Source organism: Salinarimonas rosea DSM 21201 (assembly GCF_000429045.1).
Lineage (GTDB): Bacteria > Pseudomonadota > Alphaproteobacteria > Rhizobiales > Beijerinckiaceae > Salinarimonas > Salinarimonas rosea.
Genome location: NZ_AUBC01000004.1, coordinates 1 through 55653, shown reverse-complemented (window position 1 = coordinate 55653; position 55653 = coordinate 1). Strand labels below are relative to the sequence as shown.

Here is a 55653-nt window from a genome sequence, read left to right as displayed (position 1 = left end):
CGGGCTCGGCCGCACCAACGTGCCGGGCGTCTACGCCATCGGCGACGTCGCCGGCCCCCCGATGCTCGCCCACAAGGCCGAGCACGAGGGCGTCATCTGCGTGGAGACCATCGCCGGGCTCCACACCCACGCCATGGACAAGGGCATGATCCCGGGCTGCACCTACTGCCACCCGCAGGTGGCGTCCGTGGGCCTCACCGAGGCCAAGGCGAAGGAGCAGGGGCTCCAGGTCAAGGTCGGCCGCTTCCCCTTCGCCGGCAACGGCAAGGCGATCGCGCTCGGCGAGCCCGAGGGCATGGTCAAGACCATCTTCGACGCCAAGACCGGCAAGCTGCTCGGCGCCCACATGATCGGCGCGGAGGTCACCGAGCTGATCCAGGGCTACGTGGTGGCCATGAACCTCGAGACCACCGAGGAAGAGCTGATGCACACGGTCTTCCCGCACCCGACCCTGTCGGAGATGATGCACGAGAGCGTGCTCGATGCGTATGGGCGGGTGATTCACACGTGAGCCCGGAACGAGGAGGCCCCATGCCCGAACCCGGCCCCCCGCGCGACGGCGCGGCCGACACGCGGCGCATGAAGGCCGTCCTCGTCGCGGCCGCCTCGCTCGCCTTCGCGACCGCGCCGCTGGCGTTTCCCTTCGCCGGCTTCGATCCGGACCTGTTTCCCGTGCCGCAGGTCGACCCGCCGGTCCAGCCGGCGGGCTATGCCTTCGGGATCTGGGGAGCGATCTACCTGTGGCTCCTGACGTCCGCCGCGTTCGGCCTCGTGCGCCGCGGGGACGATCTCGCATGGGACCGACCGCGCTGGCCGCTCGCCGGCAGCCTCGTCGTCGGCGCCGCCTGGCTCGCCGTGGCGCAGGTGAGCGCCGTCTGGGCCGCGGTGCTGATCTGGGTGATGCTGATCCTCGCCCTCGTGGCGCTCGCGCGGACCCCTCGGGAGGACCGCTGGCTGCTGCGCGCGCCGCTGGCGCTCTATTCCGGCTGGCTCACGGCGGCCTCGTGGGTCGCGATCGGGCTCGTGGGAGCGGGCTACGATCTCTGGCTCGGCCCGGTGGGCTGGGCGTTCGCGTGCCTGATCGGCGCGCTCGCCACGGCGGGCATGGTGCTCGCGCGCGTGCCCGCCATCCCGTTCTATGCCGTCTCCGTGACGTGGGCCCTCGTCGCCGTCGCCGTCGCGAACTGGGGGGACGCCTGGAGCGTGGTCGCGCTCGCGCTTCTCGGCGCCGCGGCCGTTGCCGCCCTCGGCTACCGCAGCGCGCTCGCCTGATCCGCCGCGTCTCGCGAGGCGATCGCGGACGCCCCCCGCGGCCCTTGCGTCTCCGCCGCGCCTCGGCTTAACCAATCGCCATCTTCAACGGGGGCGATGATCATGAAGTCGAGGACCCTGGCGCTCGCGGTGCCTGCCCTCGCGGTGCTCGCGATCGGCCTGTCGGGCTGCGCGACGATCACCCGCGAGGAATGCCGGGCGGAAGACTGGTCCAGCATCGGGCAGCGGGACGGGGCGGAGGGTCACGCGCCCTCGCGGCTCGAGAGCCATGCGCGGGTGTGCGCCAACTTCGACATCGTTCCGGACGTCGCGGCCTACCGCAGCGGCTGGGATTCGGGCGTGCTGCTGTACTGCACGCCGCAGAACGGCTTCGCCACCGGCCGCGACAACGACAGCTATCACGGCCTGTGCCCGGCGAGCGTCGCGGGTCCCTTCCTCGAGGGGCGCGAGATCGGCGCGCGTCTCGGCGCCGCCGAGCGGCGCGTCGCCTCCGCCGAGAGCCGGCTGCGCAACGGCGACAGCGAGCGCGACAGACTCCGCCGGCGCATGGACGAGCTGCGCGACGACCGGACCCTCTCGGCCACCGATCGGCGCGAGCGAATCGACGAGATCCGAGACCGCATCGACGATCTGCGCTGGGACATGGACCGGGCGCGCTTCGACCTGCAGCAGGCGAGCGCCGCGCTCCCCGCTGCGCAGGCGCAGGCGCAGCGCTTCTTCGATCGCTACGCCCGCCGGCAGTGATCGGCGCCTCGCCTGCGGCGGAACGCCCGCACGAGGCCGCGCGTTACGGCCACGATCATCGTCCATCGGGGAGCTGAAATTCCATGTCCATCATCGCCTGGATCGTCGTCGGCATCATCGCCGGCTTCATCGCGGAGAAGGTCACCGGCCGCAACCACGGCCTCCTGACCAACCTCGTCGTCGGCATCATCGGCGCCATCGTCGGCGGCTTCATCGCCTCTCTCCTGGGCTTCGAGTTCCGCGAGGGCTTCAACCTGGCCTCGATCGTGGTGGCGACGATCGGCGCCATCGTCTTCCTGTGGATCCTCGGCATGGTCCAGGGCCGCAGGGCGCGATAAGCGCCGCGCGCGCGGCGAGCGCGGGCCTGACCTGCATCCGGCGTGCGGTCCCTCGCCGCGTGGGATTTGCGTCTTGCGCGGCGACGCCCTAGATCAAGGCGACGCCACGAGCCTGCGCATCGCGCGGGCGCCAAGCCGGATCGGGAGAGCATGACCGTCGTTCTCGACCTCCTCGCCAAGGACACCCGCGCCGCCCGCCCGCGCCATCCCGAGAAGGCGCATCGGCCCGACCAGCCGCTCCAGCGCAAGCCGGACTGGATCCGCGTCAAGGCGCCGGGCTCTCCCGGCTGGGCGGAGACGAAGCGGATCGTCAAGGAGAACGGGCTCGTCACGGTCTGCGAGGAGGCCGGCTGCCCGAACGTGGGCGAGTGCTGGACGAAGAAGCACGCCACCTTCATGATCATGGGCGACACGTGCACCCGCGCCTGCGCCTTCTGCAACGTCAAGACCGGCATGCCCGAGGCGCTCGACGCCCGAGAGCCCGAGCACATCGCGCTCGCGGTGGAGAAGCTGGGCCTCGAGCACGTGGTGATCACCTCGGTCGACCGCGACGATCTCGAGGACGGCGGCGCCGAGCACTTCGCACAGGTGATCGGCGCCATCCGCGCGCGCTCGCCCAAGACCACGATCGAGGTGCTCACCCCCGACTTCCTGAGGAAGCCCGGCGCGCTCGAGATCGTGGTCGCGGCGCGCCCCGACGTGTTCAACCACAATCTCGAGACCGTCCCGTCGAAGTACCTGAAGGTGCGCCCCGGCGCGCGCTACTTCCATTCCATCCGCCTGCTCCAGCAGGTGAAGGAGCTGGATCCGACGATCTTCACCAAGTCCGGGATCATGGTCGGGCTCGGCGAGGAGCGCAACGAGGTGCTCCAGCTCATGGACGACCTGCGCTCGGCGGAGGTCGACTTCATGACGATCGGCCAGTACCTGCAGCCGACGCGCAAGCACCACCCGGTGATCCGCTACGTGACGCCCGACGAGTTCGAGGCCTACCAGACGACTGCCTACGCGAAAGGCTTCCTGCTCGTTTCCGCGTCACCGCTGACGCGCTCCTCCTACCACGCGGGCGACGACTTCGCGCGGCTCAAGGCCGCGCGCCTCGCCAAGCTCGGTCGCTGACCGGCCGCCGCCATGCCGTCCTTCCGCACCACACGCCGCGTCCGGCACACGCCGGAGGAGATGTTCGCCCTCGTCGCGGACGTCGAGCAGTACCCGAAGTTCGTGCCACTGTGCGAGGACCTGAAGGTCCGTCGCAAGGTGCAGAGCGGGGAGGGGGTGGAGACGCTCGTCGCCGACATGACGGTGGGCTACAAGCGCATCCGCGAGAGCTTCACGAGCCGCGTCACCCTCGATCGCGCGCGTGCGCGGATCGACGTCGAGTACGTCAACGGTCCGTTCCGCTACATGGAGAACCGCTGGACCTTCAAGCCGGCGGGCGAGGGCGCGTGCGACGTGGAGTTCTACATCAACTACGAGTTCAAGAACTTCGCCCTCGGCATGCTGATGGGTACGATGTTCGACCGCGCCTTCCGCAAGTTCTCCGAGGCGTTCGAGGAGCGGGCGGACGCGATCTACGGGTGAGCATGTCATCCCGGATGCCGAAGGCAGTCCGGCGCCCAGAACCACAGGCCTTCGAAGAGCGGCGCGCCGGCGCCGCGGCGCGAGGCGCCTCCGGCAGCGTTCGTGGACGCGCGCGCTACCGCGCACGCTCGGCACACCCCTGCGGATCTGGGCCCCGGGCCCGCTCCGCGACCCGGGGTGACACCTAACCCGCTGCCTGGTCGAGTCGCAAAGCCCTCTCCAGCATCCCGAGCGCATCCGCCACCGTCCGCAGCCGCACCATCGAGCGCCCGAGGTCGCCGTAGCGCATCTCGAGATGCCGGGTCGCCCCGCGGCGGCGGGCGAGGCCGAAATGCACGAGGCCGACCGGCTTCTCGGCGGAGCCGCCGCCCGGCCCGGCTATGCCGGTGACCGCGACAGAGACGTCCGCGCGGGAGGCGGAGAGCGCACCCTCGGCCATGGCGCGGGCGGTCTGCTCGCTCACCGCGCCGTGGGCGGCGATGATCCCGGCCGGCACGCCGAGGCACTCGATCTTGGCCTCGTTGGAATAGGTGACGAAGCCCCGCTCGACCACCGAGGACGAGCCGGCGATGTCGGTGAGCAGGCCCGCGATCAGGCCGCCGGTGCAGCTCTCGGCGGTGACGATCCGCAGGCCCGCCTCGCGATAGGTGTCGAGCAGGGCTGTCGCGCGATCGCGCATCTCGTCGGGAAAAATCACGCGTGTTCCTCCGGCAATCGGATCGTCGCCGCCGCCTGCGCGGCGATGCCCTCGCGCCGGCCGGTGAAGCCGAGCCGCTCGGTCGTCGTCGCCTTGATCGAGACGCGCGCGACCGGCACGTCGGCGGCGCGCGCGATCGCCTCGCGCATGGCCTCGCGGTGCGGCCCGACCTTGGGCGCCTCCGCCAGGATCGTCGCGTCGAGGAGATCGATCACCCCGCCGCGCGCCCGCACGCGCTCCGCCGCGAAGGCGAGGAAGCGGTCCGAGGAGGCGCTCTTCCACTTCGGGTCGGAGGGCGGGAAATGCGTGCCGATGTCGCCCTCCGCCAGCGCGCCGAGCAGCGCGTCGGTGAGCGCGTGGAGCACGACGTCGCCGTCCGAATGGGCGAGCACGCCACGCTCGTGGTGGATGCGAACCCCGCCGAGCCAGACGTGGTCGCCCTCGGTGAAGGCGTGGACGTCGAATCCGGTGCCGAGACGGGTGATCATGCGCGCCTCCTCGCCGCCCGCGGCGGCGAAATCCTCCGGGCGGGTGAGCTTGATGTTGCCCGCCTCGCCCTCGAACACGGTGACGGGATGCCCCGCCCACTCCATCAACGCGCCATCGTCCGTGAAGTCCTCGCGACCCGCATCGGCGGCGGCGCGGTGGGCCTCGAGCAGGGACGCGAAGCGGAAGCCCTGGGGCGTCTGCACGGCGCGCAGGCTGGCCCGCGGCGGCGTCTCCACGACCCGGCCCGTCTCGTCCACGCGCTTGACCGTGTCGACGACGGCGACGCCGGGGATCGCCGCGCCGGTCTCCTGCGTCGCGGCGATGGCGCGATCGATCAGGGCGGGGGAGAGGAACGGACGCGCCGCGTCGTGGACGAGAACGATCCCCGCGGCGCCGAGCTCCGCGAGGCGCACCAGCCCGCGGGCGACGGACGCCTGGCGCGTGGCGCCGCCGGGCACCGGCGAGGCCAGCTTCTCGCGTGCGGGCGGATCGAGGACGGCGACGACGCGGGCGTAGAAATCGCCGTCGTCCGGGTGGGTGACGACGAGGATGCGGTCGATCGCCGCGTGCGTGCCGAAGACGGCGAGCACGCGGCCGAGCACGCTCGCGCCGCCGACGAGACGGTACTGCTTGGGATCGCCCGTCCCGGCACGTGCGCCGCGGCCCGCGGCGACGATGAGGGCGGCGATGCGGGGCTCTGCGGACAAGGGGCGTTCCTGGTCGGGCTGTCACACGGATGTGGTGATAGAGAATGCCGCCGCCGGAGGCAAACGTCGGTGCCTCCACCGGCGCCGCGCGTGGCACTTGCCAATTTCACAGGCTTGGCTAATTGTTGGGCACAATGACGATGCAGCAGAATCCCCACCCGTCGCCCCAGGCCGATGCGGAGGTCGCCTGGCGGATCGGCCCCGTGCCGGTCTCTCGTCGTGCGGTGCTCGCGCCGATGTCGGGCGTCACCGATGTCCACATGCGCCGGATCGCGGCCGGCTTCGGCGCGGGCCTAGTCGTGTCGGAGATGGTCGCCTCCGACGACTTCGTGAACGGCGACGAGGAGACTCGCCTGCGGGCGGAGGGGGAGGGCGTCTCGCCCCACGTCGTCCAGCTCGCCGGCTGCGACCCGCGCTGGATGGCGGAGGCCGCGCGCCTCGCGCAAGCGAACGGAGCGGACGTCGTCGACATCAACATGGGCTGCCCGGCCAAGCGCGTCACCGGCGGCTGGGCGGGATCGGCCCTGATGCGCGACCTCGACCACGCGACCGGGCTGATCGAGGCCACCGTGGCGGCGGTGTCGATCCCCGTCACCGTCAAGATGCGGCTCGGGTGGGACGACGCCGCGCGCAACGCGCCGGAGCTCGCCCGGCGCGCCGAGGCAGCCGGCGCGCGGGCGATCACCGTCCACGGCCGCACGCGCCAGCAATTCTACAAGGGTCGGGCGGATTGGGATGCGATCGCGCCGGTGCGCGCGGCGACGACGCTGCCGCTCGTCGCCAACGGCGACATCGCGACCCTGGAGGACGCGCGCGCCTGCCTCGTGCGCTCGCGCGCCGACGCGGTGATGATCGGCCGCGCCGCGCTCGGCCGGCCCTGGCTCGTGGCGACGATCGGGGAGGGGCTCGCCGGCCGGGAGCCGCGCGAGCCCTCGCCCGAGGAGAAGGTCGCCGCCATGCGCGCCCATTACGAGGGCCTGCTCGCGCTCTATGGCCGCGCCATGGCGGTTCGCCACGCCCGCAAGCACCTCGCCGCCTTCGCCGATCACGCCCGCGCCGACGGCTTCGCGCTCCCGGCGGCAGAGCGCGCCCGCCTCGTCACGACCGAGGAACCCGCCGAGGTGCTCGACCTCGTCGGCGCGGTCTACGCCCATCCGCTGCGAGACGCCGCATGAAGACGCCGACCACCGACGCGGTGATGAACGCCTTGCCGCTGCCGGTCCTCACGGTCGGGCCGGACCACGTCATCCTGAACGCCAACGCCGCCGCGGAGGCCTTCCTGGAGGCGAGCCAGCGCGTGCTGCGCCGGCAGAAGCTCAGCGACTTCATGCCGTTCGGCTCGCCGGTTCTCAGCCTGATCGAGGAGGTCCGCCGCCGCGGCGTGTCCGTGAGCGAGTACCGCGTCGACATCGGCGGCCCGCGGCTCGGCATCGAGCGCATCGTCGACGTCATCGCCTCGCCGATGCCGGAGGACCCGCCGACCGTCGTGGTGATGATCCAGGAGCGGACCATCGCCGACAAGATGAACCGCCAGCTCACCCACCGCACCGCGGCGCGCTCGGTGACCGCGCTCGGCGCGATGCTCGCCCACGAGATCAAGAACCCGCTCTCGGGGATCCGCGGCGCGGCGCAGCTGCTGGAGCAGTCCGCCGCCGACGAGGACAGGGTCCTCACGCGCCTCATCTGCGACGAGGCGGACCGGATCGTGAAGCTCGTCGAGCGCGTCGAGCTGTTCGGCGAGCAGAGGCCCGTCGAGCGCGTGCCGGTCAACGTCCACAGCGTGCTCGACCACGTCAAGCGCCTCGCCCAGACGGGCTTCGCCCGCCACCTGCGCATCGTCGAGAGCTACGACCCGTCGATCCCGCACGTGCTGGGCAACCGCGACCAGCTCGTCCAGGTCGTGCTCAACCTCGTCAAGAACGCCGCCGAGGCCATCGGGCCGGACGCGCTCGAGGGCGAGATCGTGCTCTCCACCGCCTTCCGCACCGGCGTGCGGCTCGCGATCCCCGGCTCGGCGGAGCGCGTGTCGCTGCCGATCGAGATCGCGGTGCGCGACAACGGTCCCGGCATCCCCCCCGAGCTCGTGCCCGACCTGTTCGACCCCTTCGTCACCACCAAGGCCAACGGCTCTGGCCTGGGGCTTGCATTGGTGGCGAAGATCGTGGGCGACCACGGCGGGATCGTCGAATGCGATCCCGCGCCGCGCAAGACCACGTTCCGCATGCTCCTGCCGATGCATACGGCCGAGGACGGCCGCGGCTCGTAACGCGTATCCGACAGCCCCCGAGAGTGCGACCATGCCCAGCGGACACATCCTCCTCGCCGACGACGACGCCGCCATCCGCACGGTGCTCAACCAGGCGCTCTCGCGCGCCGGGTACGAGGTGCGCTCGACCTCCAACGCCGCGACGCTGTGGCGCTGGGTGGCGCAGGGGGACGGGGACATCATCATCACCGACGTGGTGATGCCCGACGAGAACGCCTTCGACCTGCTGCCGCGCATCAAGCGGCTGCGGCCCGAGCTGCCGATCATCGTGATGAGCGCGCAGAACACGTTCATGACGGCGATCAAGGCCTCCGAGCGCGGCGCCTACGAATACCTGCCCAAGCCCTTCGACCTGAAGGAGCTCGTCGCCGTGGTGGGGCGCGCCCTGTCGCGCCCGCGCGGCCCGGTCTCGTCCGGGGAGGGGGAGGGCGACGACATCCCGCTGGTGGGCCGCTCGCCGGCGATGCAGGAGATCTACCGCGCCCTGGCGCGGCTGATGCCGACCGACCTCACCGTGATGATCACCGGCGAGAGCGGCACCGGCAAGGAGCTCGTCGCCCGCGCGCTGCACGATTACGGCAAGCGCCGCTCCGGCCCGTTCGTCGCGGTCAACATGGCGGCGATCCCGCGCGACCTCATCGAGAGCGAGCTGTTCGGCCACGAGAAGGGCGCCTTCACCGGCGCGACGCAGCGCTCGGCGGGCCGCTTCGAGCAGGCGGAGGGCGGCACGCTCTTCCTCGACGAGATCGGCGACATGCCGATGGAGGCGCAGACCCGGCTGCTGCGCGTGCTGCAGCAGGGCGAGTACACGACGGTCGGCGGGCGCACGCCGATCAAGACCAACGTGCGCATCGTCGCGGCCACCAACAAGGACCTGCGGATCTCGATCCAGCAGGGGCTCTTCCGCGAGGACCTGTTCTTCCGCCTCAACGTCGTGCCGCTGCGCCTGCCGCCGCTGCGCGAGCGCGTCGAGGATATCCCCGACCTCGCGCGCCACTTCTTCGCGCAGATCGAGAAGGAAGGGCTCGCCCGCAAGCAGATGGATTCCGAGGCGATGGACCGCCTCAAGCGCTACCGCTGGCCGGGCAACGTGCGCGAGCTCGAGAACCTGATCCGCCGCCTCGCCGCCCTCTACCCGCAGGACACGATCACCGGCCCGATCATCGAGGGCGAGCTCGACGTGCGCCCGATCGAGAGCGTCATCGGCACCGGTGCCGACGACCCGGAGGCGCCCGAGACGCTGTCCGGCTCGGTGGAGCGGCACCTGACACGCTACTTCTCCAACTTCCGCGAGACGCTGCCCCCGCCGGGCCTGTACCACCGCATCCTGCGCGAGGTGGAAGGCCCGCTCATCGCCGCCGCGCTCACAGCCACACGCGGCAACCAGATCCGCGCGGCCGAGCTGCTGGGCCTGAACCGGAACACCTTGCGCAAGAAGGTCCGCGATTTGGATCTACCGGTGATCCGTACGACGCGGTGAGGCCGCGGCTCGCCCGGCCCCACCGCCCGTGCTGCGCACGGACTCCTCCCCTTCGGGGAGGACGCGGGGTCGCGGATGACGCCTACGTCGATGACGCCCACCGACCGCCTCCTCCCCGAAGGGGAGGACGGAGGCCGAAGGCCGGAGGGTGGGGAGGGCGGCGATGCGGCTCGCCGGGATATCGGCCGCCCCCGCCGCCCCAAGCGTGGCATCGTCTTCCGGTCGGGAGCCCGTCCGGAAATGACGTGCGGGTGGACAAGCGACCTCGTGGCGGAAGGGGTGGGATTCGAACCCACGGTGGGCTTGCACCCACGGCGGTTTTCAAGACCGCTGCCTTAAACCACTCGGCCACCCTTCCGGCCCGGCAGTCGTAGCGCGGCGCGCGTCGGCTGAAAAGCGCGTCCTTCCGGGGAGGCCCGGGGCGCGTTGCAGAATGGCGACACCCGTCGGAGAAACGCGGACCGTCGGCGACCCGGCGAGGGGAACGCGCACGGAACGTTTCGAGCGCGTGCGCGGAACGTCGCGTCGTGCGGCGCGAACCATGGCGAATGCTTGTCATCGCCGCCGCATTCTGGGCATAGTCCGCCGAAATCGTGGCGCCGCGACGGACGGGTTCGTGCCCCGAGTCGCGACGGCGAGGACCGCCGGTGCGAGCGGCGGAAGTGATGGGACGCTGGACATGGTGGCAGTGACGCGCGCGACGGGCCTTCTCATCCGGATCGCGACCGTTGGGACCCTCGCCGTGGCGCTCGCCGCCTGCGGCACGCGCGTCGCGATCGATTCCCGGCTCGGCGTCTCGGCGAGCGAGCGCGTCGCGGGGGAGGACGACGCCATCGCCAAGGGCGGGGGGAGGGCGCATGTCGGGCGGCCCTACACCATCGCCGGCCGCACCTACGTGCCGCGCCACGACGCCGACTATTCCGCCGAAGGGCTCGCCTCCTGGTACGGCGCGCGCTTCCACGGCCGCAAGACCGCCAACGGCGAGGTCTTCGACCGCTTCGCCCTGTCGGCGGCGCACACCACCATGCCGCTGCCGAGCTACGCGCGGGTCACCAACCTCGAGAACGATCGCTCGATCATCGTGCGCGTCAACGACCGCGGGCCGTTCCACGGCAACCGGATCATCGACGTCTCCCGTGCCGTCGCCGACACGCTCGCCTTCCGCGGCGCCGGCGTGGCGCGGGTCCGGGTGGACTATGTCGGGCCGGCCTCGACCCAAGGCAGCGACGACGAGATCCTGATGGCGACGCTGCGCACCGACGGCCGGCTCGCGGAAATGCCGATCGAGGGCGCGACCTCGATCCAGGTGGCGTCCGCCGGCGGCGCGCCGCAGGTCGACCGCATCCCGCTCGCGGCCGCCGACCGTCCGGTCGCGCCGACGCTCGCCTTCGCCTCCGCGCCGCCGACGATGGCGCTGCCGGTCCCGCCCGCGCGCCCGAACGTGCTCGCCTCGGCGCAGCCGACGGCCGTGAACGCCTCCCTGCCCGGCGCGACGCCCGCGGCCACGCTCGACCGCAGCGCGGAGGCGGCGCAGCTCGTCGGCATCTTCTTCGCCGCGCCGGACCAGCCGGCCCCCGGCTTCGTGCGGGCCGGGCCCTTCGCCGACGTCGCCGCGCAGGCGGGGACCAGCCTGCGGCGCTGACGGCACGGGCGGCGGAAAGCTCTCCCGTCGCGCATCCTCGTCTTGCAAGCCGGGCGCGTGCGGCGTAAGTGCGCGCACGAACGCCCCGGCTTTCGCCCCGACGAACGGAGAGACGCGCATGACCGCCATCGCCAACATCCTCGCCCGCCAGATCCTCGACAGCCGCGGCAACCCGACGGTCGAGGTCGACGTCTACCTGGAGGACGGGGCGATGGGGCGCGCGGCGGTGCCGTCCGGCGCCTCGACCGGCGCGCACGAGGCGGTGGAGCTGCGCGACGGCGATGCCGGCTACTACAAGGGCAAGGGCGTGCTCAAGGCGGTGGACGCCGTCAACGGCGAGATCCTCGACGCGGTCGTCGGCATGGACGCCGAGGACCAGGTCGCCGTCGACCAGGCGATGATCGACCTCGACGGCACGCCCAACAAGGCGCGGCTCGGCGCGAACGCCATCCTCGGCGTGTCGCTCGCCACCGCCAAGGCGGCGGCGATCTCCTGCGGGCTGCCGCTCTACCGCTATGTCGGCGGCACCCAGGCGCGCACGCTGCCGGTCCCGATGATGAACATCGTCAACGGCGGGGCGCACGCCGACAACCCGATCGACTTCCAGGAATTCATGGTCATGCCCGTGGGCGCGCCCTCGCTCGCCGAGGCCGTGCGCATGGGCTCGGAGATCTTCCACACGCTGAAGTCGGGGCTGAAGAAGGCCGGCCACAACACCAATGTCGGGGACGAGGGCGGCTTCGCCCCGAACCTGCCCTCCGCCGAGGCGGCGCTCGACTTCGTCATGAAGGCGATCGAGGAGGCGGGCTACACGCCCGGCGACGACGTGGTGCTGGCGCTCGACTGCGCGGCGACGGAGTTCTTCAAGGACGGCGCCTACGTCTACGAAGGGGAGGGCGGCAAGCGCCGCTCGCCGCAGGAGCAGGCGGACTATCTCGCCAAGCTCGTCGCCGCCTACCCGATCCGCTCGATCGAGGACGGCATGTCGGAGGACGACTGGGAGGGCTGGGCCGCCGTCACCGCGGCGATCGGCGATCGCTGCCAGCTCGTCGGCGACGACCTCTTCGTCACCAATGTCGAGCGCCTCTCCCGCGGCATCGCCGAGCGCGTCGGCAACTCGATCCTGGTCAAGGTCAACCAGATCGGCTCGCTGACCGAGACGCTGGCCGCCGTCGACATGGCCCACCGCGCCGCCTACACGGCTGTGATGTCCCACCGCTCCGGCGAGACCGAGGACGCGACCATCGCCGATCTCGCGGTCGCCACCAATTGCGGGCAGATCAAGACCGGCTCCCTCGCCCGCTCCGATCGCACGGCGAAGTACAACCAGCTCATCCGCATCGAGGAGGAGCTCGGCGCGAGCGCGATCTACGCCGGACGCGGGGCGCTCAAGGGCCGTCTCTGACCGGGCCTGCCGAACGGGGGGAAGGGCGGGCGCGCGTGCGCGTCGCCGCCTCTCCCCCTCGCGAGGGCTCCCATGCCCAGCCACATCGCGCCAGGTCGGGCGGAGATCTACGCGACCGACGACGAGCGCACGATGAGCGACGAGGAGGCGCAGGCCTTCGGCGAGCTGCCGCGGACGACGCCGGAGGCGCGGGCCGACGTCGTCGCGGCGCATCCGGCGGGGTAGGGGGCGCTCAGCCCTCCGGCCCGCCCGCGGGCCCGGTAGCGCCGCGCTCGCTCTCGCGGGTCTTGGCCGCCCCCCAGTGCCGCTCCATCTCGTCCAGGTCCGCCTCCGCCAGCGTGCGCCCTTGCGCCGCGAGCGCATCCTCGATCGCGGTGAAGCGCCGGGTGAACTTGGCGTTGGTGCCCCGCAGCGCCGCCTCGGGATCGACGTCGCAATGGCGGGCGAGGTTCGCCACCGAGAACAGCAGGTCCCCGATCTCGTCGGCCACCGCCGCCTTCTCGCCGGCGGCGATCGCCTCCTCCACCTCCGCGAGCTCCTCGCGGATCTTGGCGAGGACGTCGGGCGTCTCCGCCCAGTCGAAGCCGACCTCGGCGGCGCGGCGCGTGAGCTTGTCGGCGCGCGCCAGGGCCGGGGCCGCGGCCGGGACGTCGTCGAGATGGCGCGCCGGGCGCTCCCCGCGCGTCGCCGCCCGCTCGGCCTTCTCCGCCGCCTTGATCTCCCCCCACATCGCCTTGATCTCCCGGGGCGAGCGGGTGCGCGCCGCGCCGAAGACGTGCGGATGGCGGCGGACGAGCTTCGTCGTGATCGCCTCGACCACGTCGCCGAAGGCGAAGGCGCCCGCCTCCTGCGCCATGCGGGCGTGGAACACGACCTGCAGCAAGAGGTCGCCGAGCTCGTCGCGCAGGTCCGCGAGGTCGCCGCGCTCGACCGCGTCCGCCACCTCGTAGGCCTCCTCGATCGTGTAGGGCACGATCGTCTCGAACGTCTGCGCCACGTCCCAGGCGCAGCCCGTCTGCGGGTCGCGCAGGGCCTCCATGATGGCGAGGAGGCGCTCGATGTCCTTGGAGGGCGTCACGTTCGGCTCCGGTTCTCGGGCTCCGGCTCTCGGAGCTCCGGTCATGGTTCACCCGTCCTTAACGCGACCTGCGCAGTTTGACGAGACGTCGAGTCGAAGTCGAGTTGCGTGCGCATGACCTCCGGTTCCCCAAGTTCTTCCGCCACCCTGATCCCCTTTCCGCTGCGCCCCGCGCCGATCCCCGCGATCGAGCGCTCCCGCGAGCTCCAGAAGCGCCTGATGGACGCGGTCTTCGCGTCCGGCGCGCTCGAGGTCGCGGCGCAGGACGTTCCCACCAAGCGGCTCGCCGCGCGCCTGCAGATCCTCGGCTTCGTCGCGATCGAGGAAGTCGCCGAGGGCGGCGACCGGCGGCGCCTGCGCCCCTCGGAGGCGATCGAGGCGGAGCCGGGCCTGGCCTGGCGGGTCTCGCGGGCGGGCGCAGGCGCGCGCAGCGCCTGAGCCGGGCAGGGGACTTCATTCCATCCCCTCATGACACCGGCCCGCGACCGTTCGCCCTGACGAACGTCCGCTACGGACCGCCCGCCCCGCTCCTTGCACCCGCGCAAGCATCGCCGTGAAACACGGGCGCAGCAAAGCGTCGCACTCACGACCTCGTCATTTCCGGCGGCGTCTCCATCCGTCATCCTGGCGTCCGACCGACGACGGAGGGCGCGGATGACCCATGCTCGAACCTGGTTTCGACGGCTCGCCGGGCTCGCGCTCGCGGCCGCGATCCCGCTCGCGGGGCCGGCCGGCGCACAGGCCGACCCGCTGCGCAACTGCCCGCCGATGCTGGCGGGCCTCGACGGGCTGATTCATCGCGCGGCGCTCGCGCAGGACGAGGCGGCGCTCACCTTCGTGGGCCACGCCACATTCCTGATCGAGAGCGCCGCGGGCGTCACGGTGGCGACGGACTACAACGACTACGTCCGCCCCGGCGTCGTGCCCACCATCGCCACGATGAACCGGGCGCACCGCACCCACTACTCGCTCGCGCCCGATCCGGCCATCGGCCACGTCCTGCGCGGCTGGGACCCGCAGGGCGGGGCGGCCGATCACGACCTTGAGGTCGCGGACGTCCGGGTGCGCAACGTCACCACCAACATCCGCTCCGGCGGCGGCACGGCCTACGACGAGAACTCGATCTTCGTGGTCGAGACGGCGGGCCTGTGCATCGCCCATCTCGGGCACCTCCACCACGTGCTGGAGCCCGAGCATCTCGTCGCGCTGGGCCGGGTCGACGTGGCGCTCGCGCCGGTCGACGGCTCCTGGACGCTGGACACGGAGGGCATGATCGAGACGCTCCGGCGCATGGGGCCGCGGCTCGTCGTGCCGATGCACTTCTTCTCGCCGCTGCGGCTGGAGGAGTTCCTGGAGGCCGCGAGCGTGCACTTCGAGATCGCCCGGGCCGGGAGCGCGTCGGTGATCCTGTCGCGCGACGGGCTCCCGCAGCGGCCGACGGTGCTGGTGCTCGACGGGCCGGGGCGGTGAGCTGCGCAGCCGGTCCGGTTGGAGCGGCGCCGGCGGTGTGGAACGGGAGAGCGAGGAGGGCCCTCACCGACGGAGCCTCGAAGCGCATAAGATATATTATGGAACCAAAAGCCGTGTGTCCTCGATCGGCGAGGCGCAAGTCACGCCTCGATCGTCATCCCGTCGTAGGCCGGCTCGACGCCCTCCGGCAGGCGTGCGGCCAGGGCGCGGTAGTCGAGATCGGTGTGGAGGTTCGTCAGCACGGCGCGACGGGGCTTCACGCGGGCGATCAGGGCGAGCGCGTCGGACAGGCTGTAGTGGGACGGGTGCGGCGTCTCGCGCAGCGCGTCGATCACGAGCGTGTCGAGGCCCTGGAGCATCGCCTCGGCTTCCGGCGGCATGAAGCTGACGTCGGGGGCGTAGGCGAAGTCGCCGAAGCGGAAGCCGAGCGCGTCCTGCGACCCGTGAAGCAGGCGGAACGGACGCGCCTCGACTGCGCCGCCGTCGCCCTCGACGACGATCGGCTCCGCGTCGCGGATGCGCCGCTCCTCCAGGATCGGCGGATAGTCGCTGCCCTCGGGCGTCGCGAAGCAATAGCCGAAGCGCGACATGAGCGAGGCGGACGTCGCGTCGTCGCACCAGACGGGGATCCGCCGGCGCATGTGGATCACGAGCGGGCGCAGGTCGTCGATGCCGTGGGTGTGGTCGGCGTGATCGTGCGTGTAAAGCACGCCGTCCAGGTGCCTGATTTCGTTGTCGATCAGCTGGAGACGCAGGTCCGGCCCCGTGTCGACGAGGAGGCTCGTGACGCCGCCCGGCCCGTGCCGCGCGACGTGGAGCGCGCAGCGCCGGCGGCGGTTCCTCGACTCGTTCGGATCGCATTTGCCCCAGCCGGAGCCGGGGCGGGGCACGCCGCCGGAGGAGCCGCAGCCGAGGATCGTCGCGAGGAGGCCGCTCATGCGCCCTCCCCGGTCGGCGCGACGCCGTCGACGGCTGCCGCCTTGCGGAAGAGACGGTAGAAGTTCGCCGTCGTGACCTCGGCGAGCGCCTCGGGCGTCGTGCCGAGCGTCTGCGCGAGCGAGGCCGCCGTCATCGCGACGTAGGCCGGCTCGTTCGGCTTGCCGCGCCTGGGCTGGGGCGCGAGATAGGGCGCGTCGGTCTCGACGAGGATGCGCTCCCGCGGGATCGAGCGGGCGATGGCGCGCAGCTCGTCCGAGCGCTTGAAGGTGACGATGCCGGAGAAGGACACGTAGAGCCCGAGCTCGACGCCGATCCGTGCCAGCGCGGGGCCCGACGAGAAGCAGTGCAGCACGGCGTCGAAACGCCCGCGCCCCATCTCCTCGCTCAGGATCGCGATCATGTCCGCGTCCGCGTCGCGGGCGTGGATCACGAGCGGCAGGCCGCTCTCGCGTGCGGCGGCGATGTGGGCGCGGAAGACGCGCGCCTGCACCTCGCGAGGGCTCTTGTCGTAGAAGTAGTCGAGCCCCGCCTCCCCGATCGCGACGCAGCGCGGATGGCGCGCGAGGTCGACGAGAGTCTGCGGCGGGACGTCGGGCTCGGCCGCGGCATTGTGCGGATGCGTGCCGATCGAGCAGAAGATCCGCGCGTCCCGCTCCGCCAGCGCGCGGTAGGCCTCGGCCTTGGCCACGAAGGTCGAGATCGTCACCATGCGCCCGACGCCCGCCGCCTCGGCGCGCGCGAGCACGCCGTCGAGGTCGTCGCCGAGGCCCGGGAAGTCGAGGTGGCAATGGCTGTCGATCAGCATCGCGACGGCCGCCTCAGACCGCGTCCGTCTCGGGCGCGACGAAGCGCGGGAAGATCGGGGCGGGGGCGGGAAGCGCCGCCCCCGGCGCGAGCCGGCCGCCCTCCCCCACGTCCGCCAGCATCCGCCGATCCGCCGGCACGGCGAGCAGGTCGAGCAGCTTCGCCGCCGCCTCGGGAATCGCCGGCTGAGCCGCGATGCCGACGGCGCGCAGCACCTCGATCGTCACCCACAGCACCGTCTCCATCCGGGCGAAGTCGGTCTTGCGCAGCGCCCACGGCTCCTGGGAGGCGAAGTAGCGGTTGGCGTCGGCGACGACGGCCCAGACCTCGGCGAGCATCGTGTGGACGGCGACGCTCTCCATGGCCGCGCGCGCCTTCGCCGGCAGCGCGTCGGCCGCGGCCAGGATCTCGCGATCGGCGTCCCCGAGCGCGCCGGGCGTCGGCACCCTCCCCTCGCAGTTCTTGGCGATCATCGACAGCGAGCGCTGGGCGAGGTTGCCGAGATCGTTGGCGAGGTCGGCGTTGATGCGGTTGGCGATCCCCTCCGGCGAATAGCTGCCGTCCTGGCCGAACGGCACCTCGCGCAGGAAGAAGTAGCGAATCTGGTCGACGCCGTAGGCGTCGGCGAGGTTGAACGGGTCGACGACGTTACCGACCGACTTCGACATCTTCTCGCCCTTCACGAGCAGGAAGCCGTGGCCGAAGACTCGCTTCGGCAACGGGATCCCCGCCGACATCAGGAAGGCCGGCCAGTAGACCGTGTGGAAGCGCGTGATGTCCTTGCCGATGACGTGCATGTCCGCCGGCCAGTAGCGCGCCCGCGGCGCCTCGGGATCGGGGAAGCCCGTGCCGGAGAGGTAGTTCGTCAGCGCGTCGACCCACACGTACATGACGTGGGCGGGATCGTCCGGCACCGGGACGCCCCAGTCGAAGGTCGTGCGCGAGATCGAGAGGTCCTCGAGGCCGCGCTTGACGAAGGCGACGATCTCGTTGCGCCGCGCCGTGGGCGCGATGAAGTCCGGGTTCGCCTCGTAATGGGCGAGGAGCCTCTCCTGGTAGGCGGAGAGCCGGAAGAAGTAGCTCTTCTCCTCGATCCACTCGACCGGCGAGCCGGTGGGCGCGAGGCGCCTGCCGTCGGGGGTCGTGGTCAGCTCGCCCTCGTCGAAGTAGGCCTCGTCACGGACCGAGTACCAGCCGGAATACTCGCCGAGATAGATGTCGCCGTTCGCCTTCATGCGCCGCCACAGCTCCTGGACGGAGGCGTGGTGATCGGCGTCGGTCGTGCGGATGAAGCGGTCGAAGGAGCAGCCCAGCCGCTCGACCATCGCCGCGAAGCGCGCCGCCATCCGGTCGACATACGCGCGCGGGGTCGTCCCGGCCTTCGTCGCGGTCTGCTGGATCTTGAGCCCGTGCTCGTCGGTGCCCGTCATCGCGAAGACGTCGTAGCCGTCGATGCGCTTGAAGCGCGCGATCGCGTCGGTCGCCACGGCCTCGTAGGCATGGCCGATATGCGGCTCGCCGTTGGGATAGGAGATCGCCGTCGTGATGTAGAACGGCTTCTTGTCGGCCATCGTCGATCCCTCGCGCGGGCGGGCGCCGGATGCGCCGCGCCCCATCTATCTCGTCGCGCGGACCGCTTCGGCAAGATCCCCGAACAGCGTCAGGACCAGGGGGCGCCGGTCCAGATTGTAGGTGTCGGCGTCGGCGGCGGCGCGGGCGGACTTCTCACATACCTCGACCAGCGGCGCAAGGCGACGCGCCCCCTCCCCCGCCCGCGCCGAGATCACGCCCGCCGCCCAGCGCTCCACCGTCTCGAGCACGATCTCGAGGTCCTGCTCGGCGCCCCGGCGCGCCAGCCGGTCCGCCAGCGCGACGACCTTGCGCCAGTCGACCCCCGGCAGGGCCGCGAGCAGCCCCTCCACGGCCTGGAGCGTGCGTGCGCGCTCGGGATCGAGCAGCGCCACGGCGCGGCGCGCCGAGCCGTCGGCGGCGCCGATCGCGGTGGCGAGCGCGTCGTCGGGCGCGGTGCCGATCGGGTCGGGCAGCGAGCGGATCACGCGCGCGAGCGCATCGTCCGCCAGCGGGCGCAGCAGGAGCTTGCGGCAGCGCGAGCGGATCGTCGGCAGCACGCGCTGGGGCGCGTGCGAGACGATGAGGAAGAGGGAGCGCGGCGGCGGCTCCTCGACCATCTTGAGGAGCGCGTTGGCCGAGGCGGGGATCAGGTCCTCCGCGTCGTCGACGATGCACACGCGATAGCCGGCGTCCGCCGCCGTCGAGGCGAACAGCTGAAGCCCGCGGCGGACCTCGTCGACGGGGATCGTCGTCGAGGCCGCCTTCTTCTCCGTCGCCGGCACGCGGCGCAGGACGAAGAGGCCGGGATGAGAGAGCGCCGCCACCTGGCGCGCGGCGCGCGAGCCCTCGGGCACGTCGAGGCTCGAGGCCTGCTCGGGCGGGCGGCCGCCCCGCTCGAGCACGAACTTCGCCACGCGATAGGCGAGCGTCGCCTTGCCGATCCCCTCCGGCCCGCCGATCAGCCAGGCATGGTGCATCCGGCCGGACCCGTAGGCGTCGAGGAAGGCGCGCTCCGCCTCCGCATGGCCGAACAGCACGTCGCGCTCGCGCGGGTGGGGCGCGCCGGGGAGCTGGTCCGGCTCCGCCTGCGGGGTCTTCTCAGCCATGGGTCTCTTCCGCCATCGCGGCGTCGGGCTCCTCGACGCGGGCTACGCCCGCCGGCGCAGGGGACGCGAGGCGCGGCAGCACCGCCGCCGCGACCCTCGCGGCGACGGTGTCGACGTCGCCGGAGGCGTCGATCACGACGCAGCGCTCGGGCTCGCGGGCGGCGATGACGTGGAAGGCCTCGCGCAGCTTCTCGTGGAAGGCGCGATCCTCGCCCTCGAAGCGGTCTGCGGCATTCCCCCCGATCGCGCCGCCCTGCCCCGCGCGCCGTGCGGCGGCGCGCGCCAGCGCGGTGGCGACGGGCAGGTCGAGGATCAGCGTCAGGTCCGGCCGCGTCTCGCCGACGGCCCAGCGCTCGAGCGCGACGATCAGCGGCTCCGGAACGGCGCCCGCCGCGCCCTGGTAGGCGCGGGTCGAGTCGCTGAAGCGGTCGCACAGCACGATCGCGCCGCGGTCGAGCGCCGGCCGGATCGTCGCCGCGACGTGGTCCTGGCGGGCGCGGGCGAACAGCAGCGCCTCGGCGAAGGGCCCGAGCGCCTTCGCCTCCCCCGACAGGATCGCCCGGCGCAGGTCCTCCGCATGCGGCGAGCCGCCGGGCTCGCGGGTCGCGACGACCTCGTGCCCGTCCGCGCGCAGCCGCGCGGCGAGGCGGCCGACCTGGGTGGACTTGCCGGTCCCCTCCCCGCCCTCGAACGTGATGAAGCGTGCCCCCATGCCCCCTCACGAGGCTCCCGGGACGGGATCGGGATCGCCGAAGATGGCGCGGCGGATCGCGCCCGCGCCGAGCTCCCAGAGCCCGTCCATGGCCCGGCGCGACACCGGCCCCCGGGCGACGCTCTCCGCCGTCCGGAGCGGCGCCTCCAGCGCAAGCGTGTCGCCGCGGGTGACCCGCAGGACGCCGACGGGCGTGCCCGCCTCTACCGGGGGCATCAGCGGGCCGCGATAGACGATGCGCGCGGACAGGCGCTGGTCGTCGCCGCGCGGCACCAGGATCTCGATCGGCTCCGCCGCGGCGAGCGCCACGTAGGGCGTCTCGCCGCCGTAGACCTGCGCCTCGCCGACCGTCTCGCCCGCCTCGAACAGGCGGCGGCGGTCGAAGGCGCGAAAGCCCCAGTCGAGCAGCTTGCGCGCCTCCTCGGCGCGCGCGCGGGCGGTCTCGAGCCCGTTCACGACGACGACGAGCCGCTGCCCGTCGCGCACCGCCGAGCCGACGAGGCCGTAGCCGGACTCGGAGAGGAAGCCGGTCTTCACCCCGTCCGCGCCGATGTTCATGGTCAGCAGGTCGTTGCGGTTGCGCTGGGTGATGCCGTTCCAGGCGAAGCTCTCCTCGCCGAAGATCGCGTAGATTTCCGGCGATTCCTCCATCAGGTGGAGGGTCAGCTTCGCCAGCTCTCTGGCCGTCGTCACCTGCTCGGGGTGGTGATAGCCGGTGGCGTTGCGCCAGACGGACCGCTCGAGCCCGATCTCGCGGGCGTGCTGCGTCATCATCCGCGCGAACGCCTCCTCCGAGCCGGCGATCCCCTCCGCGGCGGCGATCGAGGCGTCGTTGCCGGACTGCACGATGATGCCGCGCAGGAGGTCGGGCAGCGCGATCGTGCTGCCCACCTCCGCGAACATGGTCGAGCCGCCCGACGGCGCGCCGCCGGTGCGCCAGGCGTTCTCGGAGACCGTGAACACGTCGTTCTCGGACAGGCGCCCCTGGCGCATCTCCTCGGCGATGGTCTCGACCGTCATGATCTTCGCCATCGAGGCGGGGACCATGAGCGCGTCGGCGTTCTCGGCGAAGAGCACGGTGCCGGTCGCCGCGTCGATCAGGAAGGCCTGCTCGGCGGCGGTCTCGAAGGCGGCGGCGGGACGCGGCCCGAGGGTGACGATCGCGAGCCCGAGGGCGGCGACGAGAGAGAGGGTCGCGCGCAGGGTGTCGCGCGCGCCACGAGACACGGTGGACAAGACGCTGCTCCGTTGCGAGGCCTCGGGCACCTTGCGCGAGGCGGGGGGAGAAATCAACGCCGAGCGGGGCGCGGCGTTCGGCGCCCCGCATCCTCCCCGGAGGGGAGGAGTCCGCGCGAAGCGCGGGCGGTGGGGCCGTTCGATCGTGTGGGCGGGCCGCGTCGCCGCCCTCCCCACCCTCCGGCGTTCGGCCTCCGTCCTCCCCTGCGGGAGGAGGCGGTCGGCGTGTTCGGACAGGATAGATCCCTGACGGATTTGACCGGTTGATTGGTTGACAGTTCTGTTCGATCTCCCTGACGAGCGCCATCGCCGCCCACCCGCCTCCGGCCCGTTCCGGCTACCGCGTCCCCGCCGGATCGACGCGCCGCGCGGGGTCGGTCCGCGCCAGGATCAGCCCCGCGACCGGGCCGAGGATCGCGACCGACAGCGCGGCGAGGGCGAGCGTCGCGCCCTCGCCGATATACGCGAAGCCCGCGCCGATCAGGGCCGGTCCGAGCGCCCCGCCGAGGAAGAAGAAGCAGGCGTGCAGCGCCGTCGCCGAGCCGCGCGCCTGGGCGGCGAGCTCGGTCACCGCCGTCTGGAAGGAGTTGTGCATCATGTAGAAGCCGAGCCCCATCGCCAGGAACGCCGCCGCCATCAGCCGCCAGTCGCCGACGAAGACGAGGGCGCAGACCGCGAGCGCCGCGACGATCCCGCCCGCGGCGATCATCCGCGGCATGCCCAAGAAGCGCAGGAGCGTGCGCACCAGCGCGGAATAGACGAGGCCGCCGATGGCAAAGCCCGCGATCGCGAGGCCCGCCTCCGCCGGCCCACCGGCTCCGCGCCGCTCGAGCAGCACCGCCGCGAAGGGGAAGAGGCCGAACAGCGCCGCCGCCTCCACGAAGACGAAGGCGAACAGGGCCCGCGCCCGGGGCATCGCCAGCAGCATCCGGTAGCGGGCGCGCGCGACGCCGACGTCGAAGCGTCCGGTCGGCTCGGCCGCGCGCCGCGCCGCGAGCAGGACGGCGACGAGCGCCGCGCCCGCGAGCACGGCGGCGAGCGCGAAGACGCCGCGCCAGCCGATCACCAGCGCGAGCACGCCCGAGAGGGAGGAGCCGGCGAGCTGGCCGAGGATGATCGCGACGAGGAAGCGGCTGATCGCCACCTGCCGCCCCTCCATCCCGACCCGGTCGCCGATCGCGGCGAGCGCGAGCGGAATCACGCCGCCCGCGGCCGCGCCGGCGATCACCCGCAGGACGAACAGCGTCGTCGCATCCGGGGCGAAGGCCGAGGCGACGAGGCTCGCGGCGAGCACCGCGACGCAGGCGCGCATCACCCGCAGCTTGCCCACCGCGTCCCCGACCGGGCCGAGGATCGGCTGGATCAGCGCGTAGGGGAGCGCGAAGGCGGTGGCGAGCAGCGCGATCGACTTCACCGACGCCGCGAGATCGGCCGCGATCGTCGGCACCAGCGGGTCGACGATGCGCGTCGAGAAGGTCGAGGCGAAGCCCGCGACCGCGAAGATCGCGATGGTGAGCGCGATCGCGCGCTGATCGTCGGGTCTGTGCGTCATCGCTCCGCCGGCCGCCGTGCAGGAAGGCGCATCCTATACGCCGGCGGAATGGGCGTGCAGTGAGCGCGCACGCATGGGGGGCTTGCGGAACACACCCGCAGGCCCGCGTCGCTCGCCGCACGCGGGCCCGCGTACGAAGCCGGGCTCCGTCGTGCCGAAGCGCGCGCCCGCGTCAGAACCGCATCGCCGAGGCGTTGATCAGGCCGGCCGAAACGCTCGCCGCGCCGAGGAACAGCGCGGGCGCGATCTCGCCCCTGGCGATGCGCGCGGAGAGGTCCGAGACGACGAGGCGGACGAGGAAATAGACCACGATCTGCACGACGAGCGCGACGCCGCCCCAGACCACGAGGTCGAGCACGGTCACCGCGAACACCATCGCCGACGAGAGCGGGATCGCGAAGCCCACCAGGCTCAGGCCCAGCGCCAAGGCCGCGGAGGGGATGTTGCGGCGGATCAGGGCGAACTCGTTGTGCGCCGTCGCGAATGTGTAGATCGCAAGATAGAGGGCGACGAGCGCCGTCGCGAGGACGAAATCGAGAAGGAAACCCGGCAAGACGGTCAGAATCGACGGCATCGCGTTATACCCACCCTCACGCCCGATTCGGGCGGCCCCAGCATAGAAGTCCCGGCGCCATCGTGCACGGCCCTCGGCGGGCCGTCGGAGAAAGGACCCGACCCGTGCGTCATCGCCGCATCGCGCCCCTCATCGTCGCGACCGCCCTCTTCATGGAGACGACGGACTCGACGGTGATCGCGACGGCCCTGCCCGCCATCGCCGCCGATCTCGGCGAGGACCCGATCGCGCTCAAGCTCGCGATCACCTCCTACCTGATCGCGCTCGCGGTCTTCATCCCGGTGAGCGGCTGGATGGCGGACCGGTTCGGCGCACGCACGATCTTCCGCGCGGCGCTCGGCGTGTTCGTGACGGGCTCGATCGCCTGCGCCTTCGCGGATTCGCTCGGCGGCTTCGTCGCGGCGCGCTTCTTCCAGGGCATGGGCGGGGCGATGATGGTGCCGGTCGGGCGGCTCGTGATCCTGCGCGGCATCCCCAAGAACGAGCTCGTCGGGGCGCTGGCCTTCCTCACCGTCCCCGCCCTGGTGGGCCCGGTGCTCGGCCCGCCGATCGGCGGCTTCATCACCACCGCCTTCTCCTGGCGCTGGATCTTCATCATCAACGTGCCGATCGGGCTCCTCGGCATGGTGCTCGCGTCGATCTTCATCGAGAACGTCCGCGAGGAGGACACCCCGCCGCTCGACTGGCGCGGCTACCTGATGCTCGGCACCGGGCTCGCGCTGGCGATGCTCGGCCTCGCCACCGCCGGGCGCCATCTCCTGCCGCTGTGGGCGTCCGCCGCGAGCTTCGGCCTCGGCATGGCGCTGCTCGCGGCCTACGTGCGTCACGCGCGGCGCGTCCCGCATCCGGTGATGGGCTTCGGGCTCCTGGCCCTGCCGACCTTCCGCGCCGGCGTCGTCGGCGGCGCGTTGTTCCGCCTCGGGGTCGGCGCGATCCCGTTCCTGCTGCCGCTGATGCTCCAGCTCGGCTTCGGGCTCGATCCGCTGAGCTCCGGGCTGATCACCTTCGCCGCCGCGGCCGGCGCGCTGTTCATGAAGACGCTCGCCGCACGGATCATCCGCGCCTTCGGCTTCCGCTCGATCCTCGTCTGGAACAGCCTCGTGTGCGCCGTCTTCATCGCGGTGATGGGGATCTTCCGGCCGGAGATGCCCTACGCCGTCATGCTCGCGCTGCTCCTCCTGGGCGGCTGCTTCCGCTCGCTGCAGTTCACCGCGCTCAACGCCGTGTCCTTCGCCGATGTGGTGCGCCGGGACATGAGCCAGGCGACCACGCTGTCGAGCGTCGTCCAGCAGGTGGCGCTGGCCGTGGGCGTGACGATCGCCGCCTTCGCGCTCGAGGCCTTCAGCGCGCTCGCCGGCAACGCGCGGCTCGTCACGGCGGACTTCACGCCCGCCTTCCTGTTCATGGCGGCACTGTCGGGTCTCGCGTTCTTCGTCTTCGCCCGGCTCGACCCGGACGCCGGCGCCGAGATGTCCGGCCACAGGCGGAGCCTCGGCCCCGCACCGACGCAGCAGCCGAAGGCGCCGTCGCCCCGGGGCCGGTCGACGACGGCGCACTGACCGCACGACTCGGGGCTGCGCCCGAGGCCCCGGCCGAAAGGCGTCCTGGAGATGGACTTTCGACGCCGGCGATCCCCGTCCTTCCCCTACACGCAAGGAGATGGCCTGCGTCGGCGCTCGGTGCGGTGCCGGGTGTCGAACGAGGTTGCAGGAGACGTGTCACATACCCCGCGCCGGCGCTGCCCGCTGCGCTATCCCGCAGAGCGGTCGACCTGGATGCGGTAGACGCATGCCGGCCCGCCCGGCTCCGCGCCGAGGATGCCCGCGAGCCGGCCCGCGGCGGCCGTCGCCGCATCGTGGTCCCGCGCCTCTCCGACGAGAGCGCCGGCGGGCGTCGCCACGCGCTCGGCGCGCAGCGCGTGCTCGGCCGTGCGGCGCGCCGTGAGGGCGTCGTCGCGCAGGAGGAGCGTCGCCGAGACGAGGAGGCCCTCCGACACGAGCCGCGCCGCCTCTCCGGCGAGCGATGCGCGGACCTCCTCGGCGAGCGATACGGTCTCCGGCAGGCGCAGCGCCACGAGCCGATCGCCCTCCCCCGCGCCCTCGCCGCGACCGAGCGACTCCGACACCCGGCACAGGATGCGCGCGGTGTCGCGCATCAGCGGCATGACCCGGCGCGTCCACGGCGTCGGCGCGTCGAGCCGCGCCGGATACGCGCCCTGCCCGATCGCGTACGCATCCGCCACGTCGTAGAGCGTCAGGTAGCGCGCGCTCCCATCGACGGCGACGCCGCGCCGGGCGCGCAGGAAGCCGGGGATGGCGAGACGCTCGGCGAGGTGCTCCTCGTCGTGCCAGCGCTCGAACTCCGCCGCGGCGCCGGGCGCGACGCCGTTCCAGATGACGATGCCGGCGGAGCCGCGCCAGCTCCGGCCGCGCAAGCTCATGCGGCGCGATCCCGCGCGAGCGCGGCGAGGCCGTCCGGCGTGGCGACGACCGGGCGCCACCCGAGCGCTTTCAATGCGCGGGTCTCGACGACGAGATCCCCCGTCAGCCGCTCGGCGGCTTCCCCGCGGCCCGTGGCACGCAGCAGGCCCGCGACGAGCGCCTGCGGCACCGGCACGAGCATGGGCTTCATCCCACGCCCACGGCGCATGACGCCGATCATCTCCGGGAGGGTCCAGGCGCCGTCGTCGGCCACGAGGTAGGGCCGGCACAGCCGGCCGTCGGCCGCGATGACGATGCGCACGGCCTCCGCCAGGTTCTCGAGCGCGAGCAGTGAACGGCGGCCGCGCAGCCCGCCGAGCGGCAGCGGCCACGGCGTGGTGGCGAGCCGCACGAGGGAGGCCATATTGCCCTTCACGCCGGGGCCGTAGACCAGCACCGGGCGCAGCGCCGCCCAGTCGAGGCCGAGCCCCGTGAGCCCATCCTCGGCCGCGAGCTTCGAGCGCCCGTAGGCGTCCGTCGGCGCCGGCGCGCGACCCTCGTCGACGACGCCGTCCGCGCACGGGCCGGTCTGGGCGCGCACTGAGGAGAGGAACACGAAGCGCCGCACGCCGGAGCGCTCGGCGGCGCGGGCGAGCGCGATCGTCGCCTCCGTGTTGACCGTGCGGTAATCGTCCTCCGGACGTCCCGACATGGCATGGGCGATCCCGGCCGAGTGGACGATCGCGTCGACACCGTCCAGCGCACGCGACATGTTCATCGGGCGCGCTAGATCGCCGATGACGGCGGAATCGGCATCGGGCGCGCCCTCGGTCGGGCGGCGCAGCAGCAGGCGCACGCGATACCCGTGCGCCCGCAGGTCCGAAAGGAGATGACGACCGACGAAGCCGGTTGCGCCGGTCAATGCGACGAGGGGCGCGCTCACCGGGTGGCCTCGAGGCGCGCACGCGACCGGCCGAAGCGCAGCAGCAAGCCGGCGACCACCGCGCCGCCGAGGACGAGTGCCGCGAGGTCGGCGGCGAGGCCCTCGACCAGGATCGACCCCACCGCGAGGACCGCCAGCACGACATTGGCGACGAAGATCGTCCCTGATATCTCGAGCGCGCCGAAGCCGAGATCGCCGGCACGCTGATAGTAGTGCGAGCGATGCGCCTGCCAGACCGGCTCTCGGCGCGCGGCGCGCCGCAGCAAGGTGAGCGTCGCGTCGCTGCAGGAATAGAGCGGCAGGAGGATCGCGGCAACCACATGGCCCTGCGCCGCGAGGCCGAACAGCAGCCAGGCCACCACGAGGCCGATCGGCAGCGAGCCGACGTCCCCCAGGAACAGGCGCGCGACCGGCCGGTTGAACGGCGCGAAGCCGAGGAGCGCACCGAGCAGCGCGGCGGCGACCAGGCCCTGCGGCCCGACGATGATGCCCGCCTGGCCGAGCGCGGCGATCGTCGCCGTGGTCGGGACCATCGCGGCAACCGTGAGCCAGTCCAGCCCATCCATGAAGTTCGTGAGGTTCACGAACCACAGCCCTGCGAGGGTCGCGACCGCCACCTCGAGCCAGAGCGGAACGTCGAGACCCAGCACCCGCCCCGTCGCACTGGCTGCGAGGACGACCGCCGCGACCGAGACGGCCTGCAGCACGAGGCGTGGAAGCACGGGGAGCGGCCGGATGTCGTCGACTGCCCCGATCACCGCGAGGAGCAGCGTCGCGCCGGCGAGAACGAGCACCTCCGTGCCCGCGCCGGGTGTGAGGCCGACCACCAGGACGGCGGCCGCACCCACGAGGAGCGTCGCGCCGACGACGGCGATCCCGCCCCCCTGCGGCGTCGGCACCCTGTGGCTCGAGCGCGCGTTCGGTCGCGCCAGCGCATAGCGGCGCATTACGGGGAAGAGCGCCAGGACGAGCGCTGCCGAGAGCGCTGCGGCGAGAGCGAGGACGAAGAGGACGATCATGCCGCGTGTGCAACCTTCCGGGCGCCTGGGCGCGGGCGGGTTCTACCCGCTCTGCCGCCGCACCGCAATGCGGGCCGGCGCGGGCGATCGGGCCCGGCCTCAGGCCGCGTGATGAGCCTTGAACCAGGCGTAATAGGACGCGAGCCCCTCGCGCAGGCCCACGCGCGCCTCCCAGCCGAGCGCGTGGAGGCGCCCCACATCGAGGATCTTTCGCGGCGTCCCGTCCGGCTTGGAGGTGTCGAAGACGAGCTCACCCGTGAAGCCCACGGTTTCCGAGACGAGGCGGGCGAGTTCCGCGATGGTCAGGTCCCGGCCGACGCCGACATTGATCGGGTCGTCGCCGCTGTAGTGGCGCAGCAGGTGCAGGCACGCGTCGGCGAGGTCGTCGACGTGCAGGAATTCGCGCCGCGGCGTGCCCGTCCCCCAGACGACCATCTCCGAGGCGCCCGACGCGCGCGCCTCGTGCGCCTTGCGCAGCAGGGCCGGCAGGACATGGGAGGTCTCGAGGTCGAAATTGTCGTTGGGGCCGTAGAGGTTCGTCGGCTGGCAGGCGATGAAGTCGCAGCCGTGCTGGCGACGATAGGCCTGGCAGAGCTTCAGCCCCGCGATCTTGGCGATGGCGTACCACTCGTTGGTCGGCTCGAGCGGCCCGGTCAGCAGGCTGTCCTCCGAAATCGGCTGGGGCGCGAGCTTCGGATAGATGCACGAGGAACCCAGGAACAGCAGCTTCTCGACGCCCGCGACCCGCGCCGCCTCGATGACGTTCGCCGCGATCATCAGATTGTCGTAGAGGAAGTCCCCCGGCCGGGTGGCGTTGGCCTGGATGCCTCCGACCTTCGCGGCCGCCAGGAGCACGACTTGCGGCTTCGTCGCCTCCACGAATGCGCGCACCTGGTCCTGCTCGCGCAGGTCCACGCTCCGGCGGTCGGCGACGATCACCCGAAGGCCCTCGGCCTCGCAGCGGCGCACGAGCGCCGAACCGACCATGCCGGCATGACCGGCGACGAAGACCGACTTGCCCTCGAGCTCGAACACGGGCTCTCTCCTGTCTGGATGTCGTACGAGACGGCTCAGGCGGTGCGGCCGCGCTCGCGCCCGACGAGCGCGAGATCGGCGTCCATCATCTCCGCGACGAGCTGCGCGAACGTGGTCTCATGCGACCAGCCGAGCTTCTCGCGGGCCTTGGTCGGATCGCCGAGCAGCAACTCGACCTCGGTGGGGCGGAAGTAGCGCTCGTCGACGAAGACCCGCGCGACCCCGGTCCGCTCCTCCACGCCGACCTCCTCCAGACCCGAGCCGCGCCAGACGATCGGGCGCCCGATATGGGCAAAGGAGCGCTCGATGAACTCGCGGACCGAGTGCTTCTCGCCCGTGGCGAGGACGTAGTCGTCTGGCGTATCCTGCTGGAGCATGCGCCACATGCCTTCGACGTACTCGCGCGCGTGACCCCAGTCGCGCTCGGCGTCGAGGTTGCCGACGTAGAGGGCGTCCTGGACGCCGTGCTCGATCGCGGCAACGGCGCGCGTGATCTTGCGCGTGACGAAGGTCTCGCCGCGCAGCGGGCTCTCGTGGTTGAACAGGATGCCGTTGGAGGCGTGCATCCCATACGCCTCGCGATAGTTCACCGTGATCCAGTAGGCGTACAGCTTCGCCGCAGCGTAGGGGCTGCGCGGGTAGAACGGCGTCGTCTCGCGCTGCGGGATCTCCTGGACCTTGCCGTAGAGCTCTGACGTCGAGGCCTGGTAGAAGCGCGCCGAGTTCTCGAGGCCGAGCAGCCGCATGCCCTCGAGCAGGCGCAGCGTGCCGATCGCGTCCGCGTTGGCGGTGTACTCGGGAGTCTCGAAGCTGACTTGAACGTGGCTCTGGGCAGCGAGGTTGTAGATCTCGGTGGGCCGCACCTCCGCCAGGATGCGGATCAGGTTCGTCGAGTCGGTCATGTCCCCATAGTGGAGGACAAACCGCAGGTCTTTCTCGTGCGGGTCCTGGTAGAGGTGATCCACGCGCCCGGTGTTGAACGAGGAGGATCGACGCTTGACCCCGTGGACCTCGTAGCCTTTCTGGAGCAGCAGATCGGACAGGTAGGCGCCGTCCTGGCCGGTGACGCCGGTAATCAATGCGACGCGTCGCGTCATCGTTCTCTCCTTCGCATGCGCGGCGCGCATGGTCGATCGGTAGCCCACGGGTGTTTCTTATCGCGCCCGACGCTTCGCGTCACGGCTTGAACGTCGGGCGCGAGCGCAGCGTCGCCAGCAGCGGCGCGAGGCGCCCTCGCCACAATGTGCCGCCGCGACTCTTCTCGAAGCGCAGCCACAGGACGAGGAGCACGAGCGCGAGGACCCCGACAGCGCCCGTGAAGGCGACGTATCGACGCTCCGGCTCGACCGAAGACAACGCGACGGTGCGTACGTCCGATATGACGGGATCTGCCGAAAGCAGCTCCACAAGGGACTGGGTGTCGGCGAGCGATTGGTCGAGTTCCTCCGCGAAGCGAAGCAGCTCGATTGTCGAAGCGGAGAACTCCGCCACGTCCGAGAGTCGACGAACGTCGCGCAAACGCCTGGCCAGTTCATTGAGCACGTCGGCAACGATTGCGCGCAGCCGTTCGAGACGCATCCGCTCGGCGTCCGCGTCCCTGCGTTCGCGCCAGAAGAGGTCGTCCGCCCGCAATGCCTCGATTGTCTCACGGATGACACCTTCGCTCGCGTCGGCTCCGGGCCCGACAGCTCTGAGCACCACCGCCCCGTCGCTCCCCGCGACGTCGATCGCAATGCCGCCGACGTCGCGCGCGACCTCGCCGGCGATCAGAGCGACTCTCTGTCGCTGCCAGTCCGTCAGCGCGAGGTCGACGGACGCGGCATGCCCGACGACACGCACCTCCGTCCGAATCGTCAGGAGCAATGCTGCTCCGGCAATGATCGGCGGCACGAGCAGCAGCGGCCAGCGTTTCGCCGCATACATGAGAAATGCGAAGCGCCCCGTTTGCGCACTCTCGCTCATCCCCGCTCCCCACGAACCCGAATGAGACTCATCCCGACCTCTGCGCCAGCTCGGCATCGGCCACGACGATGGACGGGGCGGCCCCTTCGCGATGATCGCGCTCCTGCGCCGGGTCGACCGGCAGTTCGGGAACCAGCTCGGCGAGAAGCCGACGGGCGGCGCGGGCATCTCCCGCTTCGGCTGCGGCTTCGAGCCTCTCGACCGTGCGCTGCGCGACGTCGCGCTCGACCGCGCGGACGGAGGCGACGAACACGCCATCGACGCCCGCGGGGACCGTGACCTCGGAGGGATCGAACAGCTCCTCGAAGAGCTTCTCGCCCGGGCGCAGCCCGCTGTAGGCGATCTTGATGTCCTCGTCGGGACGCAGGCCCGCCAGCGCGATCAACGTGCGGGCGAGATCGACGATGCGCACGGGCTCGCCCATGTCGAGGACGAAGATGCGCCCGCGATCCGGCAGGACCATGCCGACGCCCGCCGCCTGCATGACGAGTTCCGTCGCCTCGCGGATCGTCATGAAGTAGCGGCGCATGTCCGGATGCGTCACGGTGACGGGTCCACCCGCCATGATCTGGCGCTTGAACAGCGGCACGACCGAGCCGGTCGAGCCCAGCACGTTGCCGAAGCGAACGGTGTGATACCGCGTACACGATCCGCTGAGGTCGAGTGCCTGGCAGTACACCTCCGCTGCCCGCTTGGTCGCGCCCATCACGTTCGTGGGGCGGATCGCCTTGTCCGTGGAGATCAGCACCATCGCCGCAGCGCCGCAGCGCATGGCCGCATCCGCCACGACCCGTGTGCCGACGACGTTCGTGAGCACGCCCTCGCATACGTTCGCCTCGACGAGAGGCACGTGCTTGAGCGCGGCGGCGTGGAAGACGACGTGCGGGCGCTCCGTCGCCATGATCTCGCCGATGCGCTCGACGTCGCGCACACTGGCGATCACGGCGCGGCGGGGTACGTCGCGGTGGCGCGTGCCCAGCTCCTGGTCGATCTCGTAGAGCGCATACTCCGAGTGATCGAGCACGATGAGCCGGGAGGGCCCGTGCGCGGCGATCTGGCGCGCGATCTCGGAGCCGATGCTGCCACCCGCCCCGGTCACGAGCACCACGCGCTCGTGCACCAGCGAACGTACGTAGTCGAGCTTGAGGCTCACCGGCCGGCGACCGAGGAGATCCTCGAGCGTGATGCTCTCGAAGCTCGGCTCGCTGCCCGTGAGCGCAGTCTTGGCGATCCGGCGAACCGGAAGCCCGATCTTCGCCGCCGCGACGGTCGCCTCCTGGAGGCGCGACTTGTTCTCGTTGGGGGCGAGCACGATCGCGTCGATCTTCGTGCCGCCGCGGGCGAGCCGCGCCACGATGTCCTCGAGCTCCCCGAAATGGCCGATGATGGGCACGCCGCGGACGTCGCGGCCGGCCTTTTTGGGCGTGAAGTCGACGATCCCGCGCACCTTGTAGCGCTTGGCCGTCTCCAGGCCGTAGGTACGGATCACCTTGTCCGCCTCCGCGGCCGTGCCGACGACGAGCAGCGTCTCGACCTCCGCATCCGCGGGCTCCCGCCGAAGGCTCGGCAGCACGCCGTCTTTCAGCGCCCGGTAGAGCAGGCGCGGCGCGCCGAGGAGCACCACGAGCGTGAACCAGGTCATCAGGGCGGCGGCCCGCGGAAAGCCTTCGAGCCGATTCACAAGGAACAGGACGAGCAGGAACGCGAGGACGGCGACCGTGCTCGCGAAAACGATCGCGCGCAGGTCCGAGATCGACGCGAAGCGCCACATCCCGCGCCCGAGGCCGAAGACGCGGAAGGTGGTGGCCGATATCGCGACGAAGCCGATGATCCAGGTCGCGAGGAGACGATCGTCCGGCCAGTCTGCCGAGTCGAAGCGCGCGGTCAACGCCAGGAACAGCGCGAGCCCGGCCATGACTGCGTCGTGCGCGCCGGCGAAGACCCGCTTCCAGGACGGTCTCTTGCGTCTCTCGCTCATGTGCGGCGGAACTTCCGGGGATTCGACGATGTCGGGGTGCGAGTATCACGCAAACGATCTGTGATCAAAGGAAAAGCCGCGTCGGTGTCGCCGCCACCCTCGCGCTCGGGATCGCGGCGGCACGCAGATACGAACAAAAGCGCGAGAAGTATGCCGAGTGAATAGAACCAGGACTGCCAAGCTCCGTGGCTGACGGCGGCGACGACATAGAAGCCGGCCACCGAAGACATTGCCGCCGCCTCGAGTACACGCCGCATCTGCGGGATGGCACGTATGCCGATCCAGATTGCCAACCCGAAGAGCACGGCGCCGAAGAGCCCCAGCTCGAACATCACCTGGAGCGGTGCGTTGTGCGGGTGGCTGAGGCTCATCAGGAACGCTTCTCGCTCGGAGAGGATGCCCGCGGGCATGGCCGCGACGAACCCGTAGGCGCCCTCGACTCCGTAGCCGAACAGCGGCCGCTCCCAGCCGAAGCGTGCGAAGGCCGACCATATCTCGGCGCGGATCCCGATGGAGCTCGGCCCCACGATGCGGTGGACCACGTCCGGTAGGTACGTCTCCACGAGCCCCGAGGCGAGCGGAACGATGATCATGCCGAGACCCATGAGGGCCGCGAGCGCGCCGCGCGTGGCTCGCGGGGCGAGGAGTGACGCGGGAGCCACGAGGATGAACGCCAGGAGCGCGAGCTTCGCCGACTCGCTCGTGAGGCGCATGACCGCGATCGAGCACAGGGCGACCAACAGCATCGCCGCGAGCCAGCGCCGCTCCCGAGCCAGAAGCGCGACGGAGAGCGGCAGGAAGACAGCGATCGCCACGGCCGCCCGATTGAGCTGGTGGATCTCCGTGCGCACGCCGATGATGCCGCGAACGAAGGCGCCGCTGAGGTGCTCGATGATCAGGACGATCGCCGCCAGCCCCAGCGCGACGGCGACCGCGCGGGAGTCGACTCGCAGGGTCCCGACCGAGGCGGCGGCCGCCGCAACGACGGAGAGGGCCGCGACCCCCGCCATGTGCCTGAAGTGCATGGCGCCACGCTCGGGCGCGAGGCTCCAGGCGAGCGACGTCGCCAGGAGGGCGAGAGCCGCGAGGACGGCGAGGCCGGCGGGCGTCGTCAACGCGCCGCGGACCCGCGCGACAACATCCCCCAGGCGACCCGTGCGATGCGCCGCGAGAACCAGGAGGAGCGCCGCGGCTACGGCGGCGGCGTCGGTGACCTCCCGCAGGTAGACGAGGAGAAGCGGCACCGCCGCCGCGATCGCATAGGCGACGCGCTCGCCGAGGCGCGCCGCGCCCGCGTCGCGCGCCGTGACGGGCCGGTCGCTCTTGCTCGCACCGCCGCCGGCCACGTCACGCCTCCCGCGGCCGCCGGAGCAGCTCGGGCACCTTGCGCGAGAGCTTGCGGGCGATGAACAGCGGCCCGCCGGGGAGGCCGTGCTTGCGGCAGGCGCGGGCGGACTCGACGTTCGAGCGCGCGATGGCGCGCACGCTGCCCGTCGAGTGACCGCCCATGCGCATGCGCACGAGCGTCTGCGGGACGTAGCTCGCGCGGACGCCGCCGACGTCGAGCAGGCGCAGGCAGATCTCGAAATCGGCCGCGTAGCGGTAATCGAGATCGAAGACGCCGTGGCGCCGGTACATCTCGGTCCTCACGTAGAAGGTCGGGTGCGCCGGCATCCAGCCGCGTGCGCACAGGCCCGGCTCGTAGGGGCGCGAGCGCCAGTAGCGCACGACGCGCGAGGTGTCGTCCTCCGGCACGAAGACGAGGTCGCCGTAAGCGGCGTCGGTGCCGTCCCGCTCTATCGCCGCCGCGAGCAGCGCGAGTGCGTCGTCCCGGGCGTAGACGTCGTCCGAGTTGAGGAAGCCGACCACATCGCCGGTGGCGAGGGCGAGACCCTTGTTCATGGCGTCGTAGATGCCGCGGTCCGGTTCGGACACCGCGACCGCCACGCGCTCGCCCAAGGACCGGACGATCTCCATCGTGGCGTCGCGTGAGGCGCCGTCGACGACGATGTGCTCGATGTCCGGATGGGTCTGCGAGTTGACCGACCGCAGCGTCTCCTCGATGGTCGCGGCCGAGTTGAAGCTCGCGGTGACGACGCTGATCTTCATGCTTTACTCCAAGATGCGCCGCTCTACACCCGGCCTCCCGCCCTGGCAAGGGTGCCGCGCCGCGACCGCGGGCGAGAAGCATGCCGGACGAACCGAGCCGTGCTCGCGGGGGGCGTACGGAGCACTCCGGCGCCTGCTTGTCCGGGGCGCGGAGTTGCTTCGAGCCGTCCTTCGGGGCAAGCGTGTGGCGGACCGCCCAGGCCGTCCGGCTTTGTTGCTGCCGACGACCGAGGTCAGGCGAGGGCGTCGTTCCGTTTGCGTCTCGACCTGCTCGGCAGGATGCTCTTCGGCTTCATCGTCGGCGAGACGGAAGTGCTGCCCTTCTTCCGTCCGTGGGTGATGACCCCTGCCGAAGATCCCCGGTGATCGACGCGAGTCACGCGCGTCGCCGAAGCCGTGCGCCCTCTCACCCCAGCATGTCCCACGCCAGCGGCTCGCCGCGGGCGAGGGGGCGGCGGGCGCGGCGGCCGAGCACCTCGGGCAGGTGCTTGGGGGCGAGGCCGTAGCCGGGGCGGATCGAGCGCACGTTGGCGCGTGTGATCTCCGCGCCCTCCGCCACGTCCTCGACCACGAACAGCGAGCGGCGGAACTTGAGGCTGCCCTCCTCCGCGGCCGCGCGACGGAAGACGCCGTCGCCGAGCGCAGCGTGCGCGTCGCTGACGGCACGCACCATGTCCGCCAGCTCCTCCTTCTCGAGCGAGAAGGCGCTGTCGACACCGCCGTCGGCGCGCGCGAGCGTGAAGTGCTTCTCGATCGCCACCGCGCCGAGGGCCGTGGCAGCGATCGGCACGGTCAGGCCCATCGAATGGTCGGAGAGGCCCGCGTGGACGCCGAAGCGACGCGCCAGCTCCGGGATGCGCCGCAGGTTCGTCTCCTCGATCGGAGAGGGATAGCTCGAGACGCAGTGCAGGAGCACGAGGTCGCGGCAGCCGTTGGCCCGCGCCGTCTCGACCGCCTCGCCGATCTCGTCGAGGCTCGCCATCCCGGTCGAGACGATCATCGGCTTGCCGGCGCGCGCGACGCGCGCCACGAGCGGCAGGTCGATCATCTCGAACGAGGCGATCTTGTAGGCGGGCGCACCGAGCCGCTCCAGCAGGTCCACCGCCGTGTCGTCGAAGGGTGTCGAAAAGATCGCGATCCCGATCTTGGCCGCGTGCGCGAACAGCTCCTCGTGCCACTCCCACGGCGTGTGCGCCTCGCCGTAGAGCTCGTGCAGCCGCCGGCCCTTCCACGGCCCGTCCTCGATCAGGAACTCGGGACGATCGCTGTCGATGGTGATCGTGTCCGCGGTGTAGGTCTGGAGCTTCACGGCATCCGCGCCCGCCGCCCGCGCCGCATCGAGCAGCGCGAGCGCGCGCGCGATGTCGCCGTTGTGGTTGCCGGACATCTCGGCGATGACGAACGGCCGGTGCCCCGGCCCGACCGGGCGGCCCGCGATGTGGATGACGTCCGTCGCGCTCATGTGTCGAGTCCTCGCGTGTAGCGTCGGGAGCGTTCGGTGAAGCCGCAGCGCTCGAAGAGCGCCGCGGAGCGCGCGTTGCCGCCCAGGACCTCGGCGACGACGACGCGCATCCCGGGCCGGTTCTGCCGCAGCCAGTCACATCCTGCAAGCAGGAGATCGGTCCCGGCACCGCGCCCGGACGCACCCGGAACGAGGTAGATCGAGACCTCCGCCTCCTCCCCGCTCCGGTCGAACCGCAGGACGCCGACGGGGCCGCCTTCCGCCTCGCCGATCAGCAGATCCCGGTCGGGATCGGCGAGGACGCGGCCGAGCCAGGAGAGGTGCCCGTCGAAGTGGATCGGGTCGCTCTCGCGCGAGACCGCCCGCACCTCCGGATCGTTGCGCCAGGCGTGGAGCGCCTCGGCGTCGGCGAGGGTCGCCGGGCGCAGCGCGATCGGAGCCGGGAGGATCGCCGCGGCGACGCGCGCGGCTCCGCCGCCGTCGACGCGCGCCAGGCCGCGCGCCGAGAGGAACCCGCGCAGGGACGCGTTCGCGTCCAGCGCCGCGAGATGGATCGCCAGCCCCTCGATGTCGCCGGGCGCTACGTCGGGCGCGTAGACGAGCCCCTCCGCCGCCGCGGCGCGCACCGGCGCGCGCTGGTTCTCCGCGAGCGTGAGCACGAGGCTCGGGACGCCGAGTGCGCACCGCTCCCAGGTCGTGCCGCCCCCCGCACCCACCGCCAGATCGGCGAGCGTCATCAGCTCGGCGAGACGGTCGGTCTGCACGTGCAGCGTCACCTGCTGCAGGGGGGCGCAGGCGCTGCGCAGGCGCTCGAGATGCGGGTAGAGCGCGCCGACGACCACGTCGAGCACGCGATCGGCGAGCCCCGCCCGCGTGATCGCCGCGAGCACGGCTCCGGTAGCGTCGCCGGAATCGGCGCCGCCGACCGAGACGAGGATGCGCGCGACCGGTCCCGATCGCGCCCGGGCCACGCGGTGCAGCTCCGCGAATTCCCCCCGCAGCATGGCGTAGCGCGGCCCGAGCAGCCTCCGGCACGAGGCGGGCACGCGATCCACGTAGGGATCGTGACGGTCGCGCCCGGCATTCTGGTCGACGACGAGCGCGCAGGCGTGCGCACGCCCGAGATCGTCGATCGCCGCGACGAGCGCCCCGTCCTCGGCGACCCGAGCCTCCCAGGCCCGGCCGAGGCCGTAGTGGTCGACGACGATCCGCGCGGGATCGTATCCCGCGGCTCGGGCGGCCGCACGCGTCGCGGCGGCATCCGCATCCTGCGCGTCGGCGGGCCATTCCCGTTCGGGGCCGAGCGCCGCCACGCTCGCCGCCACCCCTCCCGCGAGCGGCGGCAGGTCGAGGGCGGCGTGACCCTGCGCCGCGATCAGCGCCTTGGCCGCCGACGGGAGGTCCAGGCTGGCGAATACCGTGGACGCGCCGCGCGCGCGCAGCGCGTCCGCCAGCGCGAGGCAGCGCGCGAGATGGCCGAGGCCTCGCTCGCGCGAGGCGTCGACCCGTACGAGGACGGTCACCCCGGCCCCCCGGCACGCGCGACGAAGAGGGTTTCGGCACGCGCCCAATCGTCGGGCGTATCGATGTCGACGACCCTGGAGGCGGGCAGCACCAGCGTCGCCCCGTTCTCGTGGATGCTCGCCCCGACGAGCCAGGCGTCGCGCCGGCCCCAGTAGAACTGCCCGGCGTCGTGGTAGGCGGTCGGCAGGTCCTGCGTGCGCGTCTGCGCGAATTGCGGGAAGAGCGGCCGCGTGCGCCCGTCCGAATCGCGGGCGAGCGCCCGGTGCACCGAACTCTCGAAGGCGACGACCGGGAAGGCGTAGCTCTCCCCGCCCCGGTCGAGCAGCGCGTGCGCCGCCACGAGGTCCTGCGCCTGGAGCAGCGGCACGCAGGGATAGATGCAGCACGCCTCGTCGATACGGCCCCAGAGCGCCTCGCAGGCCGTGATCGCGTGCGCGATCACCGGGACTGTCGGCGTGAAGTCGTCGGCCAGCTCCGCCGGGCGCCGGAAGGGCGCCTCCCCGCCGTGCGCCTCGACGACGGCGGCGATCTCCTCGTCCTCCGTCGAGACCACGACGTGGTCGAACAGGCCGCTCTCGCGCGCCGCGGCGACCGCGTAGGCGATCATCGGGCGGCCTGCGAAAGGGCGGATGTTCTTGCGCGGGATGCGCTTCGAGCCGCCGCGGGCGGGGACGATGGCGACGCGGGCCGGGCTCATGCGCGCCGCTCCAGCGCGGCCGCGAGCGTCGCGACGACGCGATCCTGATCCGCTTCCGAGAGCTTCGGGTAGAGCGGCAGCGTGATCGCGTTGCGATAGTAGCGTTCGGCGGCGGGGAAGTCGCCTTGCGAGAAGCCGAGGCGCCGGTAGTAGGGCTGCGTGTGGATCGGGATGTAGTGCACGTTGGCGCCGATCTGCGCCGCGCGCAGCGCGGCGAAGACGTCCGCGCGGCCGATGTCGGTCCGCTCGTCGTCGACCTCGACGACGTAGAGGTGCCACGACGAGCGCCGGTCGGGGAGCCGCGCCGGCAGCCGCAGCGGCAGGCCTGCGAGCCGCGCGTCGTAGCGATCGGCGAGCGCCTCGCGCCGCGCCTGCATGGCCTCGAGCCGTGCGAGCTGGGACAGCCCCAGCGCCGCCTGCACGTCGGTGATCCGGTAGTTGAAGCCGAGCTCCACCTGCTGGTAATCCCACGGCCCGTCCGGCGCGCCCTCGAACAGCGCCGGATCGCGCGTGATCCCGTGCGAGCGCAGGAGCCCGAGACGGCTCGCGAGCTGCGGATCGCGGGTCGTGACCATGCCGCCCTCCGCCGTCGTGACGATCTTGACGGCGTGGAAGCTGAACACGGTCACGTCGGCATGGGCGGACCCCACCGGGCGATCGAGGTAGGTCGCGCCGGTGGCGTGCGAGGCGTCCTCTAGGATCTTGAAGCCGTAGCGGTCCGCCAGCGCCCGCATCTCCCGCAGATCCGCCGGCAGGCCCGAGAAGTCGATCGGCACGACGACGTCCGGGAGCGTCCCCGCCTCGGCGGCCGCGGCGAGCTTCTCCTCCAGCGCCGCGACCGACATGTTGCGCGTGCGCGGGTCGAGATCGACGAAGTCGACGTCGGCGCCGCAATAGCGCGCACAGTTCGCGGAGGCGACGAAGCTGTTCGGGCAGGTCCAGAGCAGCCCGCCCGGGCCGAGGCCGAGCGCGAGGCAGGCGATGTGCAGCCCCGCCGTGGCGTTGGAGACCGTCAGCGCGTACGGCACATCGTGGAGATGCGCGAAGGCCTCCTCGAAGCGGCCGATCGCCGGCCCCTGCGTCAAGTAGGCGCCGCGCAGCGCCTCCGCGACGGCGGCGATGTCTGCCTCGTCGATGTCCTGCGTGCTGTAGGGGACGAAGCTCATTCGCGTCAGGCCCCCGGCGCGCCCGCGAGCTCGCCGCCCTGGACGTGCCGGGCCACGAGATCGCGGATCTGCTCGACAGTGAGGAAGTCGGGATTGCTGCTGCTCTCGTAGGCGAAGCCCGCGGGCACGCGCTCGCCGCCGAAGCCGGCGAGGTAGTCCTCGACGCTGTAGTCCCGAGTGGTCGGCAGGATGGCGTAGTAGGGTCCGATGTCGACCGCGTTCTGGCTGTCGCTCGCGGTGATCATCTCCTCGTGCAGCTTCTCGCCGGGACGCACGCCGACGATCTCCTGGCGGCATTCGGGCGCGATCGCCGTCGCCACGTCGGTGATGCGGTAGGAGGGGATCTTCGGCACCAGGATCTCGCCGCCCCAGGCGTTCTCGATCGCCCAGAGCACCATGGAGACGCCCTCCTCCAGCGAGATGTTGAAGCGCGTCATCCGCGGGTCCGTGATCGGCAGGACCCCCTCGCGCCGCCGGTCGAGGAAGAACGGGATCACGGATCCGCGGCTGCCCATCACGTTGCCGTAGCGTACCACGCTGAAGCGCAGGTCGCGTGCGCCGCGGATGTTGTTGGCGGCGACGAAGAGCTTGTCCGAGCACAGCTTCGTCGCGCCGTAGAGGTTGACCGGCGCGGCCGCCTTGTCCGTCGAGAGCGCGACGACGCGCTCGACGCCGGCGTCGAGGCAGCCCTCGATCAGGTTCTGCGCGCCGATGACGTTGGTCTTGATCGCCTCGAAGGGGTTGTACTCGGCGGCCGGGACCTGCTTGAGCGCGGCGGCATGGACGACGATGTCGATCCCCTCCAGCGCGCGGCGCAGCCGATCGGGATCGCGGACGTCGCCGATGAAGTACCGTATGCCGGGGTGGTCCTTCTCCGAGACGTGCTGCGACATCTCGAACTGCTTGAGCTCGTCGCGCGAGAAGATCACCAGCCGCTTCAGGTCCGGGTGCCGTGCGAGCACGGTCTTCACGAACGCCTTGCCGAAGGAACCGGTGCCGCCGGTGACGAGAATCGATTTTCCGCTGAGCATTCGCCGTTATCCGATTGCGCGACAGGCAGGGTTACGACCGGCCGCGTTCCGCACATGCCGACGGCGCCGCGCGCCCGGCCGGGCGCCGGCCGTGCTTCGCCGTGGCGCCCCTCATGGTGGCCCGGCATCTAGCAGCAAAACCGGCGGCGCGCAAACGAGAGCGGGCACTCACGGATAACCGCGGCCGACCACGATGTAGCCGTGCGCACGATCCCGCTCGAGCCTCGAATTCGCCGAGAATTCCGGGTCGGAGCGTCGCGGCGCCGGGTTCGCCGCCGCCTGCGGCTGCTCCATCGTGCTCCAGCCGTGGAAGCGCCAGCGGCCGGGCTCGTCCTCGCTCCAGAAGCGCGGATCGCGGTGCTGGTCCATGACGAAGCCGAGCGCATTGGGCTCGACGCCGAGCCAGTCGCAGAACAGGTCGAGGTGCTCGACGGCCGCCTGCTCGTGCCGGCGGACCAGGGCGAGGCCCTCCTCGCGCCCGAGCCGCCCGTGGCGGATCTCGCGGGCGGCGTGGTCGGTGACCTTCGAGTACCCGTGCTTGTACAGCTTGAGCAGGTCGTGGACGTTCATGTAGTTGTAGCAGTCGACGTGGTCGTAGCAGTCGAACGTCCGCGCGAACGCCGCGGTCTCGTAGCCATGCGTGCGCATCATCTGTTCGTGCTGCGCCTTCGGGTCCCAGCGCACGTAGTTGCCGAGATAGATCCCCCGCACGCCGACGGAGGCGAGCTCCGCATCGTCCGGATAGCGGTACTGCCAGACGTCCTCCTCTGCGAGCGTGTCGAACAGGCCGATCAGGTCCGCGGGCTCGCGCGCCATCAGGTCGTGGTCGTAGCGATAGCGCCGGGTCATCTCGACCTCGTGCTCGTGGCTGAACATGCCGACCTGCTCGAGCCCCTGATGCGCGCCCCAGACGATCAGAGGAATACCGAAGCGCACAGCCGTCTGCACGGGAAACACCGTCTGGCCCGCGAGGCAGGGCCAATACATGCTGCCGATCTCGCGCAGGGCCGTGCGCGTGATCCGGCGTACGGAAACCGGGTTGACGTTCTGCACGAGGATGTCGCAGTCGAAGCGGATGCGCAGGTTCGCCAGGTTGCGGATTCCGAGCGGCGTGTTGAAATACTTGTTGTAGGTGACGAGCAGGGGGTTGAGCCCCAACCGCTCCTTCACGACGTGAACGATGAAGTAGGAATCGTTGGCGCCGCTCACCGGCACGATGCAGTCGTAGTTGCGCGCGTCGCGAGAGCGGTACGGCTTCACCAGCGCCTCGAGCAGCGCCCAGCGCGCGTCCCAGTCGAGCCGGTCCTTCTCCTCGTGGACGCGGCACCCCGAGCAGATCCCCTCCTCGTCGAGCGTGAGGCCGAGCGGATGGTCGGTGCGGTAGAGGCACCGGCGGCAGGCGTGGGCGGCGCCGTGCGCGCGGCCGAGGGCGTAGCTGGTCACTGGTCGATCCAACGATGGTACGAGGGCACGCGGATGGGGAGCGCGCCGAGCTTGGACTTCAGCTGGCGGATCCGGTTCTCGCCGTAGCTGAGCGAGTTGCCGACCGCCGCCGCCCGGACGCTCGGACGTCCGAGCACCCGGCGGATCTGGTCGGGGTCGCGCAAGCCGCCGAAGGCGATCAGCGGCACCTCGGGCACCGGGAAGAGGTCGACGATGCGCTCGTCGAACGCCGCGCCTCCGTCGTTGACGTGGTCCATCGCCAGCACCTCGGAGATGCTGCCGGCGCGCAGAAGCGCGAGCGTCGCCTCCGCGAGCGGGGCGCGCGTGCGCGTGCGGTAGTCGAAGGAGACGAGCGCATCGCCGTCGATGCCGAGCGGCAGGGCCGCGATCACGGCCTGTGCCCCGAGCGCCGCCTCGATGCCGGGCACGATTGCGGGGTCGTCGCGCAGGAGCGTGTCGACCGCGACGCGATCCGCCCCGCTCGCCACCACCGCCACGGCGTCCTCGACGCTGCGGATGCCGCCACCGTAGATCAGGGGCGTGGACAGGCCCTTGGCGGCGACCCGGCGCAGCAGCGCGAGATCGGGTCCCGCCGCGCCGCGATCGATGCACAGGATCAGCACCTCGTCGGCGCCCCAGCGATCGAGGTTGTCGGCGAGGATCTCGGCCCGTCCCAGCGGCAGGTAGCGGCCGAAGCCGAAGGACTGTACCGCCCAGCCGTCCTTGACCGTGATGACCCCGACCAGTCGCTTACCCAGCATGGTGCGCCTCCGCGAGCACATCGGAGAGGATGCGCAGGCCCGCGCTCTGGCTCTTCTCGGGGTGGAACTGCAGGCCGAAGATGTTGCCGCGCTGCACGGCCACGGGGAACGGCGCCAGCGCCTCGCCGAGCCGCGCCACGGCGACGACGTATTCCGGCGAGGTCTCCAGGACGTAGGAATGGTTGAAGTAGACGCTGCGCCCGTCGCTCTCGGCGAGGAACGAGGCGCGCCCGGAGGTCTCGAGCGCGTTCCAGCCGATGTGCCAGCGCGCGTCGCGGATGCGCACCACCCGGCCGGGAACGAACCCGAGGCCCGCCGTGGGCGCGATCTCCTCCGAGAAGTCGCCGAGGAGCTGCATACCGAGGCAGATCCCCACGAGCGAGCGGCCCCCCTGCACGCTCTCCTGCAGATAACCGACCAGGCCGCAGCCGTGCAGCGCCTGCATGGCGGAGGGGAAGGCGCCCACGCCCGGCAGGACGAGGACGCTCGCCTTGTCGAGCTCGGCGGGATTGCGGCTCGCGAAGCAGCGGTAGCCGGTCTTCTTCAGCGAGCGGGTGACGGAGGCGATATTGCCCGCACCGTAGTCGACGATGCCGACGAGCTTACGCGTCATTGGCCGACCCCCACCTGGAACCGGCGACGGATCGTCCCGTCGTTACCGACCTCGAAGAGATCGCGGTTCGTGGCATTGCGCACCCGCTCCCAGAACTCGTCGACGCCGATGCCGATGTAGTCGCAGAAGTCCGCGATGTAGCCCGGCGCGCAGGCGTCGTCGTACTGCTCCACGAGGGAGATCCCCTTCTCCCGGGTCATGCGCCCGAGCCGGATCTCCTCGTTGACGTAGTCCGTCACCCGGCCGAAGCCGAACTTGTAGTACTTGATCATCTGGTTGAGCGTCACCCAGTCCTCGTCGAGCGAGGTGACGCCCTTGAGATCGCCGGTGTTCGCGACCGTGTCCTCGCGGATCTTCAGGCCGCCGAGCGCCGAGTATGAGCCGTTGTTGATCAGCGACCAGTCTCCCAGGAACCAGCCGAGGTAGACGATCTGCAGCTTGTGCTCCTCGAAGGCCGCGGGCGGCGGGTACTGGTAGGGCAAGAGGCCCTGCGGGCCGACGACCTCGAGCATCCAGTCGGCCACGCCGCCCGAGAGCGTGTTCATGTAGCGCAGGCTGTTGCCGTCGTAGCCGGTCCGCCCGAGCGTCTTGAGGTCGCCGAGCTGAAGCCCCGGGTTCTCGCCCCACAGGATCAGCGGGATGCCGTAGCGGATCGCGAGCTGCGGGACCGAGGAGAACAGCGCCATCTCCGTCGAGCGCGCCCAGTTGGTGAAGCGCAGGAACGATTCGCGCATGAGCCGCCGCCACGTCTCCGGCGCCGGCGCGGAGATCACCACGTCGAAGCCCAGCTCGATGAGGTTCGAGATGTTGTCGGTGCCGCGCTCGGTCACCTGCTGCGGCGGGTAGCTGAGGCACACGAGCAGCGGCCGCAGCTTCAGCTTATCGCGCACCCATAGCGCCTGCCGCGTGCTGTCCTTGCCGCCGCTCACGCCGATGATGCAGTCGAAGGGCATGCCCGGCCGGCGTGGATAGTCGCGCAGGACCTCCTGGAGGATCTCCCAGCGCTCTTCCCAGTCGACGTTCTGCACCTGGTCGAAGTAGTCGCACGCCGGGCACAGCCCGGCCGGCGTGAAGTTCGTGTTGGGGCGCGTGTCGGGCTGGAGGCACCGCTTGCAGTATTTCATGTCGCAGGACCGAGATGCTTCAGGTGGACCAGCCGTTCGTGCGGAAGCCGGCAAGATGGAGCCCAGGGCGGCAGAGCGCAATAGACCCTACGCCCCGCCTCGAGAGCGACGACGAGCGCGAAGCTCTCGCAGCCCGCCACCCAACGTGCCCGCGCGAGCGCGCCGCGCAGGTCCGCAGACCCGTCGAGCACGACCCGCAGCGGGCCGTCGTCGCGCACGAAGGCGTCGTACTTGCCCGGCGGGTCGGAGGGGTGCGGGCGCAGGCGGATGGTGAGCGGGCGCGGCAGGTCGAGGGTAGGGAGGCTCGCGAGGAAGTAGTCGAGCGCCTGGAATTCGCCGGGCGTGTCCCGCCCCCAGGTCGCGCGCGCCGGCTCGGCCACATAGAGCAGTTCCGCCTGCGCGATCGTCTCCGGCGGCGGGAGCCCCGCGACCTGCTCGGCGAGGTAGAGGTTCGGCACGCGGCGGGTCGGCACCTCGGGAATGCGGCGGCGCGCCTCGTCCTCGGCGTGCTCGTCGGTGACCCAGATCTCGTCGGGCAGCACCTCGACGCCGTCGCGCACGAAGCGCTCGCGATAGTTCACCCAATGGTCGACGAGGGCGATGGAGGGGATGCGGTGCGCACGCGCGGCCACCCGTGCCTCGTGCTCGACCCCGCTCGCCCAGCCGGTGCCGGTGACGCAGGTCCCCGCCCCCGCGATAGCGCCCGCCGGATCGCCGTCGTCGAGGGCGGATGCGACCCGGGCCTGCGCGATCGCCGCCGCCGGCCCGGCTGCGTGAACGCGCAGGTCCGTGCGCCCCGCGGCCGCCACGAGCGGGAGCAGCAGGTTGGCGGCGCCGGCGTCGTGGCAGACGACCACGATCGGACCGGGAAGGTCAGTGATCGGCGAAGCGGGCATAATGCACGACGTCCTCCGGACGCCCCTCGACGATCTCCTGGGCGCGGCGGGTCGCCTCGTGGGTCATGCCCGCACGCTCCATGATGCGCACCATGGCGCGATTGCACGACAGCGTCCCGCCAGTGACCTTGCGGATGCGCGGATCGGCGAGGAGGCGCGCGAGCAGCGCGTCCCAGGCCGCCTGGCCGTATCCCCTCCCCCACGCCTCGCGCGCGCCCACCATGATGCCGATGTCGGCGGTGCCGTGCGGGCGCTGGACGTAGGCGGTCATCGTCCCGATGGCATCGCCCTCCCGGTCGCGGCGGATGGAGAGGAACAGGTTGTCGGTCCCCGCGAAGCTCGCCAGGTAGTGCCGGCAGGAGTCGGCGTCGTGGGTGCGGAAACGCTGGTTGCTGTATCGCACGACCTCGGGATCGGCGAGCCACCCGAGATAGGCCGGCGTCACGTCCTCGTCCCGGAAGGGCTCGAGCACGATGCCGCGGCCCCGGATCGGGAAGTCGCCGGCCTCGAGCATGCCTCAGGCCCCGCGCAGCGCGTCGCGGCCCGCCCACACCTTGCGGAAGGCCTCGACCACGAGCGCGATCTCCTCGGGCGGGAACTCGCCCATGCACAGGTTGATGCCGAGGAAGGTCTCCTCGTGCAGCCGCTCGGCCGTCGGGCACACGCCCTTCCCGTAAGGAACGTCGCGGGAGACGAAGGGCTGGTTCCAGGGGAAGCCCTGCGAGCCGTAGGCGATCTTGTGGCGGAAGAGCGGCAGGCGGTGGATGTTCTGATAGCCGGCCATCAGCCACGGCACGCCCTCGGCTCGCAGCGCCTCGACCAGCCGCGCGCGGGGGACGCCGACCGCCTCCGGCTCGAGCCGCATGCCGTAGACGTAGTAGACGTGCGAGTTCTCGTTGGGCACGTGCGGCGTGACGAGCCCCTCCAGCCCGGCGAGGCCGTCGTCCAGGGCGCGGGCGACGCGCTGGCGCCCCTCGATGCGCGCCGTCAGCTTGTCGAGCTGGGTCGCGGCAATCGCGGCCTCGATCTCGCCCATGCGGAAGTTGTATCCGAGCATGTTCGACAGCTCGTGCGGATCGTCGCTGTCGATCACCGCCTCGGCATGGTTGCGGATGAGCCGCATGCGCTGTGCGAGCCGATCGTCGTCGGTGACGAGGATGCCGCCTTCGCCCGAATGGATGTGCTTATGGTAGTTCAGGCTGAAGCCGCCGATGTCCGCAACCTTGCCGACGCTCTCGCCCTTGTAGAGCGCGCCGGGCGCCTGGGCCGAATCGGTGATCAGCGTCAGCCCGTGCCGGTCTGCGACGGCGCGCAGCCGCTCCATGTCGGCGGACTGGCCGAAGATGTCGGCGGCCATGATCGCGCGGGTGCGCGGGCCGATGCAAGCCTCGACCGACGTGGGATCGATGTTGAAAGTGCGCTCGTCGATGTCCGCGAAGACCGGGATCGCGTTGAAGTGGAGGATCGCGGTGGCGGTGGCGGCCATGGTCCACGGCGTCGTCACGATCTCGTCGCCGGGCTCGACGCCGATGGCGCCCACGGCAGCGATCAGTCCCGACGTCCAGGAATTGACGGTGATCGCATGGCGGAAGCCGAAGCGCTCCGCCGCCTTGGCCTCGCAGGCGAGCACCTGCTCGCCGCCCAGGAAGCCGGGGCCGGCGGCGCCGATGAAGGCCGAGAGCACGCCCGAGCGCATCACGCCGGCGACGGCGTCGGCCTCCTCGGGCCCGATGCTGCGGAAACGCTCGAGGGGAGCGCGGATCACCGGCTCACCGCCGTGGAGGGCGAGTACAGACGTGGTCATGAGAGTCCATTCCGGCGCGAGGCCGCGAGAGAAGCCGTATCCGCTCCCGATGCGCTCCTGATCGCCTCGCACAGAGCCTGGGCGGCCAGCGCGGTACGGCCCGTGCTGGCGAGCGCCCGGCCCTCGATGACCGCCGCGTGGAGGTTCTCGACCGCTGCCGCCATGGCGAGACGATAGGTACCGTCGACCGGCTCGCCGACGGCGAGCGACTTATATCCACGGAAATCCGGGTTGTCGATAGGTCGCCGGACGCGCCAGCGGGCCCCGCCCGCCTCCATCGCGATCACCGCCTCGGCGGCGACGATCTGGAGCTCGAACAGGGCGGTATCCGCGGCGTACCCGACGCCGACCTGTACCGGCACGCCACCCTCCGCCACGAGCGTGAAGGGGATTGTCGGGTCGTCCGGCCAATGGTCCGCGACCGCGCTCCCGGCCCACGCGAGCGTGAGGTCGCCGAGCAGGAAGGCGGCGAGGTCGACCATGTGCGAGCCGTTGTTGAGCACACCTTTGTTATAAAGACCGTAGGCCGACCGGACGGGGCCGTGGCGCCCTGCCCTCAGGTCGCGCGCCAGCTCCACGACGTCCGGCGCCCAGCGGCGCGTGTGGTTGACGGCCATGAGGACGCCCGCGCGCGCGCAAGCCTCGACCATGCGCGTCGCCGCCGGTAGCGTCGGCGCGATCGGCTTCTCGCAGAAGACCGCCCGCGCGCCGAGGTCGATGGCGAGACCCACGTGCTCCTCGTGGAGGTCCGTCGGCGAGGCGACGACGACCACATCCACGCCGCCACGCAGCCCCGCGAGCGCCTCGGCCGTCCCATGGGCGCCGCCGACGCCCCAGCGCTCGGCAAAGCCCTGCGCGCGCTGCAGGTCCGGGTCGACGCAGGCGACGAGCTCGAAGCCGCCGTGGCGCACGAGGGCGCCCGCGTGCGTGAGCGGATCGGCGTCGGCGGGCCGTGTGGCGTCGAAGCCGCCGGCGATGTTGCCGCAGCCTAGGATGATCGTGCGCAGGCGGGGCGCCGTCATGCGATGTTCCCCCGGTAGCGCCCCGTGATGGTCAGCCCGCTCGGCACCGCGGCGAGCGGCGTCTCGCGCCCGCCGTCGAGGCTCGACACGACGATCGCCCCGAGGATGCGCTGGCCGAGCACGACGTCGGCGTGGGGCATCGGCATCGGGCCCGTGCCGCGAATCGCGTCGCGCAGGCCCGCGAAAGCCGCCTGCGTCCCGCTCGGCGCCTGCGCGACGGGGATGCGCTCGACCCGGTCGAGGTAGGCGCCGCCCGGCGCCGTCGGGCGCGCCAGCTCGAGCGCGGCGCCGTCGGACAGGACCCGGATCGTCCCGGCCGTGCCCGAGAGCCGCACGTCCATGCCGCCCGCCGCCGTGATGGCACCCTGGGCGCCGTCCGCGAAGCGCACGCGCGCGAAGCGGACCGCGGGGTCGGCGTCGATCGTCTCGCCGGAGACCGCCCCGTCCGGGATGTCGACGCGGCCGCAGACGCTCTCCGGGGACGATCCGCCACAGTAGAGCAGGAGGTCGACCGCGTGCGGCAGCGTCCACAGCAGGAGCTGGCCCGCGCCGAAATCGACGGCGACCTCCTGGAGCGTGCCGATCGCGCCGTCCGCGAGGAGCTCCCGCGCCCGGCGGTAGGCCGGCATGAAGCGCCGCACCGTGCCGTAGGTGAACGCGACGCCCTCCCGCTCCATGCGCGAGAGCAGCCGCTCGGTGTCGCCGAGGGTCGGCGCGAAGGGCTTCTCGGCGTGGATTCCGCGCACGCCGGCCGCGAGGGCGGCCTCGACGGCCGCCGCGCGCACGTCGCTGCGGGTCGCGATCGCCGCGATGTCGGGCCGCACGGCCGCGAGCATCTCCGCCGCGTCCGCGAAGCGGGCCTGCGCGGGCACGCGGAAGCGCTCCCCGGCCTCGTTCCGACGCGTCGCGTCCACCTCGGCGAGGGCGACGAGCGAAAGGCCCTCGACGGCCTCGACCGCCTCCGCATGGCTGAGCGGCAGCCAGCACGGCGGGACGCTGGCGCGCGTGCCCTCGCTCGTGAAGGCGCCCATGCGCCCGCAGCCGACGAGGGCGACGGCGAGGGGTTCGTGCGTCATGATCTCACCACGTCAGCGCGAAAGTCACGGCGCCGGCCTCGCGCGCCGCGAGCCGCTCGTAGCCGTCCCCGATCCGCTCGGCCGGCAGCACGTCGGAGACGAGCGCCTCCGCGTCGATCGCGCCTGAGAGGATGCGGTCGGCCAGGAATTCCATATTGCGCCCCAGCGTGAAGCGGATCTCGTGCGCGGCCACGGGCGTCTCCGGCACCATGCCGCAGGCGACGAGGCTGAGCTGCTTGTCGTAGAAGAGATGCGAGGCGAGCGGGTTCTCCTGCGGTGGCGGCAGGCCGCGCCCGGGGAAGCCCAGCACCGCGACGGTCCCGCCGCGGGCGGCGAGGTCGAGCGCGAGCATCCAGTCTCCCCAGCCGTTCGCCGTCGAGACGACGATGTCGGCGCTCCTCGCCATCTTATCGTCCTTGGCCCTGGCCTCGCGCGCCCCGAGCCGCAGGGCGAGCGCCCGCGCGCCGTCCTGGTCCGAATACGCGACGACCCGCCCGCCGAAGGCGGATGCGAGCGCCACCGCGCCGAGGCCGATGGCGCCCAGGCCCACCACCGCGACGTCGTGCCCGGGCCGGAAGCCCGCCTTCGACAGGGCCGCATAGCCCAGATGGAAGAGGTAGGTGACGCTCAGCGCCGCCGGCCGCTCGACCCGGGTCGCGACGAGGATCTCGGCGTCCGGGCAGACGAAGGCGCTGCGATGGGACTGGTGGGTGAGGACGAGATCACCCGGGCGGCAGGCCCTCACGGCCGCGCCCGTGGCCTCCACCCGCGCGACGTTGCAGTAGCCCTGCAGGCGCGGATAGGCGGGGCCGGGCCGCAGGGGCGGTGCGCCGACGTACGCGGCAATCTCCGTTCCCGGCGAGATCGCGGAGACGACGGTTCGCGCGAGCACCTCGGAGGGACCGAGCCGCTCCGGATCGAGCACGACGGTCTCCCAGGAGAGCGCGCGCGGGCCGAGCAGCCGCAGAACCTTCGCCTCGATCATCGCGCAGCCGCTCCACCTCGGACGACGAATTCTCCCGGTCGATCGGGCGGCACGCGCCGCCGTTCGGCCGCGGCGGTAGGTACCGGAGGCCGGGGGCGAACGCAACACCGCGCACTCGCCGGCCCTCGAGGCCGCATCGGGGCGAGGCGCGTGGTGCGACGGTGACACGGCTTCCGGGAGATGCTATCGGCCACGCGCCCCGCAGGCGCCCACGCGTGCCCGCCCGTACGGATCGATATGACCAAGATAATCTGCCTCTCCCGCAGCTACCTCGCCAACCTAATTCCGACTCTCGCGGCGCGCGATCCCGACGCCACGTACCATCACATCGTCCAGACGGACGCCGAGGAGCGCCTCGTGCGCGCGAAGGGCGGCGAGGTGGTGCTGAACCTCCAGCGCGTCGTGCACGACGGGCTGCGGCGAGCCGATGCGCCCCGCTGGTCGGAGCCCGAGGACCTGCGCGCGGTGACCGGCTTCCCGTGGTCTCCGGTCGCGCTCGATCGACACCTGAAGTCGTTTCCAGAGGAGCGGCGGCAAGTCATCGCCGGCGTCGTCTACGCGGCGGTGGCGGATCTGCTCGAGCGCGAGCGCTACGACGCCTTCCTCAGCGAGCCGGTGGCGCACTTCCTCATCCATGTGCTGCTCTACCTGTGCCGCAAGCACGGCTGCCGCCCGCTGCTCTGGGCGAACACGTACTTTCCCGGCTGGTTCTACTTCACGCCGGGCTTCGATCTCACCCGCGGCGCGCGCACGACCCCGCTCGATGCCGAGGAGGAGGCCGCCCTGCGCGAGACGATCGTGCGCTACGTCGAGGGCGTGCGCGCGGACCGGGCCGGCCCGGTATACCACTTCCGCTTCGCCAACCTGGGCCGCTCGCAGCTGTCCTACTTCAAGGGCCGGCGCGGCGAGCTCCCGTTCCTGTTCACCCCGGGGATCGTCTCCTCGGGCATCCAGCTGGCGCGGCTCGGCCTCGCGACCTGGAAGCGCGCCACCTTCGGCCTTCACGGCGACTACATCCATGCAGGCGCGGTCCCCGAACACGTGCTCTACACGAGGAGCATGCTCGCCCCGCGGCGCGGCTACGACCCGATGCCCGACGAACTCTCACGGCGAAACGTGGTCTACCCGCTGCAATACGAGCCCGAGGCCTCGCTCACCTACTTCACGCCGCACGTGGCGGACCAGCCCTCCTTCGTGGAGACGATCCTGAGGGCGCTGCCGGGCGATCGCATCCTCTATGTGAAGGAGCACCCCAACCAGTTCGGGGCGCTGAGGACCGGCCGCTGGCCGGAGATCCGCGCCCGCCACTCGAACGTGCGCTATATCTGGGGCCGGGAGAACGGGCGCGAGCTGATTGCCCGCTCCTCGTTGTGCGTGACGATCGCGAGCACGATGGGGCTCGACGCGATCCTGATGGGCCGGCGCTCGCTGATCGCCGGCAACGTCTTCTTCGGCGGCTTCACGGGCGCGACCCGCATCCGGTCGTACGAGCACCTCGCCGCGCTCCTCAACGACGAGGCGTGCTACGATCTCGGTGACACCGCGGCGACCAACGTCGAGGAGATGGTCGCCTTCGGACGGGGCTGCTACAGGGGCGATCCGCAACCGGCGGCGACCCTGTTCTCGGAGGAGAACCTCTCGCGCCTCGTCGCGGGGATCGTGGACGCGCGGAGCCGATAGGCGCTCCGCGGGCGGCCGAGGCGGGCGCGCCACGTCGCGCCGGCGCGAGAGAGCGGAGACACCGGGACGTGCCGTCCTTCTTCCTGCTGATGCTGATCGCCTCGGGATTCGGGCTGGCGAAGCTCGTCGTGCTCGCCAAAGTGCTCGAGCCGGCCGCCTTCGGCGAATTCGTCACGCTGCTGGGCGCGGGCGCACTCTCCGGCATCCTGCTCAGCTTCGGAACCGTCGAGGCGACGGTGAAGAGCTACCCGCGCCTGTGGACGCTCGGACAGGCGCAGGAGATCCGCGCTTCCGCACGTGCCGCCGCGACCACGCTCGCAGTGCGCTTCGCGGTCCTCGGCGTCATGGCGGCCGCGGCCGGCGCATTCGGGCTCCTGCCCTACAGCGCGTCGGCCTTGCTGCTCATGAGCGTGATCGGCTTGGCGACTGCATACATGAGCCTGACGACCTCGATCATGCGTGCAGCGGACCGCTCCACCGCCGTCAGGAACCTGACCTTGGCGCGAAACGCCTTCGCCTTCATCCTCGTGGTCATCGGAGGGTGGATGTTCTCCTGGGAGGCGGCACTCCTGGGAGAAGCGATCAGCGCCGTTGCCGCACTCTTCGTCGCGGGTCGCGAGCTGACGGCCGTGCTCTTCGGGCCCTCAGCACGGTCCGGTACCACCGAGCCGGCACCGTTCCGCGTGGAGGCGACGAGCTGGCGCCTCTACTTTGCCTATTTACTGTCGGCGGCCATCGCGCTGGGGGATCGTGCCGCAGTGAACGCCGCCGCCGGCCCTGCCGCGGCCGGTGCGTACGGGGTGGTCGCCATCGTCTTTCAGGGTGGCCAAATCCTGACGAATATTCTCGTGCAGAGGATCGGAGCGATCGTGATCAAGGGTCGGGCGGACGATGGCGCCCCCCCACCGGCGCTGTCGTCACTCCTCGCCGCCGCCGGCATCAGCGCCGCCGCAGCGATCGTGGTGCTGATCTCCGTCAAGGCGACCGGCTTCCCGGCGGCGATCTGGGATCGCTATGCGATCTCTACACTCGCACTCGTCATGGCCGGCGCAATCGCGGGTCTGCAGATCTTCGGCATCGTCGAGTTTCACCTGCTCGCGCGGGATGCCGAGGGGCGGGTGCTCGCCGCGAGTGGATTCGCCGCGCTGACCGCGGCCGCCGGTTTCTATCTTTGCGCTGTGGCGGATGCCCCGCTGGAGGGATACATAGGCACCGTCCTCGCTGCACGGCTCGCGCAGCTCGTCATCCTGCTGTCCCCGATTCCCGGCCACCGCGGCGATGCCAGCGGAAAGTCGCGCCGCCACACCGACACGACGCCGTGATCCCGTTTGCCCCACTTCGTCCTCCTCGCCTCTGTCACAATTCCGTGCGGACAGCTCGTGCCGTAGCCGGCTTCGCTTCGAAGTGGCAGGTTTCGCACGAACTATCTATGGTAGAAATAGCCGCCGAACCACCCGGCACCAAGCAACCGTTGCGCGACTCTTGGTGGTTCTTGTCGTCTGAGGCGCCGCCGAGCTTGCGCCGGACTTCGAGGTTTGCTTAACCGGGCTTTCGAAATTTCGTAGCGGTGGTCGCCCTCCAAACGACAAGGGAGAGAAGTTCGTGCCGTTCGCCCGTATGGTCCTTCTCGCCGCGGTCTTCTTTCCCTACGTCCAGCTTGTGCCTTCGCCGAGCTACATGCAGCCCTATGCGCTGATCGTCGCCGCCTTCCTCTTCATGCGGACGGGCCTTCTCGGCATGCGCACGATGCCCACGCGCGATTGCGTGTTCCTGACCGCCTTCGCGGCACTCGGCGTGGCGCTGCTTCTGCTCGACGGTGGCCCCGGCAGCATGCAGGACCTCAAGTTCCTGCTCAACTACGTCGCGCCGCTGCTGCTGGTCTCGACGCTGTTCGTCGTCCTGCGCGACCACACGGCGGCGGCGCGACGTGGCATCGAGATCGCCATTGTCGTCTGGCTCGGCGTGGCGCTGGTCGAGAAGATCATCAGCCCCCACGTCTTCGCCTTCCTGCTCGGCACCTGGTCCTCCGTCCCCATCGACATGCCGCTGTCGGCGCGCGGCGTCGTCTCGCTCGCCCCCGAGCCGACGCACTACGCCTTCCACATCCTGATGCTCGGCGCCGCCGCGGTCCTGCTCGGGAGCCGTCCCGTCTTCCCGGCGCTCGCCGTCGCCCAGGCGGTGCTCCTCGCGCAGTCTTCGAGCGCCATCCTCGCCCTGGCGCTCGGAGGCGCCCTTCTGTGCCTGCTCTGGCCGCGGTACGTCCTCCTGCTCGCGCTGCCGGCGGCGATCGTCGGCGGCGCGGGGCTGGCCCTCGCGATCGCATTCGGCATCGGCGGGCGTCCCGTCATCCTGCTCCAGGAGTTCCTGTCCAATCCGGTGGGCATCGTCACCGCGGACATGAGCGTGAACTACCGTCTCGGCGGTCTCGCCGCAGCTTTCGCCGAGGTCTGGAACAGCCGCTTCCTGCCGCACGGCCTCTCCTGGGAGACCTGGCTCGCGATCCGCGATGAGGCGCTGCGCGAGCACGATTGGCTGATCGACCTCAGCACGGTCGGTCCGCCATCGGGCATCGGCGTCATCGCGATCCAAAGCGGCATCGTGGGGCTCGCGCTCCTCCTCGCCATGCTCGTGCGCATGGTCGGGGCGGCCCCGCGCGCAGTCGTCGCGCTGCTGCCGTGCACGGCGCCCTTCGTGTTCATGAGCCAGTACTACATCTCGGCGCCTGTCTTCTCTTTGGTGCTCGCCAGCGCGATCGTCGTCACCTCGCGGCGGGAGGCGATTGCCGCCGCGCCGGCTCGGGCCGACGAGCCGCACCGTGATGCGGCACTCGCGCGAGAGACGGGCTCTGCCGCGTCGGTGGCCGGGTGACGCGCGCGGCGCGCGAACATCCGTCGGCTGGCTGCGATCAGGTCCTGTTGTAGACGTCTTCCAGCCGGACGATGTCGTCCTCGCCGAGGTAGGAGCCGGACTGGACCTCGATCAGCTCGAGGGGGATCTTGCCGGGGTTCTCGAGGCGGTGGACGGCGCCGAGCGGGATGAAGGTGGATTCGTTCTCGTGGACGAGGGTCTTGGTCTCGCCCACGGTGACGAGGGCGGTACCGCGCACGACGATCCAGTGCTCGGCGCGGTGGAAGTGCTTCTGCAGCGACAGCCGGCCGCCGGGCTTGACCACGATGCGCTTGACCTGGAAGCGCTCGCCGCGGTCGACACCCTCGTACGAGCCCCAGGGGCGGAACACC

Annotated in this window: 54 protein-coding genes and 1 tRNA gene (1 of these 55 only partly in view); 18 read left to right on the top strand and 37 right to left on the bottom strand. The window is 71.5% G+C overall.

The features are described from left to right. The 6 genes from lpdA to G407_RS0102540 all read left to right on the top strand — a co-directional run. Positions 1-511: the 3' portion of a dihydrolipoyl dehydrogenase gene (gene lpdA / locus G407_RS0102565; protein WP_029029548.1), read on the top strand. Its footprint begins 926 nt before the window's first position; the window shows 511 of its 1437 coding nt (coding positions 927-1437); its start codon lies beyond the left edge, outside the window; the stop codon is at positions 509-511. Between the two features lie 20 nt (positions 512-531). Next, positions 532-1272 (top strand): hypothetical protein, encoded by a 741-nt coding sequence (locus G407_RS0102560; RefSeq protein ID WP_210163062.1) that lies wholly within the window; start codon positions 532-534, stop codon positions 1270-1272. 102 nt (positions 1273-1374) lie between these two features. After that, the gene (locus G407_RS0102555) at positions 1375-2016 is read left to right on the top strand and encodes a DUF2799 domain-containing protein (RefSeq protein WP_029029546.1); all 642 of its coding nucleotides are present in this window, start codon (positions 1375-1377) and stop codon (positions 2014-2016) included. 83 nt (positions 2017-2099) lie between these two features. Further along, positions 2100-2354: a GlsB/YeaQ/YmgE family stress response membrane protein gene (locus tag G407_RS0102550; RefSeq protein WP_029029545.1), complete on the top strand. Its 255-nt coding sequence runs from the start codon at positions 2100-2102 to the stop codon at positions 2352-2354. 150 nt (positions 2355-2504) lie between these two features. Further along, complete coding sequence (lipA, locus tag G407_RS0102545) at positions 2505-3473, top strand: lipoyl synthase (RefSeq protein WP_029029544.1); 969 nt, start codon at positions 2505-2507, stop codon at positions 3471-3473. A gap of 12 nt (positions 3474-3485) precedes the next feature. After that, positions 3486-3935 carry a type II toxin-antitoxin system RatA family toxin gene (locus G407_RS0102540; protein WP_029029543.1) on the top strand — a complete coding sequence of 150 codons (450 nt, stop codon included), beginning with the start codon at positions 3486-3488 and terminating at the stop codon, positions 3933-3935. A gap of 184 nt (positions 3936-4119) precedes the next feature. On the opposite strand, the gene G407_RS0102535 is transcribed toward G407_RS0102540, so the two are convergent. Together G407_RS0102535 and G407_RS0102530 are read right to left on the bottom strand one after the other, a co-directional pair. Further along, positions 4120-4614 (bottom strand): CinA family protein, encoded by a 495-nt coding sequence (locus tag G407_RS0102535; RefSeq protein ID WP_043538823.1) that lies wholly within the window; start codon positions 4612-4614, stop codon positions 4120-4122. A 14-nt stretch (positions 4615-4628) separates the two neighbouring features. Next, positions 4629-5828 carry a bifunctional 2-C-methyl-D-erythritol 4-phosphate cytidylyltransferase/2-C-methyl-D-erythritol 2,4-cyclodiphosphate synthase gene (locus G407_RS0102530; protein ID WP_029029541.1) on the bottom strand — a complete coding sequence of 400 codons (1200 nt, stop codon included), beginning with the start codon at positions 5826-5828 and terminating at the stop codon, positions 4629-4631. A 140-nt stretch (positions 5829-5968) separates the two neighbouring features. Between G407_RS0102530 and dusB the strand changes: the two genes are divergently transcribed. The 3 genes from dusB to ntrC are packed head-to-tail and all read left to right on the top strand — an operon-like array spanning position 5969 to position 9574. Continuing rightward, positions 5969-7003, top strand: a complete 1035-nt coding sequence (dusB, locus tag G407_RS25315) for a tRNA dihydrouridine synthase DusB (protein WP_052340912.1) — start codon at positions 5969-5971, stop codon at positions 7001-7003. Next, positions 7000-8094 (top strand): two-component system sensor histidine kinase NtrB, encoded by a 1095-nt coding sequence (locus G407_RS0102520; RefSeq protein WP_029029540.1) that lies wholly within the window; start codon positions 7000-7002, stop codon positions 8092-8094. Before dusB ends, G407_RS0102520 begins: the two co-directional genes overlap by 4 nt. A gap of 31 nt (positions 8095-8125) precedes the next feature. Beyond that, a complete protein-coding gene (gene ntrC / locus G407_RS0102515; RefSeq protein ID WP_029029539.1) occupies positions 8126-9574 on the top strand; it encodes a nitrogen regulation protein NR(I) in 1449 nt (482 codons plus the stop codon). Positions 9575-9842: 268 nt separating this feature from the next. On the opposite strand, the gene G407_RS0102510 is transcribed toward ntrC, so the two are convergent. Continuing rightward, a tRNA-Ser gene (locus G407_RS0102510) sits at positions 9843-9932 on the bottom strand. Positions 9933-10253: 321 nt separating this feature from the next. On the opposite strand from G407_RS0102510, the gene G407_RS25310 reads away from it, so the two are divergent. The 3 genes from G407_RS25310 (at position 10254) to G407_RS31505 (ending at position 12846) form a co-directional block, all read left to right on the top strand. Further along, entirely contained in the window at positions 10254-11216 is a 963-nt protein-coding gene (locus tag G407_RS25310; protein ID WP_052340867.1) for a septal ring lytic transglycosylase RlpA family protein, read from the top strand. Positions 11217-11334: 118 nt separating this feature from the next. Further along, positions 11335-12621 (top strand): phosphopyruvate hydratase, encoded by a 1287-nt coding sequence (gene eno, locus G407_RS0102500; protein ID WP_029029538.1) that lies wholly within the window; start codon positions 11335-11337, stop codon positions 12619-12621. Positions 12622-12693: 72 nt separating this feature from the next. After that, on the top strand, positions 12694-12846 hold the full coding sequence (locus G407_RS31505; protein WP_156917448.1) for a hypothetical protein: 153 nt from the start codon (positions 12694-12696) through the stop codon (positions 12844-12846). Positions 12847-12853: 7 nt separating this feature from the next. On the opposite strand, the gene mazG is transcribed toward G407_RS31505, so the two are convergent. Then, a complete protein-coding gene (gene mazG, locus G407_RS0102490) occupies positions 12854-13699 on the bottom strand; it encodes a nucleoside triphosphate pyrophosphohydrolase (protein WP_029029537.1) in 846 nt (281 codons plus the stop codon). Between the two features lie 114 nt (positions 13700-13813). Between mazG and G407_RS30130 the strand changes: the two genes are divergently transcribed. Both G407_RS30130 and G407_RS0102480 read left to right on the top strand, forming a co-directional pair. Continuing rightward, on the top strand, positions 13814-14137 hold the full coding sequence (locus G407_RS30130) for a hypothetical protein (RefSeq protein WP_052340866.1): 324 nt from the start codon (positions 13814-13816) through the stop codon (positions 14135-14137). A 216-nt stretch (positions 14138-14353) separates the two neighbouring features. Beyond that, positions 14354-15169: an MBL fold metallo-hydrolase gene (locus G407_RS0102480; protein WP_029029536.1), complete on the top strand. Its 816-nt coding sequence runs from the start codon at positions 14354-14356 to the stop codon at positions 15167-15169. A 140-nt stretch (positions 15170-15309) separates the two neighbouring features. Here the strand turns inward: G407_RS0102480 and G407_RS0102475 are convergent, their stop codons facing one another. The 8 genes from G407_RS0102475 to G407_RS0102440 form a co-directional block, all read right to left on the bottom strand. Further along, a complete protein-coding gene (locus tag G407_RS0102475; protein WP_029029535.1) occupies positions 15310-16107 on the bottom strand; it encodes an MBL fold metallo-hydrolase in 798 nt (265 codons plus the stop codon). Next, positions 16104-16913 (bottom strand): TatD family hydrolase, encoded by an 810-nt coding sequence (locus G407_RS0102470; RefSeq protein ID WP_029029534.1) that lies wholly within the window; start codon positions 16911-16913, stop codon positions 16104-16106. The genes G407_RS0102475 and G407_RS0102470 overlap by 4 nt, the downstream gene beginning before the upstream one ends. Before the next feature lie 13 nt (positions 16914-16926). Further along, positions 16927-18483: a methionine--tRNA ligase gene (gene metG / locus G407_RS0102465; protein WP_029029533.1), complete on the bottom strand. Its 1557-nt coding sequence runs from the start codon at positions 18481-18483 to the stop codon at positions 16927-16929. Between the two features lie 45 nt (positions 18484-18528). Further along, on the bottom strand, positions 18529-19590 hold the full coding sequence (locus G407_RS0102460; protein ID WP_029029532.1) for a DNA polymerase III subunit delta': 1062 nt from the start codon (positions 19588-19590) through the stop codon (positions 18529-18531). Next, positions 19583-20302 (bottom strand): dTMP kinase, encoded by a 720-nt coding sequence (gene tmk, locus G407_RS25300; protein WP_043538776.1) that lies wholly within the window; start codon positions 20300-20302, stop codon positions 19583-19585. Before tmk ends, G407_RS0102460 begins: the two co-directional genes overlap by 8 nt. Positions 20303-20308: 6 nt before the next feature. Beyond that, on the bottom strand, positions 20309-21529 hold the full coding sequence (locus G407_RS25295; RefSeq protein ID WP_052340911.1) for a D-alanyl-D-alanine carboxypeptidase family protein: 1221 nt from the start codon (positions 21527-21529) through the stop codon (positions 20309-20311). A gap of 346 nt (positions 21530-21875) precedes the next feature. After that, positions 21876-23090, bottom strand: a complete 1215-nt coding sequence (locus tag G407_RS0102445; protein ID WP_052340865.1) for an MFS transporter — start codon at positions 23088-23090, stop codon at positions 21876-21878. Between the two features lie 172 nt (positions 23091-23262). Beyond that, the gene (locus G407_RS0102440) at positions 23263-23664 is read right to left on the bottom strand and encodes a DUF350 domain-containing protein (protein ID WP_029029530.1); all 402 of its coding nucleotides are present in this window, start codon (positions 23662-23664) and stop codon (positions 23263-23265) included. A 104-nt stretch (positions 23665-23768) separates the two neighbouring features. Between G407_RS0102440 and G407_RS0102435 the strand changes: the two genes are divergently transcribed. Next, positions 23769-25223 (top strand): MFS transporter, encoded by a 1455-nt coding sequence (locus G407_RS0102435; RefSeq protein ID WP_029029529.1) that lies wholly within the window; start codon positions 23769-23771, stop codon positions 25221-25223. 191 nt (positions 25224-25414) lie between these two features. Here G407_RS0102435 and G407_RS30125 read toward each other — a convergent pair whose 3' ends face one another. From G407_RS30125 to G407_RS30115, 24 genes are all read right to left on the bottom strand, one after another. Next, positions 25415-26104 (bottom strand): hypothetical protein, encoded by a 690-nt coding sequence (locus G407_RS30125; RefSeq protein ID WP_052340864.1) that lies wholly within the window; start codon positions 26102-26104, stop codon positions 25415-25417. Then, positions 26101-27027 carry an NAD-dependent epimerase/dehydratase family protein gene (locus G407_RS0102425; RefSeq protein ID WP_029029528.1) on the bottom strand — a complete coding sequence of 309 codons (927 nt, stop codon included), beginning with the start codon at positions 27025-27027 and terminating at the stop codon, positions 26101-26103. The genes G407_RS30125 and G407_RS0102425 overlap by 4 nt, the downstream gene beginning before the upstream one ends. Further along, positions 27024-28046, bottom strand: a complete 1023-nt coding sequence (locus tag G407_RS0102420; RefSeq protein ID WP_029029527.1) for an MraY family glycosyltransferase — start codon at positions 28044-28046, stop codon at positions 27024-27026. The genes G407_RS0102425 and G407_RS0102420 overlap by 4 nt, the downstream gene beginning before the upstream one ends. Before the next feature lie 99 nt (positions 28047-28145). Next, a complete protein-coding gene (locus G407_RS0102415) occupies positions 28146-29081 on the bottom strand; it encodes a GDP-L-fucose synthase family protein (protein ID WP_029029526.1) in 936 nt (311 codons plus the stop codon). Positions 29082-29116: 35 nt separating this feature from the next. Continuing rightward, positions 29117-30178 carry a GDP-mannose 4,6-dehydratase gene (gene gmd / locus G407_RS0102410; protein WP_029029525.1) on the bottom strand — a complete coding sequence of 354 codons (1062 nt, stop codon included), beginning with the start codon at positions 30176-30178 and terminating at the stop codon, positions 29117-29119. A gap of 79 nt (positions 30179-30257) precedes the next feature. Then, entirely contained in the window at positions 30258-31043 is a 786-nt protein-coding gene (locus G407_RS0102405; protein ID WP_029029524.1) for a hypothetical protein, read from the bottom strand. Between the two features lie 28 nt (positions 31044-31071). After that, the gene (locus G407_RS25285) at positions 31072-33021 is read right to left on the bottom strand and encodes a polysaccharide biosynthesis protein (RefSeq protein WP_084327223.1); all 1950 of its coding nucleotides are present in this window, start codon (positions 33019-33021) and stop codon (positions 31072-31074) included. Continuing rightward, positions 33018-34046 (bottom strand): O-antigen ligase family protein, encoded by a 1029-nt coding sequence (locus tag G407_RS0102395; RefSeq protein WP_156917447.1) that lies wholly within the window; start codon positions 34044-34046, stop codon positions 33018-33020. Before G407_RS0102395 ends, G407_RS25285 begins: the two co-directional genes overlap by 4 nt. A gap of 322 nt (positions 34047-34368) precedes the next feature. Next, entirely contained in the window at positions 34369-35130 is a 762-nt protein-coding gene (locus G407_RS0102390) for a glycosyltransferase family 2 protein (protein WP_029029522.1), read from the bottom strand. Positions 35131-35536: 406 nt separating this feature from the next. Further along, on the bottom strand, positions 35537-36592 hold the full coding sequence (gene pseI, locus G407_RS0102380; protein ID WP_043538774.1) for a pseudaminic acid synthase: 1056 nt from the start codon (positions 36590-36592) through the stop codon (positions 35537-35539). Further along, a complete protein-coding gene (pseG, locus tag G407_RS0102375; RefSeq protein WP_029029520.1) occupies positions 36589-38115 on the bottom strand; it encodes a UDP-2,4-diacetamido-2,4,6-trideoxy-beta-L-altropyranose hydrolase in 1527 nt (508 codons plus the stop codon). Before pseG ends, pseI begins: the two co-directional genes overlap by 4 nt. Next, a complete protein-coding gene (gene pseF, locus G407_RS0102370) occupies positions 38112-38813 on the bottom strand; it encodes a pseudaminic acid cytidylyltransferase (RefSeq protein WP_029029519.1) in 702 nt (233 codons plus the stop codon). Before pseF ends, pseG begins: the two co-directional genes overlap by 4 nt. Further along, positions 38810-39979 carry a UDP-4-amino-4,6-dideoxy-N-acetyl-beta-L-altrosamine transaminase gene (pseC, locus tag G407_RS0102365; RefSeq protein WP_029029518.1) on the bottom strand — a complete coding sequence of 390 codons (1170 nt, stop codon included), beginning with the start codon at positions 39977-39979 and terminating at the stop codon, positions 38810-38812. The genes pseF and pseC overlap by 4 nt, the downstream gene beginning before the upstream one ends. Positions 39980-39984: 5 nt before the next feature. Beyond that, a complete protein-coding gene (gene pseB / locus G407_RS0102360; protein ID WP_029029517.1) occupies positions 39985-41010 on the bottom strand; it encodes a UDP-N-acetylglucosamine 4,6-dehydratase (inverting) in 1026 nt (341 codons plus the stop codon). A 168-nt stretch (positions 41011-41178) separates the two neighbouring features. Beyond that, the gene (locus G407_RS25280; RefSeq protein WP_052340863.1) at positions 41179-42453 is read right to left on the bottom strand and encodes an N-acetyl sugar amidotransferase; all 1275 of its coding nucleotides are present in this window, start codon (positions 42451-42453) and stop codon (positions 41179-41181) included. Next, entirely contained in the window at positions 42450-43214 is a 765-nt protein-coding gene (locus G407_RS30120) for a HisA/HisF-related TIM barrel protein (protein WP_029029516.1), read from the bottom strand. The genes G407_RS25280 and G407_RS30120 overlap by 4 nt, the downstream gene beginning before the upstream one ends. After that, complete coding sequence (hisH, locus tag G407_RS25270; protein ID WP_043538773.1) at positions 43204-43827, bottom strand: imidazole glycerol phosphate synthase subunit HisH; 624 nt, start codon at positions 43825-43827, stop codon at positions 43204-43206. Before hisH ends, G407_RS30120 begins: the two co-directional genes overlap by 11 nt. Further along, a complete protein-coding gene (locus tag G407_RS0102340) occupies positions 43824-44951 on the bottom strand; it encodes an N-acetyl sugar amidotransferase (protein WP_029029515.1) in 1128 nt (375 codons plus the stop codon). The genes hisH and G407_RS0102340 overlap by 4 nt, the downstream gene beginning before the upstream one ends. Then, entirely contained in the window at positions 44948-45847 is a 900-nt protein-coding gene (locus tag G407_RS0102335) for a hypothetical protein (protein WP_029029514.1), read from the bottom strand. Before G407_RS0102335 ends, G407_RS0102340 begins: the two co-directional genes overlap by 4 nt. Continuing rightward, entirely contained in the window at positions 45825-46361 is a 537-nt protein-coding gene (locus G407_RS0102330; protein WP_029029513.1) for a GNAT family N-acetyltransferase, read from the bottom strand. Before G407_RS0102330 ends, G407_RS0102335 begins: the two co-directional genes overlap by 23 nt. A 3-nt stretch (positions 46362-46364) precedes the next feature. Then, positions 46365-47651 (bottom strand): DegT/DnrJ/EryC1/StrS family aminotransferase, encoded by a 1287-nt coding sequence (locus tag G407_RS0102325; protein ID WP_029029512.1) that lies wholly within the window; start codon positions 47649-47651, stop codon positions 46365-46367. Further along, complete coding sequence (locus G407_RS25265) at positions 47648-48673, bottom strand: Gfo/Idh/MocA family protein (RefSeq protein ID WP_052340862.1); 1026 nt, start codon at positions 48671-48673, stop codon at positions 47648-47650. Before G407_RS25265 ends, G407_RS0102325 begins: the two co-directional genes overlap by 4 nt. Then, positions 48670-49749, bottom strand: coding sequence for a Gfo/Idh/MocA family protein (locus tag G407_RS25260; RefSeq protein ID WP_043538771.1), 1080 nt, complete (start codon positions 49747-49749; stop codon positions 48670-48672). The genes G407_RS25265 and G407_RS25260 overlap by 4 nt, the downstream gene beginning before the upstream one ends. Before the next feature lie 4 nt (positions 49750-49753). After that, a complete protein-coding gene (locus G407_RS30115) occupies positions 49754-50734 on the bottom strand; it encodes a zinc-binding dehydrogenase (RefSeq protein ID WP_052340861.1) in 981 nt (326 codons plus the stop codon). Positions 50735-50971: 237 nt separating this feature from the next. Here G407_RS30115 and G407_RS0102300 point away from each other — a divergent pair, with 237 nt between their 5' ends. The 3 genes from G407_RS0102300 (at position 50972) to G407_RS0102290 (ending at position 55282) form a co-directional block, all read left to right on the top strand. After that, on the top strand, positions 50972-52414 hold the full coding sequence (locus tag G407_RS0102300) for a capsular polysaccharide export protein, LipB/KpsS family (protein WP_029029509.1): 1443 nt from the start codon (positions 50972-50974) through the stop codon (positions 52412-52414). 68 nt (positions 52415-52482) lie between these two features. Continuing rightward, positions 52483-53736 (top strand): hypothetical protein, encoded by a 1254-nt coding sequence (locus tag G407_RS0102295; protein ID WP_029029508.1) that lies wholly within the window; start codon positions 52483-52485, stop codon positions 53734-53736. 280 nt (positions 53737-54016) lie between these two features. Continuing rightward, complete coding sequence (locus tag G407_RS0102290; RefSeq protein WP_156917445.1) at positions 54017-55282, top strand: hypothetical protein; 1266 nt, start codon at positions 54017-54019, stop codon at positions 55280-55282. A gap of 37 nt (positions 55283-55319) precedes the next feature. Here the strand turns inward: G407_RS0102290 and G407_RS25250 are convergent. Beyond that, positions 55320-55653 (bottom strand): cupin domain-containing protein (locus G407_RS25250; protein WP_029032732.1); only part of this gene is annotated, 334 nt, incomplete at its 5' end.

What these genes read in the sequence shown, in the direction of transcription:
- G407_RS0102560 (WP_210163062.1), top strand. Translation starts at nt 532, where the DNA reads ATGCCCGAACCCGGCCCCCCGCGCGACGGCGCGGCCGACACGCGGCGC.
- G407_RS0102555 (WP_029029546.1), top strand. Translation starts at nt 1,375, where the DNA reads ATGAAGTCGAGGACCCTGGCGCTCGCGGTGCCTGCCCTCGCGGTGCTC.
- G407_RS0102550 (WP_029029545.1), top strand. Translation starts at nt 2,100, where the DNA reads ATGTCCATCATCGCCTGGATCGTCGTCGGCATCATCGCCGGCTTCATC.
- lipA (WP_029029544.1), top strand. Translation starts at nt 2,505, where the DNA reads ATGACCGTCGTTCTCGACCTCCTCGCCAAGGACACCCGCGCCGCCCGC.
- G407_RS0102540 (WP_029029543.1), top strand. Translation starts at nt 3,486, where the DNA reads ATGCCGTCCTTCCGCACCACACGCCGCGTCCGGCACACGCCGGAGGAG.
- G407_RS0102535 (WP_043538823.1), bottom strand. Translation starts at nt 4,614, where the DNA reads ATGCGCGATCGCGCGACAGCCCTGCTCGACACCTATCGCGAGGCGGGC.
- dusB (WP_052340912.1), top strand. Translation starts at nt 5,969, where the DNA reads ATGCAGCAGAATCCCCACCCGTCGCCCCAGGCCGATGCGGAGGTCGCC.
- G407_RS0102520 (WP_029029540.1), top strand. Translation starts at nt 7,000, where the DNA reads ATGAAGACGCCGACCACCGACGCGGTGATGAACGCCTTGCCGCTGCCG.
- ntrC (WP_029029539.1), top strand. Translation starts at nt 8,126, where the DNA reads ATGCCCAGCGGACACATCCTCCTCGCCGACGACGACGCCGCCATCCGC.
- G407_RS25310 (WP_052340867.1), top strand. Translation starts at nt 10,254, where the DNA reads ATGGTGGCAGTGACGCGCGCGACGGGCCTTCTCATCCGGATCGCGACC.
- eno (WP_029029538.1), top strand. Translation starts at nt 11,335, where the DNA reads ATGACCGCCATCGCCAACATCCTCGCCCGCCAGATCCTCGACAGCCGC.
- G407_RS31505 (WP_156917448.1), top strand. Translation starts at nt 12,694, where the DNA reads ATGCCCAGCCACATCGCGCCAGGTCGGGCGGAGATCTACGCGACCGAC.
- G407_RS30130 (WP_052340866.1), top strand. Translation starts at nt 13,814, where the DNA reads ATGACCTCCGGTTCCCCAAGTTCTTCCGCCACCCTGATCCCCTTTCCG.
- G407_RS0102480 (WP_029029536.1), top strand. Translation starts at nt 14,354, where the DNA reads ATGACCCATGCTCGAACCTGGTTTCGACGGCTCGCCGGGCTCGCGCTC.
- G407_RS0102475 (WP_029029535.1), bottom strand. Translation starts at nt 16,107, where the DNA reads ATGAGCGGCCTCCTCGCGACGATCCTCGGCTGCGGCTCCTCCGGCGGC.
- G407_RS0102470 (WP_029029534.1), bottom strand. Translation starts at nt 16,913, where the DNA reads ATGCTGATCGACAGCCATTGCCACCTCGACTTCCCGGGCCTCGGCGAC.
- metG (WP_029029533.1), bottom strand. Translation starts at nt 18,483, where the DNA reads ATGGCCGACAAGAAGCCGTTCTACATCACGACGGCGATCTCCTATCCC.
- G407_RS0102460 (WP_029029532.1), bottom strand. Translation starts at nt 19,590, where the DNA reads ATGGCTGAGAAGACCCCGCAGGCGGAGCCGGACCAGCTCCCCGGCGCG.
- tmk (WP_043538776.1), bottom strand. Translation starts at nt 20,302, where the DNA reads ATGGGGGCACGCTTCATCACGTTCGAGGGCGGGGAGGGGACCGGCAAG.
- G407_RS0102445 (WP_052340865.1), bottom strand. Translation starts at nt 23,090, where the DNA reads ATGACGCACAGACCCGACGATCAGCGCGCGATCGCGCTCACCATCGCG.
- G407_RS0102440 (WP_029029530.1), bottom strand. Translation starts at nt 23,664, where the DNA reads ATGCCGTCGATTCTGACCGTCTTGCCGGGTTTCCTTCTCGATTTCGTC.
- G407_RS30125 (WP_052340864.1), bottom strand. Translation starts at nt 26,104, where the DNA reads ATGAGCTTGCGCGGCCGGAGCTGGCGCGGCTCCGCCGGCATCGTCATC.
- G407_RS0102420 (WP_029029527.1), bottom strand. Translation starts at nt 28,046, where the DNA reads ATGATCGTCCTCTTCGTCCTCGCTCTCGCCGCAGCGCTCTCGGCAGCG.
- gmd (WP_029029525.1), bottom strand. Translation starts at nt 30,178, where the DNA reads ATGACGCGACGCGTCGCATTGATTACCGGCGTCACCGGCCAGGACGGC.
- G407_RS0102405 (WP_029029524.1), bottom strand. Translation starts at nt 31,043, where the DNA reads ATGAGCGAGAGTGCGCAAACGGGGCGCTTCGCATTTCTCATGTATGCG.
- G407_RS25285 (WP_084327223.1), bottom strand. Translation starts at nt 33,021, where the DNA reads ATGAGCGAGAGACGCAAGAGACCGTCCTGGAAGCGGGTCTTCGCCGGC.
- G407_RS0102395 (WP_156917447.1), bottom strand. Translation starts at nt 34,046, where the DNA reads ATGCACTTCAGGCACATGGCGGGGGTCGCGGCCCTCTCCGTCGTTGCG.
- G407_RS0102390 (WP_029029522.1), bottom strand. Translation starts at nt 35,130, where the DNA reads ATGAAGATCAGCGTCGTCACCGCGAGCTTCAACTCGGCCGCGACCATC.
- pseI (WP_043538774.1), bottom strand. Translation starts at nt 36,592, where the DNA reads ATGAGCGCGACGGACGTCATCCACATCGCGGGCCGCCCGGTCGGGCCG.
- pseF (WP_029029519.1), bottom strand. Translation starts at nt 38,813, where the DNA reads ATGAGCCCGGCCCGCGTCGCCATCGTCCCCGCCCGCGGCGGCTCGAAG.
- pseC (WP_029029518.1), bottom strand. Translation starts at nt 39,979, where the DNA reads ATGAGCTTCGTCCCCTACAGCACGCAGGACATCGACGAGGCAGACATC.
- pseB (WP_029029517.1), bottom strand. Translation starts at nt 41,010, where the DNA reads ATGCTCAGCGGAAAATCGATTCTCGTCACCGGCGGCACCGGTTCCTTC.
- G407_RS30120 (WP_029029516.1), bottom strand. Translation starts at nt 43,214, where the DNA reads ATGCTGGGTAAGCGACTGGTCGGGGTCATCACGGTCAAGGACGGCTGG.
- hisH (WP_043538773.1), bottom strand. Translation starts at nt 43,827, where the DNA reads ATGACGCGTAAGCTCGTCGGCATCGTCGACTACGGTGCGGGCAATATC.
- G407_RS0102340 (WP_029029515.1), bottom strand. Translation starts at nt 44,951, where the DNA reads ATGAAATACTGCAAGCGGTGCCTCCAGCCCGACACGCGCCCCAACACG.
- G407_RS0102335 (WP_029029514.1), bottom strand. Translation starts at nt 45,847, where the DNA reads ATGCCCGCTTCGCCGATCACTGACCTTCCCGGTCCGATCGTGGTCGTC.
- G407_RS0102330 (WP_029029513.1), bottom strand. Translation starts at nt 46,361, where the DNA reads ATGCTCGAGGCCGGCGACTTCCCGATCCGGGGCCGCGGCATCGTGCTC.
- G407_RS0102325 (WP_029029512.1), bottom strand. Translation starts at nt 47,651, where the DNA reads ATGACCACGTCTGTACTCGCCCTCCACGGCGGTGAGCCGGTGATCCGC.
- G407_RS25265 (WP_052340862.1), bottom strand. Translation starts at nt 48,673, where the DNA reads ATGACGGCGCCCCGCCTGCGCACGATCATCCTAGGCTGCGGCAACATC.
- G407_RS25260 (WP_043538771.1), bottom strand. Translation starts at nt 49,749, where the DNA reads ATGACGCACGAACCCCTCGCCGTCGCCCTCGTCGGCTGCGGGCGCATG.
- G407_RS30115 (WP_052340861.1), bottom strand. Translation starts at nt 50,734, where the DNA reads ATGATCGAGGCGAAGGTTCTGCGGCTGCTCGGCCCGCGCGCGCTCTCC.
- G407_RS0102300 (WP_029029509.1), top strand. Translation starts at nt 50,972, where the DNA reads ATGACCAAGATAATCTGCCTCTCCCGCAGCTACCTCGCCAACCTAATT.